The organism is Streptomyces sp. NPDC054847, assembly GCF_053610925.1.
The window spans coordinates 29,695-84,237 of the sequence record NZ_JBSGZJ010000002.1; the positions used below are offsets into that span (position 1 = coordinate 29,695).

At 69.9% G+C, this 54,543-nt stretch carries 50 protein-coding genes and 3 pseudogenes; 34 read left to right on the forward strand and 19 right to left on the reverse strand.

The genetic code is table 11. From position 1 onward, the window contains the following. The 8 genes from ACWGH4_RS00935 to ACWGH4_RS00970 form a co-directional block, all read left to right on the forward strand. Nucleotides 1–589, forward strand: a 589-nt coding sequence (locus tag ACWGH4_RS00935) for a helix-turn-helix transcriptional regulator (protein WP_453454179.1), incomplete at its 5' end; no start/stop codon positions are given. A gap of 485 nt (nucleotides 590–1,074) precedes the next feature. After that, nucleotides 1,075–2,700, forward strand: coding sequence for an MFS transporter (locus ACWGH4_RS00940; RefSeq protein ID WP_453454181.1), 1,626 nt, complete (start codon nucleotides 1,075–1,077; stop codon nucleotides 2,698–2,700). 18 nt (nucleotides 2,701–2,718) lie between these two features. Next, a complete protein-coding gene (locus tag ACWGH4_RS00945; protein WP_453454183.1) occupies nucleotides 2,719–3,246 on the forward strand; it encodes a hypothetical protein in 528 nt (175 codons plus the stop codon). Nucleotides 3,247–3,378: 132 nt separating this feature from the next. After that, the gene (locus tag ACWGH4_RS00950) at nucleotides 3,379–3,576 is read left to right on the forward strand and encodes a hypothetical protein (protein ID WP_069925412.1); all 198 of its coding nucleotides are present in this window, start codon (nucleotides 3,379–3,381) and stop codon (nucleotides 3,574–3,576) included. Between the two features lie 286 nt (nucleotides 3,577–3,862). Next, nucleotides 3,863–5,209: a hypothetical protein gene (locus ACWGH4_RS00955; RefSeq protein WP_453454185.1), complete on the forward strand. Its 1,347-nt coding sequence runs from the start codon at nucleotides 3,863–3,865 to the stop codon at nucleotides 5,207–5,209. 223 nt (nucleotides 5,210–5,432) lie between these two features. Further along, a complete protein-coding gene (locus ACWGH4_RS00960) occupies nucleotides 5,433–5,894 on the forward strand; it encodes an SHOCT domain-containing protein (protein WP_453454186.1) in 462 nt (153 codons plus the stop codon). A 30-nt stretch (nucleotides 5,895–5,924) separates the two neighbouring features. Then, nucleotides 5,925–6,359 carry a DUF7144 family membrane protein gene (locus tag ACWGH4_RS00965; protein WP_453454188.1) on the forward strand — a complete coding sequence of 145 codons (435 nt, stop codon included), beginning with the start codon at nucleotides 5,925–5,927 and terminating at the stop codon, nucleotides 6,357–6,359. A gap of 79 nt (nucleotides 6,360–6,438) precedes the next feature. Further along, nucleotides 6,439–7,815 (forward strand): diacylglycerol/lipid kinase family protein, encoded by a 1,377-nt coding sequence (locus ACWGH4_RS00970; RefSeq protein ID WP_453454190.1) that lies wholly within the window; start codon nucleotides 6,439–6,441, stop codon nucleotides 7,813–7,815. Between the two features lie 124 nt (nucleotides 7,816–7,939). Here ACWGH4_RS00970 and ACWGH4_RS00975 read toward each other — a convergent pair whose 3' ends face one another. After that, complete coding sequence (locus ACWGH4_RS00975) at nucleotides 7,940–9,433, reverse strand: long-chain-fatty-acid--CoA ligase (RefSeq protein WP_453454192.1); 1,494 nt, start codon at nucleotides 9,431–9,433, stop codon at nucleotides 7,940–7,942. Between the two features lie 273 nt (nucleotides 9,434–9,706). Between ACWGH4_RS00975 and ACWGH4_RS00980 the strand changes: the two genes are divergently transcribed. The 8 genes from ACWGH4_RS00980 to ACWGH4_RS01015 all read left to right on the forward strand — a co-directional run bounded on the left by ACWGH4_RS00980 (nucleotide 9,707) and on the right by ACWGH4_RS01015 (nucleotide 17,985). Beyond that, the gene (locus ACWGH4_RS00980) at nucleotides 9,707–10,729 is read left to right on the forward strand and encodes an AraC family transcriptional regulator (RefSeq protein ID WP_453454194.1); all 1,023 of its coding nucleotides are present in this window, start codon (nucleotides 9,707–9,709) and stop codon (nucleotides 10,727–10,729) included. Between the two features lie 338 nt (nucleotides 10,730–11,067). Beyond that, nucleotides 11,068–12,120 carry a 3-keto-5-aminohexanoate cleavage protein gene (locus ACWGH4_RS00985; RefSeq protein ID WP_453454196.1) on the forward strand — a complete coding sequence of 351 codons (1,053 nt, stop codon included), beginning with the start codon at nucleotides 11,068–11,070 and terminating at the stop codon, nucleotides 12,118–12,120. Nucleotides 12,121–12,247: 127 nt separating this feature from the next. Next, the gene (locus ACWGH4_RS00990; RefSeq protein ID WP_453454198.1) at nucleotides 12,248–13,222 is read left to right on the forward strand and encodes a quinone oxidoreductase family protein; all 975 of its coding nucleotides are present in this window, start codon (nucleotides 12,248–12,250) and stop codon (nucleotides 13,220–13,222) included. 48 nt (nucleotides 13,223–13,270) lie between these two features. Then, complete coding sequence (locus ACWGH4_RS00995) at nucleotides 13,271–14,185, forward strand: TauD/TfdA dioxygenase family protein (protein ID WP_453454200.1); 915 nt, start codon at nucleotides 13,271–13,273, stop codon at nucleotides 14,183–14,185. A 104-nt stretch (nucleotides 14,186–14,289) separates the two neighbouring features. Continuing rightward, the gene (locus tag ACWGH4_RS01000; protein WP_453454202.1) at nucleotides 14,290–15,573 is read left to right on the forward strand and encodes an MFS transporter; all 1,284 of its coding nucleotides are present in this window, start codon (nucleotides 14,290–14,292) and stop codon (nucleotides 15,571–15,573) included. After that, nucleotides 15,570–16,178: an RBBP9/YdeN family alpha/beta hydrolase gene (locus ACWGH4_RS01005; RefSeq protein ID WP_453454204.1), complete on the forward strand. Its 609-nt coding sequence runs from the start codon at nucleotides 15,570–15,572 to the stop codon at nucleotides 16,176–16,178. The genes ACWGH4_RS01000 and ACWGH4_RS01005 overlap by 4 nt, the downstream gene beginning before the upstream one ends. Before the next feature lie 551 nt (nucleotides 16,179–16,729). Further along, complete coding sequence (locus ACWGH4_RS01010) at nucleotides 16,730–17,557, forward strand: YhjD/YihY/BrkB family envelope integrity protein (RefSeq protein WP_453454206.1); 828 nt, start codon at nucleotides 16,730–16,732, stop codon at nucleotides 17,555–17,557. A 230-nt stretch (nucleotides 17,558–17,787) separates the two neighbouring features. Then, nucleotides 17,788–17,985: a hypothetical protein gene (locus ACWGH4_RS01015; protein ID WP_441261600.1), complete on the forward strand. Its 198-nt coding sequence runs from the start codon at nucleotides 17,788–17,790 to the stop codon at nucleotides 17,983–17,985. Between the two features lie 49 nt (nucleotides 17,986–18,034). Here the strand turns inward: ACWGH4_RS01015 and ACWGH4_RS01020 are convergent, their stop codons facing one another. Then, nucleotides 18,035–19,444: a DUF2252 domain-containing protein gene (locus ACWGH4_RS01020; protein ID WP_453454208.1), complete on the reverse strand. Its 1,410-nt coding sequence runs from the start codon at nucleotides 19,442–19,444 to the stop codon at nucleotides 18,035–18,037. Beyond that, a complete protein-coding gene (locus ACWGH4_RS01025; protein ID WP_453454210.1) occupies nucleotides 19,441–20,079 on the reverse strand; it encodes a potassium channel family protein in 639 nt (212 codons plus the stop codon). The genes ACWGH4_RS01020 and ACWGH4_RS01025 overlap by 4 nt, the downstream gene beginning before the upstream one ends. Nucleotides 20,080–20,310: 231 nt before the next feature. Here ACWGH4_RS01025 and ACWGH4_RS01030 point away from each other — a divergent pair, with 231 nt between their 5' ends. The 6 genes from ACWGH4_RS01030 (at nucleotide 20,311) to ACWGH4_RS01055 (ending at nucleotide 26,680) form a co-directional block, all read left to right on the forward strand. After that, the gene (locus ACWGH4_RS01030) at nucleotides 20,311–20,976 is read left to right on the forward strand and encodes an HdeD family acid-resistance protein (RefSeq protein WP_453454212.1); all 666 of its coding nucleotides are present in this window, start codon (nucleotides 20,311–20,313) and stop codon (nucleotides 20,974–20,976) included. 245 nt (nucleotides 20,977–21,221) lie between these two features. After that, entirely contained in the window at nucleotides 21,222–21,668 is a 447-nt protein-coding gene (locus tag ACWGH4_RS01035; RefSeq protein ID WP_453454213.1) for a DUF7144 family membrane protein, read from the forward strand. 39 nt (nucleotides 21,669–21,707) lie between these two features. Beyond that, nucleotides 21,708–22,124 (forward strand): hypothetical protein, encoded by a 417-nt coding sequence (locus tag ACWGH4_RS01040; RefSeq protein WP_453454214.1) that lies wholly within the window; start codon nucleotides 21,708–21,710, stop codon nucleotides 22,122–22,124. A gap of 44 nt (nucleotides 22,125–22,168) precedes the next feature. After that, nucleotides 22,169–24,016 (forward strand): glycoside hydrolase family 15 protein, encoded by a 1,848-nt coding sequence (locus tag ACWGH4_RS01045; RefSeq protein WP_453454215.1) that lies wholly within the window; start codon nucleotides 22,169–22,171, stop codon nucleotides 24,014–24,016. A gap of 37 nt (nucleotides 24,017–24,053) precedes the next feature. Beyond that, on the forward strand, nucleotides 24,054–25,469 hold the full coding sequence (locus ACWGH4_RS01050; protein ID WP_453454217.1) for an MFS transporter: 1,416 nt from the start codon (nucleotides 24,054–24,056) through the stop codon (nucleotides 25,467–25,469). Between the two features lie 140 nt (nucleotides 25,470–25,609). Next, nucleotides 25,610–26,680, forward strand: a complete 1,071-nt coding sequence (locus ACWGH4_RS01055) for a helix-turn-helix transcriptional regulator (protein ID WP_453454219.1) — start codon at nucleotides 25,610–25,612, stop codon at nucleotides 26,678–26,680. Nucleotides 26,681–26,760: 80 nt separating this feature from the next. Here the strand turns inward: ACWGH4_RS01055 and ACWGH4_RS01060 are convergent. Further along, nucleotides 26,761–27,783, reverse strand: a pseudogene (locus ACWGH4_RS01060) (MFS transporter); the annotation flags it as partial. Nucleotides 27,784–27,852: 69 nt separating this feature from the next. Between ACWGH4_RS01060 and ACWGH4_RS01065 the strand changes: the two are divergent. Then, nucleotides 27,853–27,987: pseudogene (locus ACWGH4_RS01065) on the forward strand (IS21-like element helper ATPase IstB); the annotation flags it as partial. 102 nt (nucleotides 27,988–28,089) lie between these two features. Here ACWGH4_RS01065 and ACWGH4_RS01070 read toward each other — a convergent pair. Further along, entirely contained in the window at nucleotides 28,090–28,653 is a 564-nt protein-coding gene (locus tag ACWGH4_RS01070) for a cysteine hydrolase family protein (protein ID WP_453454221.1), read from the reverse strand. Between the two features lie 246 nt (nucleotides 28,654–28,899). On the opposite strand from ACWGH4_RS01070, the gene ACWGH4_RS01075 reads away from it, so the two are divergent. Beyond that, the gene (locus tag ACWGH4_RS01075; RefSeq protein ID WP_453454223.1) at nucleotides 28,900–29,541 is read left to right on the forward strand and encodes a DUF1707 SHOCT-like domain-containing protein; all 642 of its coding nucleotides are present in this window, start codon (nucleotides 28,900–28,902) and stop codon (nucleotides 29,539–29,541) included. 42 nt (nucleotides 29,542–29,583) lie between these two features. Here ACWGH4_RS01075 and ACWGH4_RS01080 read toward each other — a convergent pair whose 3' ends face one another. Together ACWGH4_RS01080 and ACWGH4_RS01085 are read right to left on the reverse strand one after the other, a co-directional pair. Then, nucleotides 29,584–30,972 carry a magnesium and cobalt transport protein CorA gene (locus ACWGH4_RS01080; RefSeq protein ID WP_453454225.1) on the reverse strand — a complete coding sequence of 463 codons (1,389 nt, stop codon included), beginning with the start codon at nucleotides 30,970–30,972 and terminating at the stop codon, nucleotides 29,584–29,586. A 57-nt stretch (nucleotides 30,973–31,029) separates the two neighbouring features. Further along, a complete protein-coding gene (locus ACWGH4_RS01085) occupies nucleotides 31,030–31,776 on the reverse strand; it encodes a CPBP family intramembrane glutamic endopeptidase (protein ID WP_453454227.1) in 747 nt (248 codons plus the stop codon). 411 nt (nucleotides 31,777–32,187) lie between these two features. Between ACWGH4_RS01085 and ACWGH4_RS01090 the strand changes: the two genes are divergently transcribed. Then, nucleotides 32,188–32,730, forward strand: a complete 543-nt coding sequence (locus tag ACWGH4_RS01090; protein WP_453454229.1) for a dihydrofolate reductase family protein — start codon at nucleotides 32,188–32,190, stop codon at nucleotides 32,728–32,730. A gap of 115 nt (nucleotides 32,731–32,845) precedes the next feature. Here ACWGH4_RS01090 and ACWGH4_RS01095 read toward each other — a convergent pair whose 3' ends face one another. The 3 genes from ACWGH4_RS01095 to ACWGH4_RS01105 all read right to left on the reverse strand — a co-directional run bounded on the left by ACWGH4_RS01095 (nucleotide 32,846) and on the right by ACWGH4_RS01105 (nucleotide 35,187). Next, the gene (locus tag ACWGH4_RS01095; RefSeq protein ID WP_453454231.1) at nucleotides 32,846–33,199 is read right to left on the reverse strand and encodes a VOC family protein; all 354 of its coding nucleotides are present in this window, start codon (nucleotides 33,197–33,199) and stop codon (nucleotides 32,846–32,848) included. 102 nt (nucleotides 33,200–33,301) lie between these two features. Next, on the reverse strand, nucleotides 33,302–34,045 hold the full coding sequence (locus ACWGH4_RS01100; protein ID WP_453454233.1) for a YceI family protein: 744 nt from the start codon (nucleotides 34,043–34,045) through the stop codon (nucleotides 33,302–33,304). A 227-nt stretch (nucleotides 34,046–34,272) separates the two neighbouring features. Next, the gene (locus ACWGH4_RS01105) at nucleotides 34,273–35,187 is read right to left on the reverse strand and encodes a YceI family protein (protein ID WP_453454260.1); all 915 of its coding nucleotides are present in this window, start codon (nucleotides 35,185–35,187) and stop codon (nucleotides 34,273–34,275) included. A 279-nt stretch (nucleotides 35,188–35,466) separates the two neighbouring features. On the opposite strand from ACWGH4_RS01105, the pseudogene ACWGH4_RS01110 reads away from it, so the two are divergent. After that, a pseudogene (locus ACWGH4_RS01110) lies at nucleotides 35,467–35,850 on the forward strand (PAS domain S-box protein); the annotation flags it as partial. Nucleotides 35,851–35,911: 61 nt separating this feature from the next. Here the strand turns inward: ACWGH4_RS01110 and ACWGH4_RS01115 are convergent. Beyond that, nucleotides 35,912–36,337 (reverse strand): hypothetical protein, encoded by a 426-nt coding sequence (locus tag ACWGH4_RS01115; RefSeq protein ID WP_453454234.1) that lies wholly within the window; start codon nucleotides 36,335–36,337, stop codon nucleotides 35,912–35,914. A gap of 368 nt (nucleotides 36,338–36,705) precedes the next feature. On the opposite strand from ACWGH4_RS01115, the gene ACWGH4_RS01120 reads away from it, so the two are divergent. After that, nucleotides 36,706–37,290 carry a hypothetical protein gene (locus ACWGH4_RS01120; protein ID WP_453454236.1) on the forward strand — a complete coding sequence of 195 codons (585 nt, stop codon included), beginning with the start codon at nucleotides 36,706–36,708 and terminating at the stop codon, nucleotides 37,288–37,290. A 113-nt stretch (nucleotides 37,291–37,403) separates the two neighbouring features. On the opposite strand, the gene ACWGH4_RS01125 is transcribed toward ACWGH4_RS01120, so the two are convergent. Next, nucleotides 37,404–38,135, reverse strand: coding sequence for an SDR family NAD(P)-dependent oxidoreductase (locus tag ACWGH4_RS01125; protein WP_453454238.1), 732 nt, complete (start codon nucleotides 38,133–38,135; stop codon nucleotides 37,404–37,406). A 287-nt stretch (nucleotides 38,136–38,422) separates the two neighbouring features. On the opposite strand from ACWGH4_RS01125, the gene ACWGH4_RS01130 reads away from it, so the two are divergent. Beyond that, nucleotides 38,423–38,752 carry an STAS domain-containing protein gene (locus tag ACWGH4_RS01130; protein WP_453454240.1) on the forward strand — a complete coding sequence of 110 codons (330 nt, stop codon included), beginning with the start codon at nucleotides 38,423–38,425 and terminating at the stop codon, nucleotides 38,750–38,752. Between the two features lie 109 nt (nucleotides 38,753–38,861). On the opposite strand, the gene ACWGH4_RS01135 is transcribed toward ACWGH4_RS01130, so the two are convergent. The 7 genes from ACWGH4_RS01135 to rhaI all read right to left on the reverse strand — a co-directional run bounded on the left by ACWGH4_RS01135 (nucleotide 38,862) and on the right by rhaI (nucleotide 47,864). Beyond that, nucleotides 38,862–39,491: a LutC/YkgG family protein gene (locus ACWGH4_RS01135; protein ID WP_453454242.1), complete on the reverse strand. Its 630-nt coding sequence runs from the start codon at nucleotides 39,489–39,491 to the stop codon at nucleotides 38,862–38,864. Beyond that, nucleotides 39,488–41,089: a LutB/LldF family L-lactate oxidation iron-sulfur protein gene (locus ACWGH4_RS01140; RefSeq protein ID WP_453454244.1), complete on the reverse strand. Its 1,602-nt coding sequence runs from the start codon at nucleotides 41,087–41,089 to the stop codon at nucleotides 39,488–39,490. Before ACWGH4_RS01140 ends, ACWGH4_RS01135 begins: the two co-directional genes overlap by 4 nt. Then, a complete protein-coding gene (locus ACWGH4_RS01145; RefSeq protein ID WP_441261581.1) occupies nucleotides 41,086–41,853 on the reverse strand; it encodes a heterodisulfide reductase-related iron-sulfur binding cluster in 768 nt (255 codons plus the stop codon). The genes ACWGH4_RS01140 and ACWGH4_RS01145 overlap by 4 nt, the downstream gene beginning before the upstream one ends. Nucleotides 41,854–42,025: 172 nt before the next feature. Beyond that, nucleotides 42,026–42,781, reverse strand: a complete 756-nt coding sequence (locus tag ACWGH4_RS01150; protein ID WP_453454246.1) for a FadR/GntR family transcriptional regulator — start codon at nucleotides 42,779–42,781, stop codon at nucleotides 42,026–42,028. A 133-nt stretch (nucleotides 42,782–42,914) separates the two neighbouring features. Beyond that, nucleotides 42,915–44,414 (reverse strand): rhamnulokinase, encoded by a 1,500-nt coding sequence (locus ACWGH4_RS01155; protein WP_453454248.1) that lies wholly within the window; start codon nucleotides 44,412–44,414, stop codon nucleotides 42,915–42,917. 166 nt (nucleotides 44,415–44,580) lie between these two features. Beyond that, the gene (locus ACWGH4_RS01160) at nucleotides 44,581–46,626 is read right to left on the reverse strand and encodes a bifunctional aldolase/short-chain dehydrogenase (RefSeq protein ID WP_453454250.1); all 2,046 of its coding nucleotides are present in this window, start codon (nucleotides 46,624–46,626) and stop codon (nucleotides 44,581–44,583) included. 71 nt (nucleotides 46,627–46,697) lie between these two features. Further along, nucleotides 46,698–47,864 (reverse strand): L-rhamnose isomerase, encoded by a 1,167-nt coding sequence (gene rhaI / locus ACWGH4_RS01165; protein WP_453454252.1) that lies wholly within the window; start codon nucleotides 47,862–47,864, stop codon nucleotides 46,698–46,700. Nucleotides 47,865–48,225: 361 nt separating this feature from the next. Here rhaI and ACWGH4_RS01170 point away from each other — a divergent pair, with 361 nt between their 5' ends. The 6 genes from ACWGH4_RS01170 (at nucleotide 48,226) to ACWGH4_RS01195 (ending at nucleotide 54,480) form a co-directional block, all read left to right on the forward strand. Beyond that, the gene (locus ACWGH4_RS01170) at nucleotides 48,226–49,755 is read left to right on the forward strand and encodes a sugar ABC transporter ATP-binding protein (protein ID WP_453454253.1); all 1,530 of its coding nucleotides are present in this window, start codon (nucleotides 48,226–48,228) and stop codon (nucleotides 49,753–49,755) included. Further along, a complete protein-coding gene (locus ACWGH4_RS01175) occupies nucleotides 49,752–50,807 on the forward strand; it encodes an ABC transporter permease subunit (RefSeq protein WP_441261575.1) in 1,056 nt (351 codons plus the stop codon). The genes ACWGH4_RS01170 and ACWGH4_RS01175 overlap by 4 nt, the downstream gene beginning before the upstream one ends. Next, on the forward strand, nucleotides 50,800–51,831 hold the full coding sequence (locus tag ACWGH4_RS01180; protein WP_441261574.1) for an ABC transporter permease subunit: 1,032 nt from the start codon (nucleotides 50,800–50,802) through the stop codon (nucleotides 51,829–51,831). Before ACWGH4_RS01175 ends, ACWGH4_RS01180 begins: the two co-directional genes overlap by 8 nt. A gap of 70 nt (nucleotides 51,832–51,901) precedes the next feature. Then, nucleotides 51,902–52,987, forward strand: coding sequence for a rhamnose ABC transporter substrate-binding protein (gene rhaS / locus ACWGH4_RS01185; protein WP_441261573.1), 1,086 nt, complete (start codon nucleotides 51,902–51,904; stop codon nucleotides 52,985–52,987). 65 nt (nucleotides 52,988–53,052) lie between these two features. Beyond that, entirely contained in the window at nucleotides 53,053–53,373 is a 321-nt protein-coding gene (locus tag ACWGH4_RS01190; RefSeq protein ID WP_441261572.1) for an L-rhamnose mutarotase, read from the forward strand. 78 nt (nucleotides 53,374–53,451) lie between these two features. Then, nucleotides 53,452–54,480: a LacI family DNA-binding transcriptional regulator gene (locus ACWGH4_RS01195; RefSeq protein WP_453454256.1), complete on the forward strand. Its 1,029-nt coding sequence runs from the start codon at nucleotides 53,452–53,454 to the stop codon at nucleotides 54,478–54,480. The last annotated feature ends 63 nt before the right edge of the window (nucleotides 54,481–54,543 follow it).

The following is a 54,543-nucleotide window of genomic DNA, read 5'->3' on the forward strand; positions in this document are numbered from 1 at the left end:
GCTCCAGGGCGTGTCCGGCGACCAGCCGGTGTGTATCGCGGAGGCCGCGGCGATCCAGCTTGCCGCAGGCGGTACCGGGGCGGCCATCGATCTGCTCGACGGCATCCGGTCCGGGGGCCGCTCCGGGCCGGCCGTGACCGTGCGGGCGGCGCTGGTGAGGGCTCAGGCAGCTGAGAGGGCGGGGGACACCGCCACCGCCCGCAGGCTCGTCGGGCAGGCGCTCCTCGACGCCCGGCGGGAGCGGCTGCGACGTCCGTTCCTCGACGCCGGAGCATGGATACGGCCGCTCCTGGCCACGCCTCCGCTGGACGAACTGGCCGCCGACTGGCTCACACCCGGCCCGCCCCGACGGGACGAGCAGCCGCGGCAGGCTTCGCCGCCCCCGCCGCTCGTCGCGGTGGAGCTGAGCGGACGCGAGCGTGATGTCCTGGAGCGGCTGGCCCGGATGATGTCGACGGAGGAGATCGCCGCCGACATGTACGTGTCGGCGAACACGGTGAAGACCCACCTCAAGAGCGTGTACCGGAAGCTGGCGGTGAACAGGCGCGGCGACGCAGTGCGCCGCGCACGCGACCAACGGCTGTTGTGATGGCTCTGCCGGTTCTGCGCGCCCGTCCACCGCGTCCTGGTACCCGACGCGATCAGCCGAACTCGCACAGCCGGCTCACTCGCCGCTCGCTCCTGTGGCCGACGGCGTTGTGGCGGTGCAACGGCCTTCGGGTCGGCCCGGTCCTACGGGAGACCAACTCGGCGACTTTCCGCAAGCGTTCACTCACCTTGCGCTGATCACGGCGCTCTCTCCCCCGCCCGGCAGATGCACGCCGCCGACTGAGCCCCGGGCCCGGCACACGGTCTTCCAGGAACCCGTGGGCCGCGCGACGAGCAGCGCCCGGTAGCGCCATGACCGGGCCGTGCGCGACCGGCACAGGCTCTCCAGGGATCCGTTCCGTTCCCCCGTCACGGGTGAGGCGCGGGGCGGGTTCTTCGGTTCCGATGGGAGGAGCGGCGGGGCATGCGCCGGCCGCTGCCCGGCGACTCCGTCGGCGTTCCGGCCGACTCGGCGAGGTGGACAGCGTGAAGCACTGGCGGGCTCTGATCGTCCTCGGTACGGCCCAGTTCCTGATGGTCCTGGACACGTCCGTCATGAATGTGTCCATCAGTCAGCTGGTCGAGGACTTCGACACGGAGGTCACCGCGATCCAGGCCGTCATCACCCTGTACGCGCTCGTCATGGCGGCGTTCATGATCATCGGCGGCAGGTTCGGTGACATCGTGGGACGTCGCCGCATGTTCCTTCTGGGGCTGGTCGTGTACGCCGTGGGGTCGGCTCTGACCGCCGTGGCGCCAACACTGGGGGTCCTCCTGCTGGGTTGGTCCGTCATCGAGGGGATCGGCGCCGCCATGGTGCTGCCGGCCATGGCGGCCCTCGTCGCGGAGTCGTACCGCGGGCGGGACCGGGCCGTCGCCTACGCGGTCATCGGCGGGCTCGCCGGCGCCGGGATCGCGGTCGGCCCGCTGCTGGGCGGCTGGGTGACGACGTACCTGACCTGGCGGCTGGTCTTCGCAGGTGAGGTCCTGGTCGTCGTGGCCGTCCTGTTGTGCCACCGGACGATCGCGGCCTCCGCCCCGACCGGCCCTCGTCCCCGGCTGGATGTGGTCGGTGCGGTGCTCTCCGCGGCCGGACTCGCGCTGGGCGTGCTCGGGGTGCTGCAGAGCAGCACCTGGGGATGGGTGCAGCCCCGCAACCCTCCCTTCACGGTCCTCGGCTTCGCCCCGACACTGTTCGTCGTCGGTGCCGGGGCGGCCGTTTTGGCCCTCTTCCGGTACTGGGAGCGGCGGCGGGAGCAGCAGGGCGCGGACCCCCTCGTGCACTTGTCCCTGCTGCGCAGGCCCGTGCTTCGGTCCGGCCTGATGACGCTCCTGATCCAGAACCTCATCCTGCTGGGGCTGTTCTTCGCCATCCCGCTGTACTTGCAGGTGGTTCAGGGTTTCGACGCCTTCCAGACGGGGCTGCGCCTGCTTCCGGTGTCCGTCACCATGTTCGCGACGTCCTTGTCCGCCGCCTCGCTGGGGCGGGTGCTGGGGCCGCGCCGGGTGGTCCGGCTGGCTCTGCTGACCCTGGCGGCGGCGGTGGTGTGGCTGCTGGCCACCATCGACCCGGTCATCGACGACGCGCAATTCGCCGGAGCCATGGCCCTGCTGGGCGTGGGTGTGGGCCTGCTCGCCTCGCAGCTGGGCAACGTCGTCCAGTCCGGCGTCGGCGAGGAGGAACGCAGCGAGGCCGGAGGACTCCAGTTCACGGCACAGAATCTGGGCTCAGCGCTGGGCACCGCGCTCATCGGGTCGATCCTCATCGGTGCGCTGGCGCACGCCTTCACGACGCAGGTGGCGGACAACCCGCGGCTGTCCGCAGAGACCCGCGAGCAGGTCGGTGTCGCTCTCCAGGCGGGGGTCACCTTCGTCCCCACCGATGAGGTGCGCTCCGCGGCCGAGCGTGCCGGGTTGCCGCCGGCCGAGGTCGATGCCGTCGCGGACGCCTACGCCTCCGCACAGTTGGACGGCCTGAAGGCGGCGATCCTCGCCACCGGCGGGATCGCTCTGGCCGGTTTCCTGGTCACGCCGCACCTCCCGACCACCCGGGAAAGCCGCCCGCGGCCGGGCGACGGCACTTCGGCCGGCGCGACCGGATCGACGCGCTGAGTCCGAGGGGAGTCACCAGTGCCCAGAAGCAGGTCCGGCCCGAACACACCGCAAGGGGCGGGCGATGCCGAGCACCGTGCCCACGCGGACTACACGGGCGGCGTCTACGGATCGATGCTCGCCGCCTCCGTGGTGATCGGTGCCGGCACGCTCGGCTCGTTCCCACGCACCGAGCTGGTGCTGCTGCTGCTCGTCACCTCTCTGGTGTTCTGGATCGCGCACGTGCATGCCCAGCTGTTCGGGGCGCGCCTGGCGCAGCATGCTCCGAACCGCCGGGTCGTGCTGCGCGTGTGCCGCGAGGAGTGGCCGATCGTCAAGGCGGCCGTCCCGCCGGCCGCCGCGGTGGCCGTCAGTCCGCTCCTGGGCCTCGATGTGCGGGGTGCTCTCTGGCTGGCTCTGTGCGTCGCTGTGGCCGGCCAGGTGGGCTGGTCCATGGCCGCGGCACGCCGCGCCGGTGCTCCGCCGCGGCTCATGGCCGTCACCGCGTCGGTCAACCTGTTGCTCGGTCTGCTGATCGTCTCTTTCAAGATCTTTCTGACTCATTGAGGGCGTGTCGGCCCGTCGCCGCCTTGCGACGGGTCACCTGCCGCGGGTGATGTGCGCACTGGAGTCAGGGGGGACGATCGCAGGGAAGGGAGTCGTCCGCCTGTCCCAAGCATGTCCATGGGAGGACTGCTCGTGCGCTACGAGATCCGCGTCGAGGGACACCTGTCGGAAACCTTGGCCAAGGCTTTTCCGGAGCTGGGCCACGTGGTGATGTCCGGCCAGACGGTCCTGTTCGGTCCTGTCGTGGACGAAGCGCACCTGTACGGTCTGCTGGCACGCTGCCAGTCGCTCGGATTGCGCGTCATGGAGATGCGGCAGTTGCCGGAGTGACAGGGCGGCGGGGACACCGGCTCCGCAGGTGCGGGCAGGTCATCCGCAGACTCCTGCCTCACCGCCAGGGCGGCGTCGCCGGATCACCCGTGGTGGGTGACCCCTGGCCCGGTGACAGGCGTGATCCTGGAGCGGTCGGGTGGCCCACCACCCCTCTCGTCCCGCTCGGCCTCGCCGAAGCGGTGGTCGCCCTCGCGTGGCGGGCTGCGCTCGCGAGGACGCACGTCCCGGGGCCGCAAGGTCCCCCTCCTGCGGCCTGACACCGCAACCGCCCCGAGGAGTACCCGTGAACCCGACCGCGACCCCCGGTCCTTCCGACTCCGGCGGAGCCACGAACGGCAAGCACGCCCTTACCCCCGAGGAACGTGCGGAGTACGAGCGGCTGCGCCGCCACGCGGCGGTGCGCCACCGGCGGGAACGCCGGGCGGGCTCCTCCGTACTTCTTGTGCTGACCCTTCTGCTCGCGCCCCTGGCCGTCGTCGCGGCCTGGGTCCAGGACACGGTCTCCGACACCGACAGGTACGTGGAGACGATGGCGCCACTGGCGTCCGAGCCGCCCGTACAGGACGCCGTGATCAACCGGCTCACCGACCGCGTGGTGGAGCGGGTGGACGTCGGGGCGGTGACGGACTCGCTCACCAAGGCACTCCAGGACGCGGGAGCACCACCCCGCGTCGTGGAGGGGGCCGACGCCCTCACCGCTCCCCTGCAGGACGCGGTCAGGAACGTCGTGGACCGCACCGTCCGCGGTGTGATCACCAGCGACGCCTTCCAGCAGGCCTGGGAAGGCGCCAACCGGCGGACGCACGCCGCTGTGGTGAACATGCTCACCGATGACGGCGGGGGCGCCCTGCGCGCCGAGGGGGGAACCGTCCAACTGGATGTCGGCGAGGTCGTCGACCAGGCACAGGAGCGACTCGTCGACGCGGGCTTCGACAAGGCCGCCGCCATCCCGGACACCTACCGGACGATCACGCTGTTCCAGACGGAGGAGCTGGGCAAGGCGCAGGACGCCATGCGCCTGCTGGACGTCCTGGGCGTCTGGCTGCCCGTCCTGACCGTCGCACTCGCCGCCCTCGCCGTGTGGACCGCTCCGGCACACCGGGTGATGGTGATGATCACCGCGACGGGTGTCGGCGTGATGATGGTCGTGCTGCTCGTCGCTCTCGCCGTCGTCAGACGTGTCTATCTGGACTCTGTCCCGCCCACGGCACTGCCCCCCGACGCGGCCGCGGCGATCTACGACACGTTCGTCCGCTTCCTGCGCGACAGCACGCGCACACTGCTGGTCGTGTCGGTGATCACGGCACTGATCGCGTACCTCTACGGTCCCGGTCGCCCCGCCCGTGCCGTCCGCGCGGTGGCGGACCGGAGCACGACGGCCGCCGGCCGGGGCCTGCGCCGCGCGGGAGTGCGCACCGGGTCCACCGGACGCCGGCTGGCGGACCACCGGGCGTGGATCACGGGAGGGATCGTCGCGGCGGCAGCGCTGGCGCTGGTGCTCTGGAACCACCCCACGGTCGGAGCGGTGGCGCTCGTCCTCGGCGTCGCCCTGGCCGTCCTGATCGTCCTGGCGATCCTCGCGGCCGCCTCCGGACCGACCGGCCGGGCGGCGGACCGTTCCGCTTCGTGAGCCGTGATCGGCAACCGGCGGCCCCGAAGGCGGCAGCCGCACCCCGCAACCACGGCAGGGGAGCGACTCCTGTCCGAGACGGCGGGGAACGGGTCGAGCGGCGGCGATCACAGCGCAGCGCGCACACTCACCCGCGCCGGGTGAGGCGCCCGGTGATTGCCGTGGGCACGCTGAAGGTGACAGAGAACCGCTGCCGGGTGAACGCCCGGGACGGAGGCCGGACATGACCGCGCAGACCTATCTGGCGTACGACTTTCCGCTGCTGGGCGCCTTCTGGACCATGCTCTTCTTCTTCCTGTGGATCATGTGGTTCATCCTGCTCTTCCGGATCATCGCCGACATCTTCCGTGACGACACGCTGAACGGCTGGGCGAAGACCGGCTGGCTCCTGTTCTGCATCCTCCTGCCCTTCCTGGGCGTGTTCGTCTACGTGATCGCCCGCGGCAGGAACATGGGCCGCCGAGAGGTGGCGCAGGCGCGATCGCAGCAGGAGGCGTTCGACGCGTACGTCAGGGAAGCCGCGGGCGGGCGGTCCAGCAGCGTCGACGAGCTCGCCAGACTGTCCGAGATCCGCGACCGCGGCGCCATCACGGACGAGGAGTTCCGCAGGGCGAAGGAACTGGTCCTTTCCGGCCACGGCCCGGCGGAGCACTCGGGCTCCACCCCTCACACCTCCGGACGCTGAGCATCCGAACACCACGAAACGAGGTGCAAGATGACCGCGACACACACTCGCCCGACGGACACCGCAAAGCAGGAATGGGCAACCGGCCTGACGGTCTTCGCAGCCGTGATGCTCTTCCTCGTCGGTGTGCTCGACATCTTCCGGGGCATCATGGCCATCGCCGAGGACGACATCTTCGTCACGACGCCCAACTACGTGTTCGAGTTCGACCTGACCAGTTGGGGATGGATCCACCTCGTCCTTGGGGCGCTCGCCGTGATCGTCAGCATCGGACTGCTCCGGACCGCGGCGTGGGCGCGCGTCACCGGCGTGGGCATCGCCGGACTCGTCATCATCGGCAACTTCCTCTCCCTGCCGTACTACCCGGTGTGGTCGATCGTGCTGATCGCGCTCTCCGGCTTCATCATCTGGGCCCTGTGCGTGGTCGAGCGCGGCAACCTCTTCGAACTGTCCGAACGGCGCTGACCGAGCACGGTGTGAGCCGGCCACGGGCGGACGGCGCGGGAGGGCGGAGGGCCGAGGATCGCGAAGAGAGGGACGACCGGTGGGAACACACGCAGGACACACGAGGAGATCAAGAGCGGCAGGGCCCGCGCCCTCTCGACAGGGCAGCGCCGGACGCGCCCGCCTCGCCGTGCTCGCCCTCCTGGCGAGCATCATGGTGCCGCTCGTCGCCGCCGGTCTGCGGAGCGTGCTGTGGGTGCTGGTCGGCATCGCCGGGGTGGCGCTCGCAGCCGTCGGCGTGTGGTGGGCCCTGGCGCACACAGGGGCGGTACGCGCCTTGGGCGCGGCCCTCTCGGTGACCGCACCGCTCACCGTCCTTGTCCTGTTCGCCACCTTCGGCATGCTGGGGCCGGCCCTGCTGTCCCTGGCCCTGTGGGTGCTGGCAGTCACGTCGGCGCGTACGGCCCTGAGCCCTGGGCACACCGCCTCCAAGCAGTCGGAACAGGCCGTCACCGAACCCCCCCGCGCCCCCTGGATCCTCATGAATCCGCGCTCCGGCGGCGGCAAGGTCGGCCGTTTCCAACTGGTGGAGAAGGCCCGGGCGGCGGGCTGCCGGGTGGCCCTGCTCGACCCGGGCCAGGATGTCGTCCAGCTGGCCCGGCAGGCCGCCGCCGGGGGAGCCGACCTGCTGGCGGTGGCGGGTGGCGACGGCACCCAGGCGCTGGTGGCCGAGGTCGCGGCGCGCCACGACCTGCCGTTCGTGGTGGTTCCCGCCGGTACCCGCAACCATTTCGCCCTCGATCTCGGCCTCGACCGCGACGATCCGGCGAAGGCCCTGGAAGCCCTGACCGACGGCGTCGAGCTCCGCGTCGACCTCGGATACGCCGCGGACCGCGTCTTCGTGAACAATGCCTCGTTCGGAACCTACGCGTCCGTCGTCACCGAACCCGCGTACCGGGACGCCAAGGCCCGCACGTCCCTGCGCACCCTCCCCGGCCTCCTCACCGGCGAGGGTGCGCCCAGGTTGCGGGCGCGAGCCGACAGGACGTACGTCGACGGACTTCAGGCGCTGCTCGTCAGCAACAACCCATACGGACGCGCCGTCGACGCCACCCGGCCGGGACGCAGGGAGCGGCTGGACACCGGGCTCCTCGGCGTGGTGTGCCTGCGGGTCGGCAGTGCCGTTCAGGCGGCGGGCGTGGTGCGCGGACCGCGCTCGGGAGGCCTCGTCCGGCTGACCGCCGGGAAAGTCGTCGTAGAAGCCGACTCGGACGTACTCCCGGTCGGCATCGACGGTGAACACGTCGTCCTGCCGGCTCCCGTCGTGTGCCACAGCGCGCCCGGCGCTCTCCGGGTCCGCGTACCACGCCGTCGCCCCCACGCGCCGCGGGTCGTCGGGGCCTCCGCCGACTGGCCGCGCGTGGCACGGTTGGCGCTGCGCCGTCCGGTCCGGGGACACGACACCGCGGCAGCTTGATGTCGGCGGTGCACGGCATCGCCCCGGAGCGGCGCCGGCGGCCATCTCCAGTCGGCTGCTGCCACAGTGGACCAGCGTGTCGGTTCACGGCCGGGGAGCCAGTTCGCCGTCGGACGCCGCGTGGTCATCGATCGGTGACCACGATCTCGCGCTTGAGGATCTTGCCGGTGGGGCCCTTGGGAAGCTCGGCCGTGAAGGTGACGATCCGCGGGTACTTGTACGCCGCCAACCGGTCCTTGACGTGGTCGCGGATCTCCTCGGCCGTGGCACGGGCACCGGCCCGGAGTGTGATCACCGCGGCGATCTCCTCGCCGTGCACCGGGTGCGGCACGCCGACGACTGCGGCTTCGGCGACGGCCGGGTGCTCGTACAGCACCTCCTCGACCTCACGTGGGTAGACGTTGTAGCCACCTCGGATGATCAGGTCCTTCTTCCGGTCGACGATGAAGTAGAAGCCGTCCTCGTCGACGCGGGCCAGGTCGCCGCTGTGGAACCACCCGTCGCGGATCGCCTTCGCCGTGGCCTCCGGACGGTTGCGGTAGCCGGTCATCACGTTCTCGCCGCGGATCACGATCTCGCCGACCTCGCCCGGGGGAACCGCGCCGCCGCCCTCGGTGACGAGCTTCATCTCGACTCCGCGGATCGGCTGCCCGATCGAGCCCGCCTTGCGCGGGCGGTCGGGGTGGTTGAACGCGGCAACCGGCGACGTCTCGGAGAGTCCGTATCCCTCCAGAACGGTGACGCCGAAGCGCCGCTCGAAGCCGTGCAGCACCTCGACGGGAAGCGAAGCACCGCCGGAGACGGCGAGGCGCAGCCTGTGCGCGTCGAAGCCTTCCGGGAGCTCGGCGTGGAGCAGCGACGCGTACATCGTCGGCACACCGAGGAACACGGTGACCCCGTCGCGCGCGATGATCTCCAGGGCGCGCGCCGGCTCGAACCGCGGCAGCAGGGTCAGCGTGGCGCCGGCGGCGACGGCGGTGTTGAGCGCGCAGGTCTGGCCGAAGGCATGGAAGAGGGGCAGGCCGCCGAAGAGCACGTCGTCAGGTCCGACCTGGAGCAGCGTCTCAGCCGTGGTGGCAGTGTTGGTGGCCAGGTTCCGGTGGGACAGTTCGGCCCCCTTCGGCGTCCCGGTCGTGCCCGAGGTGTAGAGGATGAGGGCCGGGTCGTCATCGGTCCTGTCGACGACGCCGGGCATCGGTTCGTGGGCCCGCAGGACATCGTCGAAGGCCAGGGGCTCAGTGACCAGACAAGCGGTTCGGGTCTCGGCGGCGGCCTTCGCCACCTCGTCCGCGAACAGGGGGTGCACCAGCGCGATCCGTGCCCCGCAGTCGCGCAGGGTGAAGGCCACCTCACGGGCCTTCAGGAGCGGATTCAGCGGCACGACCACACCGCCGGCCCGGAGGATGCCGTAGTAGACGACCGGGAACAGCGGGACGTTGGGCATCGTCACCGCGACGCGGTCGCCGGGCTGGACGCCACGGTCGCGCAGGAGGGCGGCGAGTCCGGCACTCGCGTCGTCCAACTGGGCGTAGGTGAGCATGCTGTCGTCGTGGCGCACGGCAATGCGATCGCCCTTGGCCGTGGCGGAGTTCACCAGGAACGTGGCGAGGTTGGTCATGTCGGCAATCTCCTTGGGTTCGTCCCCGCCTGCGAGGCGGTGTTCCGGAGGCGGATCACATCGCGCGGGGTGACCCCACCGCGAGCACCGTCCGTACAGGGGCGGTGTGGCAGGGTCAGCCACAGTCGCAGTAGATGGCGCTTGAGTTCGGGCTGGTCGTGGTCCTCGGTGAACGTGCGCCATGCTAGGTTGCGCCTACCTGCCTTGCTTGTCCTGGCGGGACATCTGACTTGTTTTCTCGGGACATGACCCGGACAGCGTCTGGAGGGCCACATGAGGCCTCTGGTCCGCACCGCGGCCCTCAGCGGTTACGTCGAGCTGTGCCGCTCGCTCGGCATCGACCCGCAGTCCCTGATGCAGCGCGTGGGCCTGGACACCGCGGCCCTCGCGGTGCAGGACCGGTGGATCTCCGGGGCGGCCGCGGTCCAGGTGCTCGAACTGTCGGCAGCCGCCTCCGGGCACGAGGATTTCGGCGTACTGATGGCCGAGTTCCGGCGCTTCTCCAACCTCGGCCCCGTCAGTCTGGTCGTCCGCGAGGAACCGGACGTACGGAGCGCACTGGGGCTGTTGATCCGTCATCAGCACATGTACAACGAGGTGCTCCACGCCCGTCTGTCCGAAGGCGACGGGCTGGCCACGTTGAAGGTCGACCTGCGGCTCGGCGAGACGATGGAGACCCGGCAGGCCACGGAACTGGCCGTCGCCGCCTTCCACCGGATCCTGCGGGGCTTCCTGCACACACGGTGGCAGCCTCTCTCCGTCTGGTTCAGGCACCCCGGACCGGCGGACACCGCGACGCACCGACGCGTGTTCGGCCCCGCGGTGGAGTTCGGCCGCGAGTTCGACGGCATCGTCTTCTACGCCGACGACCTCGATGCGCCCAACGCCACGGCGGACCCGCTGCTGCGGGAGTACGCCCGCCAGTACTTCGAGGCGATCGCGGTCCCCAAGGACACCACCGTCGCGGACCGGGTACGGGAGCTGATCGAGGTCCTGCTGCCGAGCGGGCGCTGCTCGATCGAGCAGGTCGCGCGCAGCCTGGGGGTCGACCGGCGCACCGTCCACCGGCATCTCGCCTCCTCGGGCGAGACGTTCTCCTCACTCCTGAACGCCACCCGCGTGCACCTCGCCGAGCAGTTCGTCGCGAATCCGCGGCGCACGCTGACGGAGATCTCCGACCTGCTGGGCTTCTCGTCGCTGAGCGCCTTCTCGCGGTGGTTCCGCGAGCAGTTCGGATGCAGCCCGAGGTCGTGGCGCACCGACAGGAGCCGACAGCAACTCCCCGGCCAGGACTGACGCCCCAAGCGGCACGAGGGCGGCCGGGGCGGGCCGGCTCACTCGGCGCGTCACTGAGCGGTGTCCCCAAATGACAAGTTTTCCGTCCCCGAGGGTCAAGCAGGCTCGGGTGCTCGCCCCTACCTTTGCAGCACCGCAGAGACGCGGTCGGCCGCCGGAGGAGAGCCGTGGTACTCCCCCAGTGCACGTCCCCTCCGGACCGGTCGAGCGTACCGGGCCGCCATGCGCCCGCTGTCCCCCGGTGACCCGCATCGATCCTCGCCGACATCTCATGGCCCCGCATCGCACCGGGCGCTGCTCCCGGCGAGTGATCACCGATCGCACGAAGGAGACGGACCGTGCACTTCCACGACGACTCACTTTTCCCGGAGAACCAGGAGAAGCTGGTGATCCAGGCCGCTCCCTACGGGCCGGAGTGGCTGCCCGGGGACGCCGACGACCTTCCCCTGACGATGGACGAGCACGTCCAGGCGGCCGTCGACTGCTACAACGCCGGCGCCACCGTGCTCCACATCCACGTACGTGAGCTCGACGGCAAGGGCTCCAAGCGGATGTCCATGTTCAACGAGCTGCTGGGCCGACTGCGGGAGGCCGTGCCGGACATGGTCCTGCAGATCGGCGGCTCGATCTCGTTCGCCCCGGAGGACGAGGGCAGCGAGGCGAAGTGGCTGAGCTACGACACCCGCCACCTGCTGGCCGACCTCACCCCGGCGCCGGACCAGGTGACCATCGCGATCAACACCAGCCAGATGAACATCGTCGAGATCATGACCGACGACGATCTGGAAGGCACCTCGATCGCCAAGCCCGAGTACTACAAGGCATACCGCGACATGGTCGTCGAGGCGGGTCCCGACTTCTATCTGGAGCACCTCAAGCGCCTGCACGCGAACGGCATCCAGCCGCATTTCCAGCTCGCCACGCTGGCCCAGCTCGAGACCGTGGAGCGGCTCGTCAGGGCCGGAGTCCACGCGGGTCCCCTGGTCCTCAACTACGTGGCCATCGGGGGCGGCTTCGCGGGCCGGCACCCGGCCGACCTGATCGAGTTCGTCCGCCGCACCCCGGACGGCGCCGTCCTCACCATCGAGAGCTCCATGCGCGCTGTGGCGCCGATGAACGCTATCGGCATCGCGCTCGGCGTGCACGTACGCGTGGGCAACGAGGACAACCTGTGGCGGCGCAAGGGCGAGCGTATGACCACCGTCGAGCAGGTCGAGCAGATGGTGCGGATCTCCGAGGCGCTCGGCCGTGACATCGCGACCGGCGCCGAGGCCAAGAAGATCTACAAGCTCGGCGAGTACTACTCCGGCGCCGACGAGACGCTGGCCCGCCTCGGCATGGTGCCGAACCGCCGTCCTGGCCGGCGCGGCTTCATGCTGCGCGACGTCTGATCGCGGCACGGGACCACCGCGCCGCCGCGCCCGCCGCGTATCCGAGCCCCATGAGGCCGCCGGGGGCCGACCCCCGGCACCGGCGGTCCCCTTCTCCTCCTCACCCCACGAACAACGGAGTACGCCCATGGCTCACGCCATCCGCTTCAAGGAGACCGGCGGTCCCGAGGTCCTGCGCCGGGAAGAGGTCGTCGTCGGCGACCCCGGTCCGGGCGAGGTACGGATCCGGCACGAAGCCGTCGGACTCAACTTCGCCGACACCTACTTCCGCAGTGGCCTGTATCCCGCGACGCTGCCCGCCGGACTGGGCGTCGAGGCCGCGGGTGTGGTCGAGGCGGTGGGCGAGGGGGTCACCCACGTCGCCGAGGGCGACCGGGTCACGTACACCGGAAGCCCGCTCGGTGCCTACAGCACGGAACGGGTGATGCCCGCCGACTCCCTGATCCGGCTGCCGGAGGGCATCGGCTTCGAGACCGCGGCTGCGATGACCATGCGCGGACTCACCTCCGCGTACCTGCTGCGCAGGATCCACCCGCTGAAGGCCGGCGACACGATCCTGCTGACCGCGGCGGCGGGAGGGGTCGGCCTCATCGTCTGCCAGTGGGCCAAGCTGCTCGGGCTGAACGTCATCGGCACCGTCTCCACCGAGGAGAAGGCCGAGCTCGCCCGCGCCCACGGCTGCGACCACGTCATCCACTACAAGCGCGAGAACGTGGCCGAGCGGGTCCGCGAACTGACCGAGGGCGCCGGGGTCCCCGTCGCCTTCGACAGCGTCGGCAGGACCACCTACGCCGCCTCGCTCGCCTCGCTGCGGCGTCGCGGGCTGCTGGTCTGCTTCGGTACGGCCTCCGGGCCCGTCCCACCCATCGACGCCATGCAATTGGCCGTCAGCGGCTCCCTGTTCGTCACCCGGCCCGCGCTCGCCGACTACATCGCCGACCCCGCCGAGCGGGCCGAACTTGCGGGCGAGCTCTTCGACCACGTCGCCTCCGGACGCATAGCCATCGAGATCAACCAGCGCTACGCGCTCGAGGACGCCGTCGAGGCGCACCGCGAGCTGGAAGCGGGACGGACCACGGGATCGTCCGTCTTCGTCCTCTGAGCCCTTGCCGGCTCACGCGCACCACCATCCCCTCGAGGAGGAAGCACCATGGAAAAGACTCTCGCCCCTCTGCAGGGCGCGCCCGCGTCGGTGCGCGCCCACTCCCGCGGCTCGATCAAGGTCGAGCCGCTGACCTGCACCATCGGCGCCGAACTCTCCGGCGTGAACCTTGGCGACGCCTCGCGCGACGATGATCTGTTCGCCGAGATCAGGGCTCTGCTCCTGCAGTACAAGGTCCTGTTCCTGCGCGACCAGGACATCACGCGCGCCGAACACGTCACCTTCGCCGAGCGCCTCGGCCCGCTGGAGGACCACCCGGTCGCCGGCAGCGACCCCGACCACCCCGGCCTCGTCCGCATCTACAAGGACCTGGACAGCGCGCCCGAGCACTACGAGAACGCGCTGCACACCGACGCCACCTGGCGCGAGAACCCGCCCATGGGCGCCGTGCTGCGCTGCATCGAGTCGCCCCCGGTGGGCGGAGACACGATCTGGGTCAACATGGCCGAGGCCTACAGCCGCCTCCCGGAGCACATCAAGACGCAGATCCAGGGTCTGCGCGCGCGGCACAGCATCGAGGCCACCTTCGGCGCCGTCATGCCGCAGGAGAAGCGTCACGCGCTCAAGGCGCGGTTCCCCGACGCGGAACACCCGGTGGTGCGCACCCACCCCGAGACCGGCGAACAGATCCTCTTCGTCAACGCCTTCACCACGCACTTCGTCAACTACCACACGCCCGGGAACGTCCGCTTCGGGCAGGACTACGCCCCCGGCGCGGGCCTGCTGCTGAACTACCTCATCAGCCAGGCCGCGGTCCCCGAGTACCAGGTGCGCTGGCGCTGGACGCCGAACAGCGTCGCCATCTGGGACAACCGCTCCACCCAGCACTACGCCGTCCAGGACTACTGGCCCGCCGTCCGCCGGATGGAGCGCGCCGGGATCATCGGCGACAGGCCGTTCTGACCCTTTCCCTTCCATCAAGAGCAGTTGAGGTGATGACAATGGGGTTTCTCACCACTGCGGAACCCGCCCCGGGCAGAACCGGTGCCGGTTTGTCGGAGTGGCCCGTGTCCCGGCGCTATGCCTGGGTCGTCTTTGCACTGAGTTTCGGACTCCTGCTCTCGGACTACATGTCCCGGCAGGTCCTCAACGCCGTCTTCCCGATGCTGAAGGCCGACTGGCTGCTGTCGGACGCCCGGCTGGGTTCCCTCAGCGGCATCGTGGCGCTGATGGTCGGTCTGCTCACCTTCCCCCTCTCGCTGCTGGCCGACCGGTGGGGCAGGGTCAGATCGCTGGTCATCGCGGCCACGATGTGGAGCCTGGCGACCCTTGGCTGCGCGGTGGCGGCGACCTACGGCCAGATGTTCGTCGGCCGGCTCTTCGTCGGCATCGGTGAGGCCGCGTACGGCAGCGTCGGCATCGCCGTGGTCCTCAGCGTCTTCCCGCGCGCCCTGCGGGCCACGCTCTCCGGAGCCTTCATCGCCGGCGGGGCCTTCGGCTCGGTCCTGGGCATATCCATCGGCGGCGCCGTGGCCCAGGCATACGGCTGGCGTTGGGCGTTCGCCGTGATGGGCCTCTTCGGCCTGGTGCTCGCGGGCATCTACGCCGTCGTCGTCACGGAGAAGCGGCTGGCCCCGCGACAGGATCCGGTCGAGGGCAGGGCCGGCGTCGGGGCGCCCGACCGCCTTCGCGTGCTCCTCCCACGGCTGTTCTCCTCCGTCTCCGTGATCAGCGCCTACATCGGCAGCGGTCTGCAGTTGTTCATCGCGGGGGCCCTGATCGCCTGGCTGCCCAGCTACTTCAACCGCTACTACGACATGCCCACCGCCAAGGCCGGCGCGACCGCGGGCCTCTTCGCCCTGGTGATCGGAATCGGCATGATCGCCGGCGGAATCGCCTCGGACCGGTTCAGCCGGCGCGCCCCGATCCGCAAGTGGACCGTCGCAATCAGTTGCAGCGTCGGCTCTCTCGTCCTGCTGATGACCGCGTTCCGCCTGCCGGCCGGCCCGACACAGTTGCTGATGCTGGCGCTCGGAGCCCTGCTGTGCGCCGGAACGGCCGGGCCGGGGGCCGCCATGGTGGCGAATCTGACCCCCGCGGCCATCGCAGCGACGGCGTTCGCCACACTCACGCTGGCCCAGAGCCTTCTCGGACTGGCCCCCGGCCCCGCGGTCACCGGCGCGCTCGCGGACCGGCTCGGCCTGCTCGGCGCGCTCCAGCTCGTCCCGCTCGTGTCGATCGCGGCCACCGGGGCCCTTCTGGTCGGCCGCCACCGCTACGAGCGCGATCTCCACCGTCTCACCCGCCCCGTCGCGACGGCGGGGCCCGAGGAACCGGAGGCGTCCTCATGACAGGAACCTCAGGGCCCACGATCGTGATCGTTCCCGGCATGCGGGACCACGTCGAGGACCACTGGCAGACCATCCTTGCCGAGCAGCTCCGTCAAGCCGGCCGCACCGTCCGCATCGTCCCACCGCCGGCGTGGAACCGTCTCAGCCGTGACGCCCACGTCGCCAACGTGGTCGAGGTGATGGTGCAGATCACCGGGCCGGTCGTGATCGTCGCCCACAGCGCGGGCGTCATGACCACGGTGCAGTGGGCACAATGGCACGACGCGGACGTCCGGGGCGCCCTCCTGGCAGCACCCCCGGACTTCGAGACGCCGCTGCCGGACGGCTACCCCACTCCCGACGAGCTGGCGACGTACGGCTGGACACCGGTGCCCCGGAAGCCGCTGCCCTTCCCCAGCATCGTCGCAGCCAGTTCGAACGATCCCCTGGGGTCCCTGGGGCGCGTCGCCGAACTCGCTCGGGAATGGGGAAGCCGCCTGGTGGAACTCGGGCCCGTCGGACACCTCAACCCCGCCTCGGGACACGGTCCGTGGCTCCAGGCCGAGGAGCTCGTCGAGGCACTCGCACACGGTTGGTGCCATGCGGGCCCCCGTCCGGCCTCATAGGCCGCCGCGCTCAGGCTCCGTACGACAACAGCGTTTGCAGAGCCTGATCTGCACCCACCGCGCACACGCCTGGCACCACTGACAGCAGCCCCCCGGCCGCACGGGCCAGGGGGCTGCCGGTCCTGTACCGCCCGGAACGATGGACTCACACGCATCCGCGTACGCCTTCAGGGCGTCGGCCTCGCCCTGGTCGTCGGGCCAGGCGGCTGCGCAGCTTCATGGCGGTCCCTCCCCCGACGTGGAGACCGGTGCGTCGGGAGCGGCGGCAGTGACTGGACCCGTCCTGCTTTGGCGTCGGTCTCCCGGCGGGATGGTGCAGGCTCGTCTCACCCTGGGCAGCCGGCCATGAGGCGCTGGTCGCCTCTGCCGCGCACCTTGCCGAGGGACGGCCGGGGAGGGCAGCTGCGGCGGCGATGGTGAGTGCGATGCGGCGGCGAGGATGTTGCTCACCGCGGGCCCGCGGTGAATCCCCCGCGATCGACTCGCCGCCCGCGGTCCGGCCACGGACGTGTCCCGCACATCGCCCGGCCGGCAGCGGTTCACTTGATTCCATGACACGCAACAGTCCGCGAGCGCGTCGCAGGGCCACTCTGGACCGGCAGAGGGAGGCTGCGGCCCGGCGCTACCGGGACAGCCAGGCAGGCATGGTGTGGAGTCGGCTCTCGGCGATCGACTTCTTCGGCAACTCTTTCCAGCTCGCCGCGCTGTCCCTGCTGTGCTTCTTCCCTTTCCTCATCGTCATCACGGGCGCGGCCGGCCGTGACGCCGCCACCGCGGTCGCCGGCTGGCTGGGGCTCAGCCAGCAGGCGGCCCAAGCTGTGGCGTCGCTCTTCGCTGGAGGCGAGGACCTAGGATCCCTGACGGTGTCGAGCGCCTGCCTGTTGATCGTCGGTGCCGTGGCCGTCGCCGGCACCCTGCAGAGCTGGTATCAGAGGCTTTTCGATGTCCCGCACCGCGGCTGGCGGGACATTCCGGCGCAGCTCTGCTGGCTCGCGCTCCTGCTGGCCTACTGCTCCCTGCAGGCCGTGGTCGGCAGAGCGCTCGAGGGGCCGGTACTGCGGAGCCTGTTCGGTCTCGGCGTCGCGACGTGCTTCTGGTGGGTGACCATGTACGTACTGCTCCTTCCCGCCGTGCGATGGCACACTCTCCTACCCCCGGCCGTCGTCACAGCTGTGTGCTGGACGGGCCTGGGCGTCTTCTCCGCCCGCTTCTTCTCCGCGTCGATCGTGGAGAACAACGAGAAGTACGGCCCCATCGGTGTCGTCATGGTCATTCTGTCCTGGCTGGTGGCCGTAGGGGTGGTCATCCACCTTGGAGCCGTCGTCGGTCGCCTGTACCTTGAGCGCCGTTCCCGGCAGGGCTCCCGGCCGCACCGCTGACAGCACCTTCAGCAAGCGGCTGCTCCTCACTCGGGCGGGAGCTCGCCGGCGGTGTCTGTAGCCGTGGCGGGGCAGGTGGCTCGTCCGTGACCGCGACACGGCGGGCCAGGCCATCAGGAAGGTCCGGCAGCAGTTCACCTGTACCGGGTGAGGCCCGGCGGGGCGCCTTGGGGGAACATCGCAGGGAGTGCGCCGTCCGCCTGCCCACGCCGCCCGCAGGAGAACAGTCCATGCGCTACGAGATCCGCGTCGAGGGACACATTTCGGAAACGCTGGCCAAAGCCTTCCCGGAGCTGGGCTATGTGGTGATGTCCGGCCAAACGGTTCTGTTCGGCCCTGTCGTGGACGATGCGCACCTGTACGGGCTGCTGGCCCGCTTCCAATCGCTCGGACTACGCGTCCTGGAGATGCGGCAGGTACCGGAGTGATTGGCCGGCCGAAGTGGGCGCTCCCGAGCCGACCTCTCACGAGGGCCGCTCAACCGCGCTCCGCCCTGATCCTGCCGGAGCGGCAAGCGGCTCCCAGCGCCTCGAAGTCCCGCTCGTTCTGATCGGCGTAGGACTGGGCGAATTCGGTGAGCGCGCGGTCGAAGCGGTCGCTGCCGCCCAGGTAGGCGGCGATGGCGACGGGATCGCCGGAACGGGCGTGGGCCCGCGCCAAGGATGCCCCGCACAACATGCCGAAGAGGGAGAGCAGGCCCGGCCCCATGGTCTCCGGCCGTGCGATGCCCTTCCAGTCCCACAGCTGGCGCACATAGAAGTCCCGGCTCTGTCCGTCGAGGCCCAGGACGTGCGTCCATCCCAGAAAGATGTCGCTGGTCGTCTGGATCAGGCGCTGACCGGTCACCACCCGGCGGCCATGGTTGTCGTAGCCGTCGCCGGGGAGGTGGGCGGACAGCACCGACTCCTGGGCCTCCTTCGCCTGCAGCAGAAGGGGATCATCGTCGTCCCTGCCCAGCAGGAGCAGGATCCAGCAGCGCGTCCCCACGCTGCCGACGCCCACCACCTTCCGAGCCATGTCCACCAGACGGTAGTGACGCAGCAGGTGCCGGCGTTCGGACGGCAGAGTGCTCGCATATCCGTTCAGAAGGGTTTTGAGCTCATTCTCCCGACCGGCCTCGGACGGCTCGGCCAGCAGCCGGCCGAGCGGAGTGATCAACGGCGGGTCCGGCGTGATGCGCCGTCCCTCGGCCGTGAGCCGGGTGAGCTTCGTGAAGGCCTGGAGATGCGTACGCGTGCGGGCCCGCGCCGTCGCACGAGCGGTACGGCGCCTGGCCTCTGCGTCCATCGACGAGGCCATCAATTCCCGCATCCGGTCGGCGTCGTCCTGGGCGTACCAGATGTCGAGGGTGCGCATGGCAGCGAACTCGTGCATCCGCTTCCGGTACGCCTCCACGCAGCTGCGCACAGCTCTGTTCTGCTCCTTGAGCGAGAAGCCGTTGGCCCGGCCCGCTGTCACGAAGCTTGCCGCCAGCCGCTTGACGTCCCATTCGAATGGCCCGGGCAGGGTCTCGTCGAAGTCGTTGAGATCGAAGACCAGATGGCGCTCCGGCGAGGCGAGCAGCCGGAAGTTCAGCAGGTGGGCGTCCCCGCACAGTTGCACCCGAAGACCTGTGTTCGGGAGCGGTGCCAGGTCCGCCGCCATGACCGCCGCGGCGCCGCGGTAGAAGCGGAACGGTGACTCGAGCATGCGGCCGTAGCGGATCGGCACCAGCTCCGGGAGCCGGTCCGCCGACTGACGCTCGATCACCTCGACCGGGTCGGGGCGCCCCTGATCCGTCTCGAACCAGCCGTGGCTCGAACGCGACGCACGCGTGCGCGCCGCTCTGCCGTGCGCGGCTCGCTCAGCCGGTGTCAGGGAGGCGGTGAAGTCGAGCGGTACGGTCATGATCCGGACTCCCGGTCCGTCGTGGTGTCTGATCCGGCACCCGGCTCCGCGGGCGGGCCGTGGCGCTGCCGGCGGAGCCCGGCCTGGACCGCGCTCGCCAGCACCCGTGCCGCGACCCCTACGAGCAGCAGCCCTCCCGCTATCTGCAGCATCGTCACCACGCGCCCCGCCTGGGAGCGCGCGCTGATGTCCCCGAAGCCGACGGTGCTGAACGTGGTCAGCGCGAAGTACAGGGCGTCCGTCCTGGTCAACGGCTCACTGAAGGATCCCGGATCTGCGTGATCAAGCAGGTAGTAGGCGCCGGCGAACAGGACCAGGAACAGCCCCAGCGTGGCGGCCAGGGCCTCGATGGCCTTCAGACGCGGGTAGGGCGAGTGCGCGATCGTCCGCACCTCCCACGCGAACACCAGCAGGACGGCCAGGAGGCCGCACGCGAACAGCGTCGCCGCTCCGGTCGTGCCGCGCTCGTCCAAGGGCAGTAGGAAATAGGCGGTGACGAGGGCCGCGACGACGAGCAGGGCACGAGTGACGGCAGCGACCGCCGCCCGCTGACCGGGGTGGAGCCGCCGACCCCACCGGATCGCGACCGGTCCCGATTCTGGACGGTCCGTCCGGGCAGCCTTGGGGTCGCTCATCGCACGCCTCTTCGTTTCGTTCCACACAAGTCGTTCTGCGTCGTCGCACGTCGTTCCTTCGCAAGACGGCGAACGCCTCCGGGCCCATCCCACACCCCCGGCGGCACTGGCGGATCACCCGCCGTGGGTGATCCGGGAGCCGGTGGCGCGCGGGACGCTGAGGGTCAGGTCCCCGCACACCGCCCCGTCGGATACGCAAGCGACCCGCATCGAATGCGCGAGGAGTACGCGATGACCGAATCACGTGGTCCTGGTCCACCTGCCGGACCGGAAGACACCGGCCCGGAACTCATGGCCGACAGGGCAATCCCCGGTACTGCGGACGTGCTGGCGCGCCTCGGCCGTTCGTGGACCTGGGTGCTGGGCTCGGCGGCAGCGACGCTGGTGCCGGGCGTCCTGGTACTGGTGTGGCCGGAGGGGACCCTGCACGTCCTGGCGGTCCTCATCGGCCTGTACCTGCTGGTGACCGGCGCGTTCCGGTTCGTGGCCGTCTTCGCGCGGGAGGAGCACGGTGAACGGCTCCCGGGGTTGCTGGTGGCGGTGCTGTACATCCTGGCCGGGGTGCTGTGCCTGCGGAACCCGCTGCAGACCGTCGCCGCGCTCTCGCTGATCGTCGGCGTCGTCTGGCTCGTGTCGGGCGTCCTGACTCTCTACACGGCCATCGCCGCCAAGGACCTGCCGCACCGCAGCGTCGTCCTGGTCGTCGCAGTTCTCGGCATCGTCGCGGGGATCGTGGTGCTCGCCCTGCCCATGGAGTCGGCCCGTGCCCTGACCCGGCTGCTCGGCCTGTGGCTCGTCCTGCTCGGCCTCGCCGAGGCGGCCGTCGCCCTCGCGTGGCGGGCCGCGCTCAGAAGGGCACCCCCGACGGGCCCGTACGGCCCTGCCACGACGGACTGAAACCAGAACTGGCCGCGCACCGTACTCAGGGACCCTGATCCCGCCTCACGGTGCGTCCATCGACGGGTTGCCGGGCCCCCGCGGTCTCACCCGCGTCGGGTGAAGCCACCCCGCACAGGCCGCGCCCACGCTGAAGACACCCAACGGCGGCCGGGCGAGCGCCTGAAACGGCCTCCGGACGCTGAACATGTGCCGGCCGACGGACGCTGAAAGATGTGCCGGACGACGCGAAACGAGGCATCAGCATGACTGCGACACACACGCGGCAGGCGGACGCGACGAAGCAGGAGATCGCCGGCGGTCTGACGGTCGTCGGGGGCGTTCTGCTCATGATCGTCGGTGTGCTCGATCTCTTCCGCGGCATCATGGCGATCGCCGAGGACGACATCTTCGTCTCCACACCCAACTACATCTTCGAGTTCGACCTGACCGGCTGGGGCTGGGTCCACGTCGCTCTGGGCGCGCTCGCCATGCTCGTCAGCCTCGGGTTGGTCCGCGCCGCGACGTGGGCCCGCATCACCGGCATCGCCATCGCCGCGCTCGTCATCATCGCGAACTTCCTTTCCCTGCCGTACTACCCGATCTGGTCGGTCGTGATGATCGCGATGTCCACCTTCATCGTCTGGGCGCTGTGCGTGGTCCGGCGCGAGGAGTCCTTCGACACGCACCGGCGCGCACCTCACGACAGGTGAGTGATGAGCAGGCCCGCAGCAGCAAGGGCACGGTGGCTCATGAACAACAAACCCCGAGAGGGCAGGCCCAGAACCGCCGGCAGCGGGAAGGTCGGCCGCTTCGGCCTCGTGGAGAAGGGCCGGGGCGCCGGCTGCCGGCTGTGTCTGCGCGACGGGGAGCAGGATCTGGCCGAGCCGGCGCGACAGGCCGTCGTCGACGGAGCCGACCTTTGGGCGGTGGCGGGCGGTGACGGCACCCAGGTTGTCGTAGAAGCCGACACGGCCGCCCTCCCCGTCGGCATCGACGGGGAGCACACCCTGCTGAGTGCACCCGTCGTATGCCGCAGCGCACCCGGGGTACTTCGGGTCCGCGTGCCAAGGCATCGCACCGGTACGCCTCGGCCGGGCGGAGCGGCGGCCGGCTGGCCGCGCGTGGCACGCCTGGCGCTGTGCCGCCCTTCCTCGGCATCGGATTGACCCGCGGTGGACACGCTCGTGACCCCGCTCCGCGAGGAGAAGCCATGAACAACTACCCACCGATCGCCGACCACGGGCTCGTCGGCGACCTGCAGACCGCAGCACTGATCGCCGCCGACGGCACGGTCGACTGGTGGTGCGCCCCGAGGTTCGACTCTCCCAGCCTGTTCGCCTCTCTGCTCGACAGCGACCGCGGCGGCGACTGCCGACTGGCCGTCGACGCCGGCGACGCGGTCACCGTCCGTCAGCTGTACATGCCGGACACCGCCGTCCTGGTGACCCGCTACATGGCCCCGGACGGCATCGGCGAGGTCGTTGACTTCATGGAGCCGGACCCGTCGACGACTCCGTCCGACCGGCACCGCCTGGTGCGGGTGGCGCGCGTGGTGCGGGGCAGCCTGCCGTTTGAGCTGATCTGCCGGCCGCGTTTCGACTACGGCCGCGCCGTGCACTCCCTCGACCGCCTGGACGACGGGTCCGTCGTCTTCCACGGCCCCGGCACCGACCTGCATCTGCAGGCCACCGCCCCGATCGCCCTCCGCCCGGACGGCACCGATGTCACCGCCCGTTTCACCCTGCACGCCGGCGAACGGGCCGGGATCGTCCTCACCACCGAGAGCGGCGACACCGCCGCCCGCAGCGGGCGCGCCGACGGCCCGCCGCTCGACATCGAGGGGATCACCCTCGCCTTCAACGCCTGCCGCAGGTTCTGGCTGACCTGGCTGCGCTCCTGTCGCTACCGCGGCCGCTGGCACGAGATGGTCGTACGATCCGCGATCACCCTCAAACTCCTCACCTACGCCCCCACCGGCGCCCCGATCGCCGCCGCAACGATGGGCCTGCCCGAGCAGATCGGCGGCGAACGCAACTGGGACTACCGCTTCACCTGGGTCCGCGACGCCTCGCTCTCCGTCCGCGCGCTGATCGACCTCGGCTTCACCGACGAGGCCCAGGCCTTCCGCCACTGGCTGCGCGATCGCCTCGATACGGGAGTCACCGCCTCGGGCGAACCGCTGCAGATCATGTATCGCGTCGACGGCGAACCCCATCTGACGGAGGAGGTCCTCGACCACCTGGAGGGATACCGTCGCTCCGCACCGGTCAGGGCCGGAAACGCCGCCGCCGACCAGATCCAGCTCGACATCTACGGCGAGGCCGCCTACGCCCTCGCTCAGGCCGAGGACATCGGCGGCATCCGCGGCTGGACGGCCTTCGCCGGCCTCCTGGACTGGCTGGTCGACCACTGGGACCGTCCCGACGAGGGCATCTGGGAGACCCGCGGCGGCCGCCAGGACTTTACCTACAGCCGCCTCATGACCTGGGTGGCCTTCGACCGCGGCGTCCAGCTCGCCACTGCCCACTCCCGCCCCGCCGACCTCAACCGCTGGGTCACCACCCGCGACACCGTCTTCCGCCAGATCGTGGACCGCGGCTGGAGCGACAAGCGCCGTGCCTTCGTCCAGAACTACGACTCGGACGTCCTGGACGCGTCCCTGTTGCTCATGCCCCGCGTAGGGTTCCTCGCCCCGAACGACCCCGACTGGCTGACCACCCTCGACGCCATGGACGAGGAACTCGTCAGCGACAGCCTCGTCTACCGCTACGATCCGGCCGCTTCCCCCGACGGGCTCCAAGGCTCCGAGGGCACCTTCAACCTGTGCAGCTTCCTCTACGTGCGGGCCCTCGCCAAGGCCGGCCGCATCGACCAGGCCCGCTACGCCTTCGACAAGATGCTCACCTACGCCAACCACGTCGGTCTCTTCGCCGAGGAGATCGGGCCGTCCGGCGAGCAACTCGGGAACTTCCCCCAGGCATTCACCCACCTGGCCCTCATCGATGCCGCCATGGCGCTCGACGAGGAGCTCGACCGGGCAGAACACCGAGCCCGCTGACGACCGTCCGCACGAGAACGCGAGGTGTCCAGGGACCATGACGGAGCAGACACCCCGGGCCGGCCCCCGCACCCTGCCGCTCGCCCTCGCGCAGTTCATCTGCAGCTTCGCCGGGTCGAACATGAACGTGATGATCAACGACATCAGTCACGACCTCGGCACGACTGTCCAGGGCGTCCAGGTCGCCATCACGATCTTCCTGCTGGTCATGGCCGCGCTGATGATCCCCGGCGGCAAACTTACCGACATCCTCGGCCGCAAGCGCTGCTTCCTGGCCGGTCTCACCGTGTACGGGGCCGGGGCGGTGCTCAGTGCGGTATCTCCCGGACTCGGCGTACTGATCCTCGGCAACTCGATCCTTCAAGGCATCGGGACAGCCCTGCTGATCCCGCCGGTCTACATCCTCACCACCCTGCTCTTCACCGACCTCACCTCCCGCGCCCGCGCCTTCGGCATCGTCATGGCCGCCGGCGGCGTCGGGGCGGCGGCAGGCCCGCTGATCGGTGGACTGATCACCTCGGCGGTCAGCTGGCGCGCGGCGTTCATCTTCCAGGCCCTGGTCGTCGTACTGATCATCATTCTGAGCCGCGCACTCGACGACCCGCTGCCGCCCGACCCGGGCCGGCACTTCGACGTCCGCGGCGCCGTTCTCTCCGCGGCCGGCCTGATGTTGATCGTCACAGGCATCCTCGCCGCGGACGACAGCCTGTGGTTGATGGCCGCCCTGCTGGCAACCGGGGCACTCGTCCTGCTCTGGTTCCTGCGGTGGGTGCGCAGCGAGGAGAGGGGCGGGCGGGAGCCGTTGCTGAGCACCGGCCTCTTCCGTAACCGCACATCCAACATCGGCCTGGTCACCCAGAACGCCCAATGGCTGCTCCTCATGGGTACCTCGTTCACCGTCGCCGCGTTCCTGCAAGCCGTCCGCGGCTACGACGCCATCCAGACAGGCGTCATCTTCACCGCCGCCACCCTCGGCCTACTCACTTCCTCGCTCGCCGCCGAGCGCCTCGCGACGCGGTCGTCCCAGCGTTCCCTGATCATGACCGGGTTCGTACTCGCCGTCGCCGGGATCGCTGTCCTGATCAGCCTCGTCGCCGGCTCCCCCGGACCATGGGCGTTCGCTCCGGGCCTGCTGCTGATCGGCCTCGGTCTCGGCGTGATGCTGACCCCTTCGGTCAACGTCGTCCAATCAGCCTTTCCCGAACAGCGCCAGGGAGAGATCTCCGGCCTCTCCCGCAGCATCTCCAACCTCGGCTCGTCCTTCGGCACCGCCATCGCCGGCACCATCCTCGTCGCCGGCCTGTCGAAGAACGCCTACGCCGCCGCGATGGCCGTCCTCGCCGTGGTCGGGCTCGGCGGGCTGGCCGCCGCGGCCCTCCTTCCCCGAACCGCCGCACCTGCCGCCGGCCTTCACCCGGCCCACCCCGACCAGCCGTCGGGGCCACACCAGTAGCCGCCTCCGCGGTAGGCAGCCTCCCGCTGCCGACCAGATCGCCCAGAAGACCTCAGCGACATCAGGCCGCCCAAATCACCGAGGCCTCATCGAGGGCGTCCCCGAACCCGACCCTGGCCCGGTCCTGGAATGATTCGTTCATGCGTGCGGCCCGGCTTCTCTCCCTCATCCTCCTGCTCCAGAACCGGGGCAGGCTGACGGCTGGTGAGCTCGCTGAGGAGCTGGGTGTCTCGGTCCGGACCGTCTATCGGGACATCGACTCGCTGAGCGGCGCGGGCATTCCGGTCTACGGGGACGGCGGGCACGGCGGTGGATACCAGCTGCTCGGCGGCTACCGGACCCGGCTCACCGGACTGCACGCCGACGAGGCCGAGTCTCTGTTTCTGGCCGGGCTGCCGGGCGCGGCGGACGACCTGGGACTGGGAGAGGTGCTGGCGGCGGCACAGCTGAAACTGACCGCGGCGCTGCCGGCACCGCTGCGGGACCGTGCCGGTCGGGTCCGTGAGCGGTTCCACCTCGACGCTCTCGGCTGGTACCGGGAACAGGACTCCCCGCCCGCTCTCGTGGCGCTCGCCGATGCGGTGTGGAACCAGCAGCGGATCCGGGTGCGCTACCGCCGCTGGGCCGAGCCGCAGGAGGTCGAGCGCGAGCTCGACCCCTACGGCCTGGTCCTCAAGGCGGGCGTCTGGTACCTCGTCGCAGCGGTGGACGGCGCGGTGCGGACGTACCGGGTGTCTTCGATCCTCCGCCTGGACGTCGAGGAGATCGGCTTCGAGCGCCCCGAAGGGTTCGACCTGGCCGCCCACTGGCAGGAATACCTCACCGTCTACGACGCCCGCAGGCTGCGGCTTCAGGCCTCCGTCCGGATTGCTCCAGCACTGCTGTCCGCGCTGTCGGACCGCCTGGACGCGGCACTGGTCCGCGCCGTCGAAGCCTCGGCGGGGCCGCCGGAGGCAGATGGCTGGGTGACGGCGACGATGCCGCTGGAATCGGTCGAACTGGCGGTGCCCACACTGCTGTCACTGGGGCCGGACATCGAGGTGCTCGCCCCCGAGGAGCTGCGCCGCGGGATCGCGGAGACGGCGGCGGCCGTGCTCGACCGGTACCGACCGGCGGACACATCAGGCCGGGCGGGGGCCGGCGACCTCAGCAGGAGTCCGGCGGACAGGGTCGCCAGCAGCGCAAGGGCGGCGAGGACCCCGAAGCCGTAGCGCGTGTCACTGTGGTCGGTGACCGTCGCGACCAGGAACATCACCCCGACCGTAGCCGCCAGGGCGCCACCGTTCGCCAGCCCGAAGACCCTGCCCACCGAGGCTTCGTCGGCCGAGGTCATCAGCATGGTCCGAGAGGCGATCCGGGCCTGCCCGAAGAAGAACGCGCCCAGTGGCACCCCGACGAGATAGCCGACGATCCCGAACTGGCTCTGCAGCACCAGGCCGACATTGCAGAGCAGAAAACCCACGACGGCGATGCGAAGATCCGGACTGCGTCTGCTGACGATCCGGTACGCACCGGTGGCCGCCAGGAAACCGAGGCACCCCAGGGCGTCCACCGCACCGAACGTCGCCGCCCCCAGGTGGAGTTCACCGATGACGGCGGTGGGCAACAGAGCGTTGAACACCGTGACGACAACGCTCCCTTGGGCGTAGAGCAGGATGAAGCGGCGCATCCGCAGCGGCCCGCGCGGTGCCGCTGCCGGCGCCGGCCCCTCGGCGGCGGTGGCCGTCGGCGCCCGGTCCGGGCGGCGCCCCACCGCGGCGACGCAGAGCGCCGAGACGATGAAGGTCCCGGCGTTGAACACCAGCAGCGGCACAGCACCGAACGCCTGGACGGACAGCCCGCCGACCGTGGCCGACAGCAGCATCCCCGCCTGGGTCCCCATCTCGTAGCGGGCGTTGAACCGCCGCAGCCGGTCCGCCGGGACCCGTTCCTTGATCAGCGCGGAGCTTGCCGGGAAGAACAGTGCACCGACCATGGCGAGCGCCAGATTGGCGCTGTAGATGCCGGGCCCCGGCGCGCCGCCGCAGGCCAGCCACAGCGGCAGTGCGAGGGCCAGCGCCGCACTGGTGATGTCGCAGCCGATCCACAGGGACCGCCGGTCGAAACGGTCGGCCAGCCGTCCGCAGAAGGGCGACAGCAGCGCCTGCGGCCCGGCGACGGCGATGAAGAGCCAGCCGACGGCCATCATGGTCTGCTGCTCTCTGATCATGAGCAGTGCACCGACGATGAGCTGGACATTGTTGCCGAGAGCGGTGGCGAAGGCAGCGGGCACGAGCAGCCGCTCGGCCCGGCGGGAGTGGTGACTGAGGATCATGGCACCACTGTCCGGAGGTTCACTGACATCTTCTGTCAGTGAAGTTTCCGCGCACCGTCAGCTTCTTGTGTTGCCTCGAACGAGAGTTTCAGGGGCTGGACCAAGACCTTCACCGATCCCCGGCTCTGCGGGGCCGTCGTCGAGCGGCTCACCTTCGGCGGCAACCCTGCTCGGAACGGCACCCACTCCTGCCGCCCGGCCTCGCCCAGTCCCGGGCAGCAGCACAGAACGCCGTCGGCTGACCTCACCCGGCCGGCGGGAGGCGATGCCGTCCTGCCCCGCACGCGCGGGGCCGGCTGCCTCCCGCTATTGCGGTGCGACGGCTTTGAGCCAGTCCTCGACGGTGAGGACATCCGCCCACTGCGGGAACAGCTTTTCGGTGAGCATCGTGTGCACCTCCGGATCGGTGTCGAGGCAGGCATCCGACAGGACGGTGAGCCCGAAGTCCAGGTCGATGGCGTGCCACAGGGTGGACAGCACTACAGCGCTGGTGGCGATGCCGGTGAGAACAAGGCTGTCGATTTCGCGGGCCCTGAGTACCAGGTCGAGGTCGCTGCCCGAGAACGCGCTCCCCCGCCTCTTGGTAACCACCACGTCGCCCTGCTGGGGCGCGATGTCGTCATGGATCTCTGTGCCGGGGGCACCCTCGGTGAACAGGCCGGCCCGCATGACCTTTGCCATCACCCTGTTGCGAGGGCTGACTTCCGGATCGCCCGGCCGTAACCCGAGCACCACGTAGATCACGGTGATGCCGGCAGCCCGGGCACCGTCGATCGCCCTGCGCAAGCGCGGCAGATATCCGGAACCGTCGTCGGCGATGGCCACGACGTCCCGTTGGACGTCCATCACCAGAAGTGCGCTGCTCGCCATGCTTGCCGCCCCTTCTCCGTCGGGAAACACGAGCAAGTCTGGTGGATCAACGGGACCGCGGTGGAGGTTTCGGAGATCCTCATCAGTGTCACGCCGCAGCTGCATTGCCGTGCACGGACGCTGCCGATCGGCTGCTCTTGATGGGGCACGGCCGGGGATCCCTGTCGCGATATAGCGTTAATCTTCTCGTCGCGCCGCTGTCCGCGTCGCACGCAGACAGACAGTCGACAGGACCAGGACGGAAGCATGTCGGGAGAGATCTCACCCACCGGTCAGCACCATGGCCCCGGCTCGTCGCCCGAGCTGCGGGCCTCTCATGCGGACCGGGACCGTGTGGTGGATGTGCTGCGCGTCGCGGCGGGGGACGGCCGGCTGACTGCCGATGAGTTGGACGAGCGCTTGGAGGCTGCCCTGTCGGCGCGGACCGTGAGCGAACTGACCGCGCTCACCGCTGACCTGCCGCCCGTATCGGCCATGGGCGGCATGACGGGAGCGGAGGTCAAGGACGTCGTCCGGATCGAACAGGTCCACAGCGGCGCGGTCGAGCGCACAGGGCGTTGGGTGGTGCCACGGAGGCTGGAGCTCGCGGTGACGTACTGCGGGGTGACGCTCGATTTCACCGACGCCGTGATCACGCACGACACGTTGCGGATCGACGTGGCCATGACGGGGAAGACCCTGACGCTGGTCACGAGGCCCGGCATCGTGGTCGATACCGATGGTCTGCAGCTGGTGCACAGCAGGGTCAAGTACCGCCGGACCACGACGAGTCCCGGTACTCCGGTCACTCTGCGGGTCGAGTTGGCCGGTCAGAAGGCTCACGGCCGCGTGGTCGTACGGCCGGCGCGGCGGACGTTCGGGCAGTGGCTGCTCCGCAGGCCCAAGTGAGCTCTCACAGATATTCGTTCACGGAAGCACGGACGCGGCGCATCACAGCCATTTGTTGCGGCGCAGGGCTCGGTGGACGACGGTGCAGGCGGCGGCGATGACGATGAGCACGGCCGGGTAGCCGTAGGGGGACTTGAGTTCGGGCATGTACTCGAAGTTCATGCCGTAGATGCCTACGACCATGGTGGGAACGGCAATGAGTGCGGCCCAGGCACTGATGCGGCGCATGTCGGCGTTCTGTTGGACGCCGAGTTGTGCAATGCTGGCGCCGAGCATGCCGGTGATGAGCTCGTCGAAGGTGAGGATCTGCTCGCTGACCCGCTGGTGGTGGTCGGCCACGTCGCGGAAGTACGTGGTGACCTTCGGCGGGATCTGCGGGAGAGATCCCTCGCTGAGGCGTTGCAGGGCGGAGGCGAGGGGCATGACGGCGCGCTTGAATTCGAGGAGTTCCCGCTTGAGCTGGTAGATGCGCCCGGCGTCGACCGGGAGGTCCGGGGAGAAGACTTCGCTTTCCAGGGTGTCGACGTCGCCGGCGAAGGCGTCGGCTACCTCGACGTAGCGGTCGACGACCATGTCGGCGATCGCGTGGAGGACGGCGGCGGGTCCGCGGCCGAGTTGCTGCGGGTCGTCCTGGAGCCGGCGGCGCACGACGTCGAGGGGCGGGGCGCTGCCGTGGCGGACGCTGATCGCGAAGCCGGGCCCGGCGAAGACCATGATCTCCCCGGTGTCGACTATTTCGCTGGTCGCGGTGACCTCTTCATGGTCGACGTAGACGATGGTCTTCAGGACCAGGAACAGTATGTCGCCGTACCGTTCGAGCTTGGGCCGCTGGTGGGCATGGACGGCGTCCTCGACGGCGAGGGGGTGCAGGTCGAAGGCCTCGGCGACCTGCTGGAACTGCTCGGCGGTGGGCTCGTACAGACCGATCCACGCGAAGCGCCCGGCCTGCGGGTCTATCCGCTTCATGATCGCGTCCAGGCTCACCTGACCGGGAACGCGGCGCCCTTCCTCGTACAGGGCGCAGTCCACCACCGCCGACGGCAGCCCCGCGATGTCCTTGCTGTCCTGCTGCGCCGCCATGTGCTGCCTCTTGTCCTCGTCCGATCGGTAGGGGCAACCTACCGGTGAGCAACGATGTGTTCGGATCACATCGCGCTTCTGTACGACATCGCTCCGGCGCACCAGCTGGCGCCGCTCGCGTACCTCGGGGTCCCTCACCAGCGTGGTGTCTGCATCGGACCATCGCTCCGGCTTGCCGAAGTCGCCTCGGACCGCTGCTTCGCGTTCGGCTCTTGTTGCCGTGAGTGAGGCGAGGTCGCCGACCTCGCGGCAGATCCCGGCCTCCGCCTGCTCATAGCTGACCCGTCGCAGGTCCAGCGTGGCGGCCCCTTGGCCGGCCCGCCGGCTCGGCCGGTGATCATGTTGAAGCACGGACCCGTGAGACTCGAGACGGGCTCCGGTACGCCGTTGTGACCCCGACGTGCGCCCTCAGCCCCACCAACGACTCGCCGCCCAGGCGAGTGCGTAGCCCGCACTGTTGAGGGCGCAGTGCAGCGCCACGGGTGGGACGAGGCTGCCGGAGCGGCGGCGGAGCTCACAGAGAAGCACACCGGCGAGAGCGGTGCCGACGACCGCCGCCGTCACGGACAGGGCGAGGCCGACCTGGCCGGCTCCGAAGACTGCTTGGGCCGCCGCGTTCGCGCGTGTGAGCCCGCGTGACGGCTGTACGTGCCAGAGCCCGAAGAGCACCGAGGAAACGACCGTGGCCCATACAGGCCCCCACCGTCGCAGAACCATGGCCCACAGCACGCCGCGGAATGCGATCTCCTCGAGCAGCACCGTGCCGAGCGGCACGCGGACCAGTACGCGGTACACCAGTTCCTCGGGAGGCAGGCCCGCGGCCCGCTCGTCCTGGAATGCCTCCCGGGTGAACGGCAGTACCAGACCCACCGAATAGACCAGGAGTACGACTCCGACGAGGACCAGGCCCCAGCGCAGACCGCGGCGGGCAGCGGCCCTGCCGAGCCCCAGGTCGTCCGGAGCGAGGCCGGACCGGCGGGCGATCAACACGAGCAGCACGGACGCGACGACACAGACCGGCACGTACCAACCGGGAGCGAGCAGGTCGTTGAGCGCGTTGGCGGCCGCGAGCACCACGACGGCCAGGAGCAGCATCCACATGGCCGCACAAGGATTGCCGACGTGCGCGAGCGCGTCCCGCAACGTGCCTTCCACGGCGCGCCACCGTCCACTCCCCCGCAGTTCGAGCCGGTCCCGGTCCTGGAAGCGATTCCGGTCCTCCGGCTCGGGCCCGGCAGGCCGCGCGAGCGTCCGGCCCGGGCCCGGGTCGCTGTCCGGCCGCACGCCATGACGTAAGCCGAGTCCTTGCAACCGGCGAGCCGTTCAGCCGCCCAGCCACCACTGGCGCGGTGACCACAAACGATCACCGGCTTGGTCACCCGGCCCGGGACTGAGAACGCCCACCGGCGTCGTCGTTCACGCCGTACCCGGGCACGTTGCCGACGCTGCGCGGCCGGCACACCCAGTTGCCGGTTGTTCGCGTTGTGCCACCGCAGATACGCTTGCAACCCCCACCGGCCGAACTATGACCCGGCCTCGGGCCTCCAAGATCCGTGGAGAAAACGCATGAGTGATGTGGGCTTCGGCACCGGCAAAGTGGTCGTGAACCGGGCGATGTCGCTGGACGGCTTCATCGCCGGCCCTGGCCACGCGATGGACTGGATCGCCGAGTACCTGACAGCGGCCGAGGTCCCGGAGGTCATGGCGGCCACGGGCGCGATGCTCATCGGCCGGGGCACGTACGAGGTCGCCAAGCGTATGGCCGACCAGGGCACCGCCTACGACGGGGGAGCACAGTTCGTCCTCACGCACCAGCCTCCCGACGAGCCGGACCCTACCGTCACATTCCTCACCTGTGGACTTGAGGAAGCCGTTGCCACGGCACGCAGCGCCGCGGGCGGCAAGAACCTGGAGATCCTCGGTGCCGACGTGGCCGCCCAGTGCCTGCAGCGCGGGCTCGTCGACGAGATCCTGGTGTATGTCCTGCCGGTGCTACTGGGCGACGGCGTCCGCTTCTCGCCCCCAAGCCTCGACAGGATCGACCTGGAGCCTTTCAGCAACACCCAGTCGGGCGCCATCACGATGCTCCGCTTCCGCGTGCGAAAGTAGGCTCGCCCCTCCAACAGCTGGTGCGGTGACCGCGAACGTTCGCACAGCTTGATCACGCCGCCCTGGCGCGGGGGCGGACCCCAGCGCGTCCGATACCTGACGCCAATCGACATGCTCAGACGTTGCGCCCGAGGTCCTGGGCGAATGTGATGACGTTGCCGGCGGGGTCAGCGATGGCCGCGATGCGGAACCCCCCGGGGGTGTCTTGGACTGGTCCCATGGCAAGACCTCTCTCCGCGGCCACAGCAGCTTGTCCGTCGACGTCGTCGACTCCGACAGTCAACATGGCAGAGCCCGCGCGGTCGGGGTCTCGGAGCAACTGGATCGCCCCACCCTCGATGACCTGCCATTCCGCCAAGCCGTCCATGGGGTTGCGGTCTGCAGGGCGCCCCCAGAGGCGTCCATACCAACCACGGGCCGATTCAAAGTCCACGACGGGCATAACCGCAAAGACGTTCATGATCGCCACGTTGAGCACCCTTCCACTGTGGCCCAACCCTATTCACTACCCGTCATGCCATCGTGAACCCGGCCGCGGTGAGTTCAGAGACGGCACCTTCCTCGTTGGCCCTCACCTTGAACGACAAGCTGAGCGCACCCCGGCCACCGGACCACTCGTCGTGGTGTGCCGGCCGATGGGTCGACCGGCACACCACACCCGCAATGGCGTGGACCGGACGGCGGAGATGTCGAACTGCAGTCGGACCTTTTCGCTCACCATGGTGCCGCCCGCCTCGAGGCGCTGGTTGTAGACGAGGCCCCACTCCGTGCGGTCGATGGTGGTGGTGCCGTCGAAGCCGGCTCGCTCGAAGCCGAACGGATCCAAGACCGAGCCGAGGTAGTCGAGTTGCAGGTCGACGGGCCGGGTAACGTCGCGGATGGTCAGGTCCCCGGACATGCGGAAGCTCTCGCCACCCTCGTGGACGGTGGAGGTGCTGCGGAACACCATCTCCGGGAAGCGGCGCGCGTCGAAGAAGTCGGGGCCGACGAGGTGCGCGTCCCGCTGCTCCACGCCCGTGTCGACGCTGGCGACCCGGATGACGAGGTCAGCCCGCGACTCGGAGGGCCGCGCCCCGTCGAAGTAGAGGGTGCTGTCGAAATCGGTGAAAGCTCCCCGCACCGTCGTGACCATGGCGTGCCGCACGGAGAACCCGATACGGCTGTGCGGGCGGTCGATGGTCCATCGCCCGGTCAGCGCTCGAAGTGCCGGGTCGAGCGTGACACCCCGAAGCGCGGCCTCAGTGACGGAGGTGCCGGTGCCGACAGCCGGGTTCGGCTCGATGACGGCGGTCTGGCGACGGCTGAAGATACCCATGATCGTGAGCCTTTCCTGTCTGATCGCTCCGTGCTATCACGGCGTCGCCGGGCACTGCCCAGCGAGATGGGCGGCCTCGTCCGGGTTCCATACGGTCGCCTGTAAAGCTGCACAAGATCAACATGATGTCGAGGGTGCTCTGCCGGACGGGTCCCCATCGGCCCCCTCGAACGATCCGAAAGTGCCTGGCGGACCTCGGCCCCACGTCAGGCACCTTCCCGTGAGGCCTACTCCGGGGGCGTGGGTGTGTCGTGGGTGCGGTACATCGCCTGTACGTCCAGCTCCAGTTGGACCGTCGGACCGACAACCGCGATGCCACGGGCCAGCATGGAGCGCCAGTTGAGGGTGAAGTGCTCACGGTGGAGCTCCGCCTTCGCGAGAGCCGCGCAGCGCAGTTCCTGGTCGTAGCCTCCGTTGACCGTCCCGAGGTAGGTCGTGTCGAGGCCGACGGAGCGGCTGGTGCCGTGCATCGTGAGCGTGCCGTGCAGGGTCCACTTGGAGCCGCCGCGATGGGCGAACCGGGTGCTGGTGAAGTCGATGTAGGGATAGCGTTCGACGTCCAGGAAGTCGGCGGAACGCAGGTGGTTGTCGCGGGTGTTGTTGCCCGTGGTGATGCTGGAGGCGTCGATGCGCACCGAGACCTGCGAGTCGGCCATGTTCGGTGCGATGTGGATGCCGCCCTGGAAGCGGGTGAAGCGGCCGTGTACATGGGCCATGCCGACATGCTTGGCAATGAACCGGATCGCGGTGTGCGGAGGGTCGAACAGCCATGTTCCGGCTGTGGGAAGTTCCATCTGGCGGGCGGGCTCGAGCGCGATGCGCACCGGTGACAGAGCCGCCCCGGCGGCGATCTCGAGGTTCTCACGGGCGGGAGACAGGCCCTCGGCCGCGGTCATCACGCTGTAGGAGCCTGGTGGCAGCGTCGCTATGAAGTAGCCGTGGGGATCCGTGGTGCCACGCGTCGCAACCCGGTGGCTGTCCAGGGCGGTCACGGTGATCTTGGCTCCACCCATCGGCTGCCCCATGGGATCGACGACCTCGAGGCCGAACCCCCCGGCATCGGGTGGCAGGGGGACCGAGATGCTCGGTCCCGCACCGGAGGTGCCACGGGAACGCCGGCGTCGGAGCAGGCCGAAGGCCATGGAGTTCACCCTTCTTCGCATGCGTCACTGTCGCGCGGCCGCCCAGCCCGTTGCATTTGCGGTCGCCAAGGACCGTCGGCGACAAGACGAACGACGCAGACTCATTAGTTCGTTGACGATCATAAAGCCGTCCACGTGGGGGTGATTCGCCCGGGCGTCGGTGCTGTCCAACCCCCGTGTCTTTGCATGCGGGGTCGCAAATCAGCACAAGGACGGGCCATTTCGCCGCTCCTCGGCTTCGTCGCTTTGCAGCAGTGCTGTGGCGAAGAGCACGGAAGGCGATCGCGATGTTCACAAGCGGTCTGCGGTCTCATCACGGAACCGGCACAGACGGCGGTCAGCGCCTCCCGCCCGGCCATGACCTTCGCCGAACAGGCCCTGCACGCCACCGAGGCGCGGTTCCGCGCCGTCTCCGAGGACGCCGCCACCCGTCGACCTGAAGATCGTGGAGGGCAACGTCCTCGAGTCAACGAGGCCCTCACCCGGATGTTCGGCGGCCTGGAGCACCTCGTGCGGGGCCACAACGTCACCGAGTGGGTGCATCCCGAGGACGCGCCCCAGGTCTGGAAGCTCTACGGCGAGCTGGTGCGCGGCGAGCGCGAGCACTTCCGCGTGGAGAAGCCGTTCTACCGCAGCGACGGCACCGTCCTGTGGACCAACCTGTGAGACGCCGCGCCCCGGCACCGCTCATGCGCGGCGCCTCACCGTGCCGCGTCCCCGCGTCTCACCAGTCGTCCCCACCATCGAAGTTCGAGGCGACGGGCATGCCCTCGTCCTCCAGGGCGATCAGCAGATACCTGCCCAGCGCGTCGAGGCCGTCGTACAGCCTCTCCGCGAGCTGCCAGGTCTCCACGTCCGCGGAACGGGACACGGGGAGGACGTAGGCCGGGGCCCTGTCCAGCGGGCCGTCCCCCTCGGGGTCGGCGACCACCAGGCGCACACTGAGGTCGTCGTTCTCGAACCAGTACGACCACGCGCCGGACGCGGGGCGGCCGCCGGTCTCCTCGGCGAGGGCGACGCCCAGGATCCGGTTGACGTCGCCGCGGATCTCGTCGGCGAACGCCGCGCGGTCCCAGGCGGCCTGCGCGGGACCGGCGTGCACCGCGAAGTCCTTCTTGTAGCCGCCGTGCGGCTCGAACCGTCCCACCACGCCATGCTCCTGAATTCCGAACATGGCGGGGTGCCCGGGAGAGAGAACCTCCCGGACACCCCGCCTTGCCGTGCGTTTCCTACTTCACCTTGAGGTCGAGGGCATAGTCGTTTCCGTACACGATCACCCGCTGCCATCACCTCGTGACCGTGGATGGCGAGCGTCAGCGCGATCTGGAACTCCTCGTCGTTCTCGAATCCGAATTGATTGTCAGACTTGGTGTTGCACGACAAGTCCAGTGCGGCATGGGAAAGGTCCGGTGCTCATGTCCTGTCGCAGTGAAGGTTGAGCGTTCTCACCGAAGTCCAGTGAAGTTGACGGGTAGCCGGCCTTGTCGGGAGCTGCGGTGCGGCGGATAGCGTGCGGGCATGACGATGGCGACGAAGCGGCGGGTCCTGTACCGGCAGGGCACCGGGTTCTGGCGGATGACGGCGAAGTGGGTTCTCGTATTCGGGGCCCTGTACCTGTTGGACGGCGGGCTGCTCCGATCGTGGGGCGACGCTCTGGTCTGGCCGTTGATCGGGATCCTGCTGTGGGTGCCGTTCGGGATCGGCGTCGTCTGGTATCCGAAGAAGGACCAGCGCGTCGAGCTGACGACGCGTGAACTGCGGGTACGGCGCAAGCGGCTGCCGATGGAGAAGGTGAACCTGCTGCACGTGGCGCGGCTGTGGCTGGAGGGGCGGTCGACCGCGGACGACCAGCCGGTGCGGGAATGGACACGGTTCGACCGGGTGGTGTGGGTGCCGCTGCAGGACGGCCGGGCATTCGGCGTGGAGTTTCGCGACCCGGCCGCGTTCGCCAAGGTTTTCGGCGCCTTCGCGGTCGCGGCGTGCGGCGGGCCGGAAATCGTCCGCGCGAGGGCCGCAGCGGCAACCTACCCGGAGCCGCGCCCGATGCGGGCCCGCCCCGCCGACGACGGCTCCTGGCCCGACCTCCTGGACATCTTCGGCTGAGAGCCGGAGCCGCACGGTCAGCGGTCCGCCAGGGGCGCGGGGAACCGCACAGGCGCGGCGTTATCAACCAGCTGCCCGGGAGGCGCAGCGCCACAACCACCTTCTGAGTGCGTTCAGTCGATGACGGCGCCGCCGGTGACATTGACCTCCGTGGCGGTCATGGTCGGCGCGCGGTCGGAGGCGAGGAAGGCCGCGGCGTAGGCGACGTCTTCGAGACGGGGCCGGCGGTGGAGCAGAGTCACGGACGCCTCAGGGTCGTCCTCCGGCGGGCTGGACGGATCGGGCGAGCCGGGAGAGAGCAGCCAGGCTGCCCGGATGCCGTGCGGGCCGAGTTCGCCGGCGAGCTGGCGGCACAGACCGGAGAGGGCGGACCAGGCGATATGGGAGCCGCCGAGGCCAGGGATGGCTTCTCGGCCGCCCCCCATGGCCAGGATCACGCCGGTGCGGCGGGGGATCATATGGCGGGCGACGGCCGTGGCCAGAGTCAAGTGGGTGGTGACTGCCTTGATGACGGGGCGCAGCACGTCTTCGTCGGCCATGTCGACCAGCGGGGTGCCGTGCAGGTCGTCGTTGGAAGTGGCGTTGAAGGCGATATCGATCCCCGCGGAGTGCCGGGCGACGGCGTCGGCGTGCTGCTCGACCGCGGCGCGGTCAGTCGCGTCGAGGGTGGCGACCTCGACGCGACCCCCGGATTCGGCGATGGTGCCGGCCAGCTCCGCCAGAGGTGCGTGGGTCCGCCCGACCAAGTGGACCGTGGCGCCTTCGCCGGCGAAGACGCGGGCGACGGCGGAGCCGATCGCTCCAGCGCCGCCGTAGACGATGGCGGTCTTGTTCTCCAGCAGCATGAGATTCCCTACTTCATCGAAGTTCGATCACTTGGACCCCGCAGCCGCACCGCGCTCGCAGGCCGCCGACGCACTGCGCCTGGACACCCCGTCACTGCCATCCGCCCGGACGGCGAAGGCCGCCCTGCCGCACTCACACCGGCCGGCTCCCGGCTGTGCGGGTGCGGCGGCCACCATGTCCTTAACATGAAAGCAGCCATTCATTCACTTTCGAGGCGTATGCCTGATACAAGACGCAATCACACCTGAAGCGGCGTCGACGTTTCTCTCGTATCGGAGCGACCAACATGCCCACTTTTGCTACCCCCGGACGTCGGCTCCCCCTCGCGATCTCCTGGGACGGCGAACGCGCGACCGTGACGTTCCACGGCGTCCTGCACTCCTCGGCGGCACGGGCCATCGAGGAACAGCTGCAGGATCCGCGACTGCGGGATGCCCGGGAGTGGCTGTTCGACATGCGGGCTCTGGACCGGATCGACCTGGTGTGCGCCTACGCGCTGCTGCGCGCGGCCAGCGCCGCAGATGCCCCGAAGGTGATCATCTACCGTCCGAACCACCGCGTTAAGCGCATCCTCCATCACGTCGGCACGGAAGCCGTCGCAACCTTCGAAGTCTGACCGGGGGAGCTCGACGCTGGCACGCCGCATGTCGTCCGGCGAAGGCGATGGTCGGCGGCGGACCATCTGAACCTCGCAGACATCTGTTGCACGCGGACCTGGGAGGGCTCTAGGCGTCCGTCCTGATCACCACGTCGAGCATGCGCGGACCGTGCACCCCCTCGACGCGCTCCAGTTCGATGTCGGACGTCGCGGACGGGCCGCTGATCAGGGTCGTGGGCCGGGCCGGCACCAGGCGGGCCAGGGCGTCCGGAACGCCGACCGCGACGGCGGACAGGTCGACCACGCAGACATGCAGGTCGGGCACGAGGGACAGGGCCCGTCGGCCCTGGTCGGCCGAGCCGTCCAGGAAGATCGTGCCGGTCTCGGCGCACGCCACCGCCGAGCCGGTCACCACGCCGTCCAGCGCGTCCAGGCGGGGCGCCGGGATGTCGGCCGAGTCCACCTGGACCGTGCCGTCGAAAGCTACGAGCCACGACCGGTCGAGCCCCGCCGGTACGCCGACGGTGCGGGCGTCGCGCTCGCGCAGCACACGCGCGAGGGTGTCGGCGGTGCCGGCAGCGGTGCACGGGTGGACCTGCGCCTTGTAGTCCACCAGCCGGTCGGTGAACAGCGCGAGGCGCTCCTGGTCGGGCAGGGTGGTGCCGGTGCGGTAGGCCCTCGGCACCGTGACGGGCGGCTTGGGGGCGAGCGTCAGGGCGTCCCGGACGCGGCCGAGAACCGTCTCTCGTGCGCTCATCGCTGCTCCTCGGTCGAGTCGTGCCCGGTCATCGGGTCACGCTCTTCTCGGTCCTGCGCCGGACGGGGCCCGGCCGCGCGGTTCTCCGCGCCTTGCGCCGCCGCGCGCAGCTCGTTCGCGCCCTCGGCGGAGGCCAGCCACGCGCGGAAGGTCTCCTTGGGCGGCGCCGGGGTGTCCCGGCTGTCGCTCCAGCCGCTGAACGGCGGAGGGAGACGCGAGATCTTCCCGTCCCGTCCGGCGGCGATCCGGCCGAGGCGGGCGGCCTTCTGCGCGGAGGTGTAGAGGCCCGGCCGGGCCATCACGCCGGCGGCGGCCTTCATGGCGAGCTTCTCCACAGTCGTGCCCGACTGCTCGGTGTGCTGATGTCGCAGCTCCACGAGCAGCGACGGGATGTCGATCTTCACCGGGCAGGCGTCGAAACACGCCCCACAGAGGCTGGAGGCGTACGGCAGGGAGGCATTGGGGTCGTCCTTCGCCTCGTGCATGCCGGCCAGCTGCGGGGTGAGCACGGCCCCGATCGGACCGGGGTACGTCGACCCGTACGCGTGCCCGCCGGCCCGCTCGTACACCGGGCAGACGTTCAGACAGGCCGAGCAGCGGATGCAGTTGAGCGCCTCACGGCCGACGGCGTCGGCGAGTGCGGCGGTGCGACCGTTGTCGAGGAGCACCAGATGGAAGTCCTGCGGGCCGTCCCCGGGCGTGACGCCCGTCCACAGCGAGGTGTACGGGTTCATGCGCTCGCCCGTGGAGGAGCGCGGCAGGAGCTGGAAGAAGACCTCCAGGTCCTGGTGGCGCGGCAGTACCTTCTCGATTCCCATGACGGTGATCAGGGTGTCCGGCAGGGTGAGGCACATACGGCCGTTGCCCTCGGACTCGACGACGGAGAGGGTGCCGGTCTCCGCGATGCCGAAGTTCGCCCCGGAGACGGCGACCTTGGTGGTCATGAACTTCTCGCGCAGATACGCCCGTGCCGCCGCCGCGAGATGGGCCGGTACGGAGTCGAGCCCCGGATCGACTCCGGGGATCTCCTTGAGGAAGATCTCGCGGATCTCGTCCCGGTTGCGGTGGATGGCCGGCACCAGGATGTGCGACGGCTTGTCGTCCGCGAGCTGCACGATCAGCTCGGCGAGGTCGGTCTCGTGGGCGGTGATGCCGTGATCGGCCAGGTGCTCGTTGAGGCCGATCTCCTGTGTGACCATCGACTTGACCTTGATGACCTCCTCGCTGCCGGTGGCGGCGATCAGGCGGGTCACGATCGCGTTGGCCTCGGCCGCGTCCCGCGCCCAGTGGACCGTGCCGCCCGCCTCCGTGACCTTCTCCTCCAACTGTTCCAGCAGTTCCGGGAGTCGGTTCATCGTGTCGGTCTTGATGGCGGAGCCCGCGTCCCGCAGCTGCTCCCAGTCGTCGAGTTCCGCCGTGACGGCGATCCGCTTGGCTCGGATGGTGTGGGTGGCCTTGTGCAGGTTCCTTCGCAGCTGCTCGTTGCGCAGCTCACCGTGCGCGGCTTTCGGGAACTTCTGCTCCCCGCGCAGGTTTCCCTCGCCGTACGGCGCGCGGGGCGGCGCGGCGGGCATGCCGAGAAAGGTGCTGCGACTCATCGTGCGACCTCCGTCAGGGGGTACGGCGAGGTACGGGTGGCGGCGAGGATCTGAGCGAGGTGCAGGGTCGTGGTCCCGGCCCTGATGCGGGAGAGCCCGCCCCCGATGTGCATGAGGCACGAGGAGTCGCCCGCCGTGCAGACGGCCGCGCCGGTGCCGGTCACCGCCGCGACCTTGTCGCCGAGCATCGCGGTCGACGTCTCGGCGTTCTTCACGGCGAAGGTGCCGCCGAAGCCGCAGCACGCGTCCGCCTCGGGCAGTTCGACCAGGTCGATGCCGTCGACGGCGCGCAGCAGCCGCAGCGGCTTGTCACCGACGCGCAGCATCCGCAGGGAGTGGCAGGTGGGGTGGTAGGTGACCCGGTGCGGGAAATAGGCGCCGACGTCCACGACACCGAGCACGTCGACCAGCAGCTCGGACAGCTCGTACGTCTTGGCCTTGACGCCGGCGACGCCGGACCGCAGCGCCGCGTCCCCGTACCGCTCGGCGATGATCTCGTGCTGATGCCGTACGGAACCGGCGCACGAGCCGGAGGGCATGACCACGGCCTCGATGGAGCTGTCGCCGAACTGCTCGGTGAAGTTCCGCACGAGGGGGACGGGCTCCCGCTGATAGCCCGTGTTCACGTGCATCTGCCCGCAGCAGGTCTGCCCCGGTGGGAAGACCAGCTCGTGGCCGAGCCGGCTGAGCAGCAGCGCGGTGGCTTTCACCGCGTCGGGGAAGAGTGTGTCTCCGAGGCAGGTGGCGAAGAGTCCGATTCGCACGGGGAGGCCTCCACGATCTCGTATGGTCCGACCATACTAACGACAATCCATAATTTGGTCTTCGGCAGTGTGCAGTTTCCGCCCCATGCGTTGGTGCGCTGTCAACAGCGCTCCGGGCGGCGGACGGGCCGGCCCACAGAAGGGACCGCCCCCGGGCGGACCGGCGCGGTTGCTACTCCGCCCCCGGCTCCTCTGTCCGCGCCGTCTCCGTGTCCTTCACGAGCTTGCCGTGGAAGCCGCGGATGTGGCGCTCGGCGAGATCGGCCGCTCGGGCGCCCTCGCCCGCGCGGACCAGGCGCAGCAGTTCGGTGTGCTCGGCGTTGAGAGCGGCCGCGGTCACCGGCCAGGTCCCGTCCGCCTCCTCCGCCTCCAGAATCAGCGTGCGCACGGACTCGCGGACCGCGGACGTCAGCGTGGAGATCAGCTGATTGCCGGAGCTGCGTGCGATCTGGATGTGGAAGCGCGTGTCCAGTTCGTTGAACTCCGCCACGTCGATGTCGTCCCGCTGCATCCGGTCGAGGATCTCCGCCGCCTCGGCGAGCAGTTCCTCGGGCGCCGAGCGGGCCGCCGCCTCGAAGCTCGACCGCTCCAGCACGACCCGGGCCTCGAGCACGTCCTGGAGGTCGTAGCTCCCGAGCGCCAGATGCAGTCGCAGCAGCCGGCCCAGGGCGTCGTCGGGATTGCGGACGATGCGCGCCCCGGAGTCGGGGCCGCGCCCCACCTGCGCGGCCAGTACACCGATCGTCTCCATCACCCGCAGGGCCTCGCGCAGCGCGGACCTGCTCACCCCCAGGACAGGTGCAAGCTCGCGCTCGGGCGGCAAACGGTCGCCCGCCTTCAACTCGCCGGACAACAGCCGTTCCTCGATGCTCTCGAGGACGAGCTCATGTGTCCGTGACTGCCGCACGGGACGCCATTCGGCTGCCATCGCCCACCTTCCAGACCTGCTTGTCGTTGGGTCCGAGCGTATGTCACGGCTTCACTATGGTCCGACCATGAACGGGTCGGCTGCCGTGGGCGACGAGGAGGCACCGACGCAGGCCGGACCTGGCCATCGCGCATCAGACGCTCCTGCCTGTTGGGGCGAGCCGGGCGGCAGCCGCGTCCCATGCGGCGGTGTCGCCGCTCGGGGTGTAGCGCCGGAGATGCTGTGTGGAGGCGATGAGCCGGCGCATCGCGCCCAGGTCGGACACCAGTCCGGCCGTTCTGGCCTGAATGAGGATGTTGCCGAGGGCGGTGGCTTCCGTGGGGCCGGCGATGACGGGGAGTCCGGTGGCGTCGGCCGTGAACCGGCAGAGCAGTTCGTTGCGGGAGCCTCCGCCGACGAGGTGGATGTGTGTGATGTCGCGACCGGCGAGTTCGGCCGCCCGGCGCAGGGTGCGGCGGTGGGCCAGGGCCAGGCTCTCCAGGATGCAGCGGACCACGGCGCCTCGGCTGTCCGGGACGGACTGGCCGATGCGGCGGCAGTGGTCCCGGATCCGTTCCGGCATGTCGCCCGGGGTGAGGAACTCGGGGTCGTCCGGATCGATGATCGCGCCGAACGGCTCGGCGCGGGCCGCTTCGGCGAGGAGCGCGGGAAGGTCTGCGGACCGGCCTTGCCTTTCCCAGGTCCGGCGGCACTCCTCCAGGAGCCACATGCCCATGATGTTGCGGAGGTACCGGACAGTGCCGTCCACGCCCAGCTCGTTGGTGAAGTTCGCGGCCCGGGAGTCTTCTGTGAGGACCGGGGCCTCCAGCTCGAGGCCCGCCAGCGACCAGGTGCCGCACGATATGTAGGCGAAGTGCGGCTCGGTGGCCGGAACGGCGGCGACGGCGGAGGCGGTGTCGTGCGAGGCGACGGTGACCACGGGGGTCCGGGCGTCGAGGCCCGTACCGGCGGCCACGTGCGGCAGGAGCGTGCCGGCCGGGTCACCGGGGCGGCGGAGCGGGGGCAGCAGAGCGGGGTCGATGGACAGCCGGTCGAGGAGTTCCCCGGACCAGGTGCCGGTGCGTGCGTCGAAGAGGCCGGTGGTGGAAGCGTTGGTCGCTTCCGCTCCGACGGATCCGGTCAGCAAGTGGATCAGCAGGTCCGGGATCAGCAGCAGGGTGCGGGCAGCCTGCAACTGGGCGCTGTCCGCGGCGGCGGCGAGCTGGAAGACGGTGTTGAACGGCAGGTGCTGGAGCCCGGTGGTCCGGTACAGCTCCTGCGGTCCGACATGCGGCCACACACGTTCGGCGGCTCCGTCGGTGCGGTTGTCCCGGTAGTGGTAAGGGGGGCCGAGGAGGGCGCCGTCGGCGTCGAGGAGCCCGTAGTCCACCGCCCAGCTGTCCACTCCGATGGAGATCACTCCGCCGGCGCGGGCGGCTTCCCGCAGACCGTCGAGGGTTCCCTGGAAGAGGGCGAGCAGGTTCCAGCGCAGCCCGTCGGGCAGGAGGACGGGGGTGTTGGGGAACCGGTGGGCCTCGCTCAGATCGAGGCTGTCCGGCCCGACTCGGCCGAGGATCACCCTGCCGCTGGTCGCCCCGAGGTCGACCGCGGCGAATGCGGAGGGAGAGCCCGAGGAGGTCGGGGTGCTGGTCACGTGGTGGTACCTCCGCTGTGCGCGGCAACGAGTGAGGACAGGAAGGGCACGGCATCGCGGGCCGGCGGCCCCGACGGGACAGAGCCGCGTGCGGCATCCGGCCGCCGGCCCGTGGTGCGCCCTGATGCCGCCGCGTCGGGCGCACCGGCATCAGGGCGGCTTCGGATCAGCGCAGGAAGGCCGCGGCGACGCCCGCGTCCACCGGGATGTGCAGCCCGGTGGTGTGGGACAGGTCGCCGCCGGTGAGGGCGAAGACCGCGTTCGCCACGTGTTCGGGCAGCACCTCACGCTTGAGAAGCGTGCGCTGGGCGTAGAACTCGCCGAGCTTGTCCTCCTCCACCCCGTACACGGCGGCCCGCTGGGCGCCCCAGCCACGGGCGAAGATGCCGGAGCCGCGAACGACTCCGTCAGGGTTGACGCCGTTGACGCGGATGCCGTGCTCTCCGAGCTCGGCCGCCAGCAGCCGCACCTGGTGCGCCTGGTCGGCCTTGGTCGCGCCGTAGGCGATGTTGTTGGGGCCCGCGAAGACACCGTTCTTGGAGGCGATGTAGATGATGTCGCCGCCCAGCTTCTGCGCGATCATCACGCGCGCGGCCTCGCGGGAGACCAGGAAGGAGCCGCGAGCCATGATGTCGTGCTGGAGGTCCCAGTCCTTGGCCGTCGTCTCCAGCAGCGGCTTGGAGATGGAGATGCCCGCGTTGTTGACGACCAGGTCGACCCCGCCGAAGGCGAGGACGGCCTCGCGGAACGCGGCGGCGATCTGCTCCTCGCTGGTGACGTCCACGGTCACGGCGACGGCCCTGTCCGGTCCGCCGAGTTCTTCCGCGACGGTCGCCGCGGCCGTGCCGTCGAGGTCGGCGACCACGACGCAGGCGCCGTCGGCGACCAGCCGGCCTGCGATGGCCCTGCCGATGCCGGAGCCGGCGCCGGTGACCAGCGCGACCCTGGTGGCCAGCGGCTTGGGCGCCGGCATCCGCCGGAGCTTGGCCTCCTCGAGGTCCCAGTACTCGATGCGGAACTTCTCCGACTCCTCGATGGGGCTGTACGAGGAGACGGCCTCGGCGCCGCGCATCACGTTGATCGCGTTGACGTAGAACTCGCCGGCGACGCGTGCGGTCTGCTTGTCCTTGCCGAAGGAGAACATGCCGACGCCCGGCACCAGGACGATCGCGGGGTCGGCGCCGCGCATGGCCGGCGAGCCGGCGACCGCGTGCCGCTCGTAGTAGGCCCGGTACTCGGCGCGGTATTCGGTGTGCAGCTCCGCCAGGCGGGCGACCGCCTGCTCGAGCGGCACGTCGGCGGGCAGGTCCAGGACCAGCGGGCGGACCTTGGTGCGCAGGAAGTGGTCGGGGCAGGACGTGCCGAGGGCCGCGAGGCGCGGGTGCTCGGCGCGGGAGAGGAAGTCCAGCACCGTCTCGGAGTCCGTGAAGTGGCCGACCTGCGGGAAGTCGGCGGACGCGATGGCGCGGACGTGCGGGGCGAGGGCAGCAGCGCGGACGCGCCGTTCGTCGTCGGGCAGCGGCGCGTAGCGCCCGGTCACCGGGCCGAAGGGCTCGGGGCGGCCCTTCTCTGCAAGGAACGCCTCGGCGGTGCGGATGATGTGGAGCGAGTTGGCCTCGCACTCCTCGGACGTGGCGCCCCATGCGGTGACACCGTGGCCGCCGAGAACGCAGCCGATGGCCTGCGGATTGGCCTCCTTGATCGCGGCGATGTCCAGGCCGAGCTGGAACCCGGGCCGCCGCCACGGCACCCACACGACCTTGTCACCGAAACACTCGGCGGTCAGCTTCTCGCCGTCGGCCGCACAGGCCAGTGCGATACCGGAGTCGGGGTGCAGGTGGTCCACATGGGCGGCGTCGACCAGTCCGTGCATGGCCGTGTCGATGGAGGGCGCGGCGCCGCCCTTGCCGTGCAGGCAGTAGTCGAACGCGGCGACCATCTCGTCCTCGCGCTCGACACCCGGATAGACGGCCTTCAGGGCGCGCAGCCGGTCGAGGCGCAGCGCGGCCAGTCCTTCGGCCTTCAGTGTGCCCAGGTCGCCGCCGGAGCCCTTCACCCACAGCAGTTCCGTCTCGCCGCCGGTGACGGGATCGGTGGTGGTGCCCTTGGCGGACGTGTTCCCACCCGCGTAGTTGGTGTTGCGCGGGTCGGAGCCGAGCCGGTGAGACCGCGCCAGGAGCCCGGCGACTTCAGGGTGGATGGCGGAGGCCATGATGCTTCTTTCCTTCGGGATGGGGTGACGAGGGAGGTTGCTCGAGGACGCCGACGGCGTCGGAACGGCGGCTACGCGCCCCAGCCGGCCTGCTCGCCGCCCACGCGCTCCGCGGCGATCCGCTCCTGCCAGCCGCTGGCGCGGTAGGCCGCGACCGGGTCGGGGTTCAGGCCCTTCTCCTCACGGACCTCGGCCAGCAGGGGCCGCACATCGGTGTTGTAGGCGTCCATCAGCACGGCGTTGGCCGCCAGGACGTCGCCCTCGGCCTGCGCCGCGGCCAGCGCCTCGGCGTCGACCAGCAGTGCCTTGGCGGTGGCTTCCTGGACGTTCATCACCGAGCGGATGATCGCCGGGATCTTCGCCTCGACGTTGTGGCACTGATCGAGCATGAAGGCCACGCCGGTGGCCGGGTCCAGGCCGCCGTTCTTGATGACTTCGTGCAGGATCCGGAAGAGCTGGAAGGGGTCGGCGGCACCGACCATCAGGTCGTCGTCGGCGTAGAAGCGGGAGTTGAAGTCGAAGCCCCCCAGCTTCCCCTCGCGCAGCAGCAGGGCCACGATGAACTCGATGTTGGTGCCGGGTGCGTGGTGGCCGGTGTCCACGACGACCTGCGCCTTCTCGCCGAGCTTCAGGCAGTGTGCGTAGGCGGTGCCCCAGTCGGGGACGTCGGTGGTGTAGAAGGCGGGCTCGAAGAACTTGTACTCCAGGAGCATCCGCTGGTCATCGCCCAGGCGCTCGTAGACCGCCTGGAGCGCCTCGGCAAGGCGGTCCTGGCGGGCCGCGACGTCGTCCTGGCCGGGGTAGTTGGTGCCGTCGGCGAACCAGAGCTTCAGGTCACTGGAGCCGGTGGCGTCCATGATGTCGACGCACTCCAGCAGGTGGGCCACGGCCTTGCGGCGCACGGCGGCGTCCGGGTGGCAGACACTGCCGAGCCTGTAGTCGTCGTCCTGGAAGGTGTTGGAGTTGATCGCGCCCAGTTCCAGCCCACGGTCCTTCGCGTGCACGGACAGGGCCGCGTAGTCGTCCACCTTGTCCCAGGGGATGTGCAACGACACCCGGGGGGTGACGCCGGTGAACTCGTGGACCTTCGCCGCGTCGTCCAGCTTCTCGCGCGGCGTGCGCGGCACGCCGGGCTGCGCGAACACCTTGAAACGCGTTCCGGAGTTGCCGTAACCCCAGGAAGGCGTCTCGACGCGCTGGCCGGCGAGTGCTGCTTTCACGGCAGTGATGTCAGGCATGTCCACCTCTAGATACGCAAGTTGCCCCGTCGCGGGAGCCCAGAGACCCAGTGACGTTGAATCGATTCAGGATGCCGCTGAAGCTAGTGCTTGACGCAGTTGCCGTCAAGGACTCCTGCCGCGCCTGTCGAACCCGATGCCGCCCCCTGGCCACACAGGGCCCCAGGAGACCCCACGGCGTAGCAACGTGCAGTTCACAGCCGTCTCCCACCGCCTCGACCGCTCCGCGTCGGGGAGTTCTGGCGACCACGTGGGGCTCAACCTCTTGACTGCCCGGACACGCTGGAGCTAGCTTCCGGGCAACCCCATTGAAACATTTCACAGCGGGGTGTCCGCTCGGCACACGTACTGGAGAGAACTCATGACTCATCCCGAACCGGAGACCACTCCGGTGCTCGCCCTGGAGGGAGTGAGTAAATCCTTCGGCGCCGTCCGGGCCCTGCGCGACGTCTCCCTGCGACTGTACGCGGGCGAGGCCCATGCCCTGGCGGGCGAGAACGGTGCGGGCAAGTCCACTTTGATCAAGACTCTCGCGGGCGTGCACCGTCCGGACACCGGTACGGTCCTCCTCGACGGCAAGCCGGTGGATTTCCACAGCCCGGCGGACGCCCGCGACGCGGGGATCGCGGTGATCTACCAGGAGCCGACGCTCTTCCCCGACCTGTCGGTCGCCGAGAACATCTTCATCGGCCGGCAGCCCCGCCGCTCGCTGGGCAGGGTGGACCACCGTGCGGTCAGGAAAGCGGCGGCCGACCTCTTCGCGCGCCTCGGTGTCGCCCTCGACCCCGACCAGCCGGCCCGCGGCCTGTCCATCGCCGACCAGCAGCTGGTGGAGATCGCCAAGGCCCTCTCCTTCGACGCGCGTGTCCTGATCATGGACGAGCCGACGGCGGCTCTCACCGGCAGCGAGGTCTCCCGGCTGTTCGGCGTCGTCAGGACGCTCCGCGAGCAGGGTTCGGCGGTGCTTTTCATCTCGCACCGCCTGGAGGAGATCTTCGAGTTGTGCCAGCGGGTCACCACCCTGCGGGACGGTGCCTGGATCGCCAGTGAGCCGCTCTCCGCCCTCGACGAGGACGGTCTGGTGCGCCGTATGGTCGGCCGCGATCTGGAGGAGCTCTATCCCAAGCAGGTCACCGAGATCGGCGAGGTCGCGCTGAGCGTGCGCCGGCTGACGCGCGAAGGCGTGTTCACCGACGTGTCCTTCGACGTACGCCGCGGCGAGATCCTCGGCCTGGCCGGCCTCGTCGGGGCGGGCCGCAGCGAAGTGGCCCGGGCCGTCTTCGGTGTCGACAGGTTCGACGCCGGCGAGATCGAGGTGCTCGGCCGCAAACTTCCTCCGGGTGCTCCGAGCCTGGCCATGGCCGCCGGGATCGCCCTGGTGCCGGAGGACCGCCGCGCCCAGGGCCTGGTGATGGACATGTCCATCGAGAGGAACATCGGCCTCACCGGCTTCGCGGCGACGTCCCGGGCCGGGCTGATGAGCCGGCGTGCCGAGCGCAGCCGCGCCGTGGACTGGGCGACCAGGCTCCAGGTGAAGTACGCGCGCCTGGCCGACGTCGTCGGGACACTCTCGGGCGGCAACCAGCAGAAGGTCGTACTGGCCAAATGGCTCGCCACGGCTCCCCAGGTACTGATCGTGGACGAGCCGACAAGAGGTATCGACGTCGGGACGAAGGCCGAGGTGCACCGCCTGCTGTCCTCGCTCGCAGCCGATGGCGTGGCCGTGCTGATGATCTCGTCCGATCTGCCGGAGATCCTCGGCATGGCGGACCGGGTCCTGGTGATGCACGAGGGCCGGCTGACCGCGGAGATACCTCGGTCGCAGGCGACCGAGGAGACCGTGATGGCCGCCGCGACGGGCCGCACCGACCGAGAGAGGAAGGCGGCATGACCATGACGGTCGAGCCGGTGCGACAGGAGGTCGCGCCCGAGTCCGTCGCCGCACGGCGGCTCGTGGACAAGATGTTCAAGGCACGCGAGCTGGCGGTCGTCGCCGTGCTGGTGCTCATGCTGGGCGCCACGCAGCTGTCCAACGGCGAGTTCCTGTCCCAGCAGGGCATCAAGGACCTGATGCTCAACGCGACCATCCTGGTGCTGGTCGCGGTCGGCCAGGCGATGGTGGTGATCACCCGCAACGTCGACCTGTCGGTCGGCTCGGTGCTGGGCATCTCCGCCTTCGCCGCGGGCCTCTTTCTCCAGGACGGCGGCCACCCGCTCCTCGCGGTCCTGCTGGCCGTGGGCCTCGGCGCGCTCTTCGGCGTGCTCAACGGGGCGCTGGTGAGTCTGGGCAAGGTGCCGGCGCTGGTGGTGACGCTGGGCACCCTCTACATCATCCGCGGCATCGACTCGATCTGGGTGGGTTCCCGCCAGATCACCGCGAGCGATCTGCCCGACACCTTCGTGGACTTCGGGCACGACGGCATCTCGGTGGTGCCCTATCTCGCGCTGCTCAGCCTGGCCGTCCTGGTCGTCGTCGCCTACTTCCTCCGCGGCTACCGCAGCGGACGGGACATGTACGCCCTGGGGTCCAACCCGGAGGCCGCGCGGCTCGCCGGTGTTCCGGTCCGGGCCCGCATCATGACCGCCTACGTGGTCTGCGGCGCTCTCGCCGGGCTCGCCGGCGCCCTGTACCTCGCCCGGTTCGGCAACGTCGACTCCAACACGGGCAACGGGTACGAGCTCATCGTGGTCAGCGCCGTCGTCGTCGGCGGCGTCGCCTTCACCGGCGGATCCGGCTCGGTCTACGGCGCCGCGCTGGGCGCCCTGCTGCTGACCTCCATCAACAGTGTGCTCCCCGCCCTGGGCGTGAGTTCGGTATGGGTCACCGCCATCAACGGCTTCCTGCTCCTGCTGGCCATCGCCGTCGACCGGATCCTGGCGCTGCGGGTGGCCGGCGCCCTGCGCAAGAAGGCCGCACAGACGAGGAGTGCCCGTCATGCCTGACAACACCGCCAAGTCCCCCGTACTCTCCCGCCTCGGCGGCGCGGTGCGCTGGGACAGTTCGGTCGGCGTGCTGCTGGTCGTCCTGTTGATCTGTTCGTTCTCCTTCGTCGAGAACTTCGGCAACGCGCTGAACGTGTCCTTCCTCATCGGCAACACCCTGCCCATCGCCCTGATCGCGCTGCCGATGGCAATGCTCGTGGTGTCCGGCGAGGTGGACCTCTCCGTGGCCTCCACCGCCGGCCTGTCCAGCGCGGTGATGGGCGCGCTGTGGAACGCGGGCATGGCGATCGAGACGATCATCCCGCTGTGCCTCCTGCTCGGAGTGGTGTGCGGTCTGATCAACGGACTCCTCGTCACCCGGCTCGGGCTGCCGTCGCTGGCCGTCACCATCGGCACGCTCGCCGCCTACCGGGGCATCGCGCAGATCGTCCTCGGTTCCGACTCCGTGACCGACTTCCCGGCCCAGTACCTCGACTTCGGAGCGGGGCGGTTCGGGGACACCTTCCTCCCGTACGCCGTCGTCCCCTTCGTCGTGCTGCTGGCGATCGCCGTCGTCCTCCTCCACGCCACGCCCGTCGGACGCTCCCTGTTCGCCATCGGCGCTTCCGAGGAGGCGGCCCGCTTCGCCGGCGTCCGGGTCAAGCGGCTCAAGCTGGCCATGTTCGTGTCCACGGGTGCGATCGCCGCTCTCACCGGTGTCTTCTGGACCCTGCACTACGCCAGTGCCCGCTACGACAACGCCACCGGGCTCGAGCTGTCCGTGATCGCCGCCGTGCTGCTCGGCGGTATCGACTTCGACGGCGGCAAGGGCACGATCGGTGGCGCCATCGCCGGTGTGTTCCTGCTCGGCACGCTGCAGAACGTCATGAGCCTGCTGAACGTCTCCGCCCAGTCCCAGATCGTGGCCACCGGAGTCCTGCTGGTGATCTCCGTGCTCGCTCCCCGGATCGGCCGCCAGGTCTCCCAGGCCCGGGCTCGCAGGAGAACCGCCGCGTCCCCACCGCCGGCGGTCCCGTCCTCGTAGCTCTTTGCCGCATCCCGGCTCCGGCCGGCCCCGCCCCGCTCTCCCTCCCGCACAGGTAAAGGAACGTCCCATGTTCACACCCACCGCCGGATCGCGTCGCCTGACTCTCGCGCTCGCCACCGTCACGGCCCTCGCCCTCGGTGCCACCGCCTGCGGCGGCACGACCAAGGACTCCGCGTCGAAGGACGGCGGCACCGCGGCCGCCGGCAAGGCCGACCCCAACGCGGAGACCAAGAAGGACCTCACCGTCGCCTTCCTGCCCAAGCAGGTCAACAACCCCTACTTCACCACCGCCGACAACGGCGGCAAGAAGGCCGTGGAGGAGCTGGGCTCGACCTACAAGGAGGTCGGCACCAGCAGCGGCACCGACACCGCCGGTCAGGTCAGCTACGTCAACACCCTGACGCAGCAGCAGGTCGACGCGATGGCCGTCTCCGCACAGGACCCCGGTGCTCTGTGCACCGCGCTGAAGCAGGCCATGAAGAACGGCGTCAGTGTCGTCACCTACGACTCCGACACCAACAAGGACTGCCGCCAGGTGTTCGTCTCCCCGGCCTCCGCCGAGGACCTCGGCCGCACCCAGGTCCAGTTGCTGTCCGAACAGATCGGAGGCAAGGGGGAGATCGCGATCCTGTCCGCAGCGCAGACCGCGACGAACCAGAACACCTGGATCGACTTCATGAAGGACGAACTGAAGAAGCCCGAATACAAGGACATCAAGCTCGTCAAGGTCGCCTACGGCGACGACGACGCCCAGAAGTCCTTCCAGCAGACCCAGGGACTCCTCCAGGAGCACCCGGATCTGAAGGGCATCATCTCCCCCACCACCGTGGGCATCAAGGCCGCCGCCCAGTACCTGTCCGGCTCCAAGTACAAGGGCAAGGTCAAGCTCACCGGCCTGGGCACCCCCAACGACATGCGCGCCTACATCAAGAACGGCACCGTCGACGCGTTCGAGCTGTGGGACCCGGCCAAGCTCGGCGCCCTCGCCGCCCACGCCGCCGTCGCCCTCGAATCCGGCCGGATCACCGGCGCGAAGGGCGAGACCCTCGCCGCCGGTGACCTGGGGACCTTCACCATCGGCGAGGACGGCGTCGTCTCCCCGGGCGAGCCGACCGTGTTCGACAAGTCCAACATCGACAAGTTCGACTTCTGATCCGTACGACAGGCTGTGGGGCCCCGGGACTCCCGGGGCCCCGCACCCGATGGCAAGGTGACTCGATGCAACGCGTCTGCTTCCTGCTGAAGGTCCGCTCCGAGAGGGTCGCGGAGTACCGCGACCGCCATCAGGACGTGTGGGCCGACATGCGCGCCGCGCTCCGTGAAGCCGGCTGGCACAACTACTCCCTCTTCCTGCGTGAGGACGGCCTGCTCGTCGGCTACCTGGAGACCGACGACTTCGAAGCCGCCCGCGCGGCCATGGAGGCGACCGAGGTGAACGCACGCTGGCAGGCCGAAATGGCGGAGTTCTTCGAGGAGCTCGAGGGACAGGCGCCCGACGCCGCCATGCGTCCTCTCACCGAAGTGTTCCATCTGGCGTGATCCAGGTCCTGGCTCCGTAGGATGAACGTTCCCTGTCGGACCCATTCGAGGACGGGGATGAAACAGCAGGAGACACACATGACGGACTCCATGCCGACTGTCGGCATCAAGGACGTGGCACGGGAGGCGGGGGTCTCCGTGGGCACGGTGTCCAACGTGCTCAACCAACCGAGCCGCGTCTCGCAGCAGACGCGGCGTCATGTGGAGCAGGTGATCGCGCGGCTGGGCTACGTGCGCAGCGAGTCCGCCCGTCAACTGCGGGCCGGGCGCAGCCGCGTGCTGGCGCTCCTCGTCCTCGACATGGGCAACCCCTTCTTCGTCGACCTCGCCCGCGGGGCCGAGCGAACGGCCCGGGACGCGGGACTCGCGGTCATGGTGTGCAACAGCGGGCAGAACGCCAAGGAGGAGGCGGAGTACCTCGACCTCTTCGCCGAACAGCGGGTCCGGGGCGTGCTGGTCACCCCTGCCGACCCGAGCGGGCAGAGCCTGCTCAGGTTCCGCCGGCACGGCATCCCCTACGTCCTCGTGGACCGGGTGGCGGGGGACGCGGAGGGCTGCTCGGTCTCGGTCGACGACGTCGCCGGCGGCGCGCTGGCGATCCGCCACCTCACGGGCGCCGGTCACCGCTCCATCGCCTTCATCAGCGGGCCGCCGCACCTGAAGCAGGTGCAGGACCGGCGGACGGGGGCGCTGGACGCTCTGGCTCAGGCCGGTCTGCCGCCCCAGGCGCTCCAGGAGGTGCCGACCGAGCGCCTCGACGTGGCCGCCGGACGTGACGCGGGCGCCAGGCTGCTGGGCCTGGCGGAACGGCCCACCGCCGTCTTCTGTGCCAACGACCTGCTGGCCCTCGGTGTGCTCCAGTTCATGTACACGGCGGGCATCAAGGTTCCAGAGGAGATGGCCATCGTCGGGTACGACGACATCGAATTCGCCGCCGCGGCGACCGTTCCGCTGACCTCCGTCCGGCAGCCCGCCCGCACGATGGGCGCCATGGCGGCCGGCCTCCTTCTCCAGGAGACCGGTGATCAGGCGGACGAGCACCGGCACGAGCACGTGGTCCTCCAGCCCGAGCTGGTCGTCCGCGGCTCGAGCCTGCCGGCGCGCTGACGCCCCTGGGCATTTTCACGGGTCACGGCCGACGCATCCGGTCGCGACGCCGGCGGATGGAAG

Coding starts and splice junctions, on each gene's coding strand:
- ACWGH4_RS01190 (WP_441261572.1), top strand. CDS start 53,053: ATGCAACGCGTCTGCTTCCTGCTGAAGGTCCGCTCCGAGAGGGTCGCG.
- ACWGH4_RS01010 (WP_453454206.1), top strand. CDS start 16,730: ATGACACGCAACAGTCCGCGAGCGCGTCGCAGGGCCACTCTGGACCGG.
- ACWGH4_RS00975 (WP_453454192.1), bottom strand. CDS start 9,433: ATGACCAACCTCGCCACGTTCCTGGTGAACTCCGCCACGGCCAAGGGC.
- rhaS (WP_441261573.1), top strand. CDS start 51,902: ATGTTCACACCCACCGCCGGATCGCGTCGCCTGACTCTCGCGCTCGCC.
- ACWGH4_RS01025 (WP_453454210.1), bottom strand. CDS start 20,079: ATGAGCGACCCCAAGGCTGCCCGGACGGACCGTCCAGAATCGGGACCG.
- ACWGH4_RS01005 (WP_453454204.1), top strand. CDS start 15,570: ATGACAGGAACCTCAGGGCCCACGATCGTGATCGTTCCCGGCATGCGG.
- ACWGH4_RS01180 (WP_441261574.1), top strand. CDS start 50,800: ATGCCTGACAACACCGCCAAGTCCCCCGTACTCTCCCGCCTCGGCGGC.
- ACWGH4_RS01120 (WP_453454236.1), top strand. CDS start 36,706: ATGACGATGGCGACGAAGCGGCGGGTCCTGTACCGGCAGGGCACCGGG.
- rhaI (WP_453454252.1), bottom strand. CDS start 47,864: ATGCCTGACATCACTGCCGTGAAAGCAGCACTCGCCGGCCAGCGCGTC.
- ACWGH4_RS01150 (WP_453454246.1), bottom strand. CDS start 42,781: ATGGCAGCCGAATGGCGTCCCGTGCGGCAGTCACGGACACATGAGCTC.
- ACWGH4_RS01040 (WP_453454214.1), top strand. CDS start 21,708: ATGAACAACAAACCCCGAGAGGGCAGGCCCAGAACCGCCGGCAGCGGG.
- ACWGH4_RS00960 (WP_453454186.1), top strand. CDS start 5,433: ATGACCGCGCAGACCTATCTGGCGTACGACTTTCCGCTGCTGGGCGCC.
- ACWGH4_RS01030 (WP_453454212.1), top strand. CDS start 20,311: ATGACCGAATCACGTGGTCCTGGTCCACCTGCCGGACCGGAAGACACC.
- ACWGH4_RS01070 (WP_453454221.1), bottom strand. CDS start 28,653: ATGGCGAGCAGCGCACTTCTGGTGATGGACGTCCAACGGGACGTCGTG.
- ACWGH4_RS01140 (WP_453454244.1), bottom strand. CDS start 41,089: ATGAGTCGCAGCACCTTTCTCGGCATGCCCGCCGCGCCGCCCCGCGCG.
- ACWGH4_RS01045 (WP_453454215.1), top strand. CDS start 22,169: ATGAACAACTACCCACCGATCGCCGACCACGGGCTCGTCGGCGACCTG.
- ACWGH4_RS01015 (WP_441261600.1), top strand. CDS start 17,788: ATGCGCTACGAGATCCGCGTCGAGGGACACATTTCGGAAACGCTGGCC.
- ACWGH4_RS01105 (WP_453454260.1), bottom strand. CDS start 35,187: ATGGCCTTCGGCCTGCTCCGACGCCGGCGTTCCCGTGGCACCTCCGGT.
- ACWGH4_RS01195 (WP_453454256.1), top strand. CDS start 53,452: ATGACGGACTCCATGCCGACTGTCGGCATCAAGGACGTGGCACGGGAG.
- ACWGH4_RS01050 (WP_453454217.1), top strand. CDS start 24,054: ATGACGGAGCAGACACCCCGGGCCGGCCCCCGCACCCTGCCGCTCGCC.
- ACWGH4_RS01090 (WP_453454229.1), top strand. CDS start 32,188: ATGAGTGATGTGGGCTTCGGCACCGGCAAAGTGGTCGTGAACCGGGCG.
- ACWGH4_RS01100 (WP_453454233.1), bottom strand. CDS start 34,045: ATGGGTATCTTCAGCCGTCGCCAGACCGCCGTCATCGAGCCGAACCCG.
- ACWGH4_RS00995 (WP_453454200.1), top strand. CDS start 13,271: ATGGAAAAGACTCTCGCCCCTCTGCAGGGCGCGCCCGCGTCGGTGCGC.
- ACWGH4_RS00990 (WP_453454198.1), top strand. CDS start 12,248: ATGGCTCACGCCATCCGCTTCAAGGAGACCGGCGGTCCCGAGGTCCTG.
- ACWGH4_RS01175 (WP_441261575.1), top strand. CDS start 49,752: ATGACCATGACGGTCGAGCCGGTGCGACAGGAGGTCGCGCCCGAGTCC.
- ACWGH4_RS01055 (WP_453454219.1), top strand. CDS start 25,610: ATGCGTGCGGCCCGGCTTCTCTCCCTCATCCTCCTGCTCCAGAACCGG.
- ACWGH4_RS01135 (WP_453454242.1), bottom strand. CDS start 39,491: ATGAGCGCACGAGAGACGGTTCTCGGCCGCGTCCGGGACGCCCTGACG.
- ACWGH4_RS01020 (WP_453454208.1), bottom strand. CDS start 19,444: ATGACCGTACCGCTCGACTTCACCGCCTCCCTGACACCGGCTGAGCGA.
- ACWGH4_RS01130 (WP_453454240.1), top strand. CDS start 38,423: ATGCCCACTTTTGCTACCCCCGGACGTCGGCTCCCCCTCGCGATCTCC.
- ACWGH4_RS01160 (WP_453454250.1), bottom strand. CDS start 46,626: ATGGCCTCCGCCATCCACCCTGAAGTCGCCGGGCTCCTGGCGCGGTCT.
- ACWGH4_RS00980 (WP_453454194.1), top strand. CDS start 9,707: ATGAGGCCTCTGGTCCGCACCGCGGCCCTCAGCGGTTACGTCGAGCTG.
- ACWGH4_RS01075 (WP_453454223.1), top strand. CDS start 28,900: ATGTCGGGAGAGATCTCACCCACCGGTCAGCACCATGGCCCCGGCTCG.
- ACWGH4_RS01035 (WP_453454213.1), top strand. CDS start 21,222: ATGACTGCGACACACACGCGGCAGGCGGACGCGACGAAGCAGGAGATC.
- ACWGH4_RS00965 (WP_453454188.1), top strand. CDS start 5,925: ATGACCGCGACACACACTCGCCCGACGGACACCGCAAAGCAGGAATGG.
- ACWGH4_RS01170 (WP_453454253.1), top strand. CDS start 48,226: ATGACTCATCCCGAACCGGAGACCACTCCGGTGCTCGCCCTGGAGGGA.
- ACWGH4_RS01125 (WP_453454238.1), bottom strand. CDS start 38,135: ATGCTGCTGGAGAACAAGACCGCCATCGTCTACGGCGGCGCTGGAGCG.